Here is a 56,185-nt window from a genome sequence, read left to right as displayed (position 1 = left end):
CTCCGAGAAGGAGGAGAAGCTCGAGGCGAAGCTCTCGGAGACGCAGCACTCGGGAGAGACGCTCGCGCCGATCCCGAAGACGAGCGAGCCGCAGGAGACGACGCAGCTCTCGCTCCTCCACGCCGGCGGCGCGACGGCGGCCGCGGGCTCGCGCCCGAAGGGTCTCCGCGTCCGCCTCCCGAAGAAGCGCGTCGGCTTCACGCAGGAGGCGCGCGTCGGCGGTCACAAGATCTTCCTCCGCACCGGCCAGTACGAGGACGGCACGCTCGGTGAGATCTTCATCGACATGCACAAGGAGGGCGCCGCCTTCCGCTCGATGATGAACTGCTTCGCGATGAGCGTGTCGATCGGCCTCCAGTACGGCGTGCCGCTCGCCACCTACGTCGAGCAGTTCACGTTCACCCGCTTCGAGCCGCAGGGGATCGTCGAGGGCCATCCGTACGTGAAGATGGCGACGTCGATCGTCGACTACCTCTTCCGCACCCTCGCGGTCGAGTACCTCGGCCGCTACGACCTCGCGCACGTGAAGCCGGAGAGCGAGCAGGAGATCCCGCACGCGGGCTTCGTCGGCGGCGGCATCAAGGAAGACCGCCCGTCCGACAGCGAGCGCATCCGCGCCGAGGCCGCCCACTCGCTCGCGTACACGCCGGAGGCGATCCAGCGCATCGGCGCCGAGGCCGAGACGCTCGAGCGCACCGACGGCTACGAAGCCGCGGCGCTGGCGACCCCGGGCAAGACCCCGGAGCCGAAGGCGAAGACGGCGGCGCACGCCTACGGCAGCAGCGAGCCGGTGAACCCGCTCGACGCCCAGCTCGACGCGATGATGGGCGACGCCCCCGTCTGCGACGGCTGCGGCCACATCACCGTCCGCAACGGCGCCTGCTACAAGTGCCTCAACTGCGGCAACAGCATGGGCTGCTCCTAACGCGAACCGCGACGAACGGTGGGGCCCGCCGGGGCCCCAGAAGCGGCCGCGCAAGCGGGCGCGAAGCGCCCCGAGCGCTCCGCGCGAGGGCCGTGTCTGGGGTGGGGGTGTCGGGGGCAACGCCCCCGACGTTGAGTAAGTCACGACCTTGCATCGTGACTGAGCTTTGCCTAAGGGAGAGCGCCACATGGCACGAATGGGGGAAGCTGCGAACGTCGACGAGGACCTCACGGTTCGGTCGCTCGAGGAGTACGCGGAAGCGGAGGCCGAGTCGCGGCGGCATCGGGCGGCGACGGAGCTGCGGCTGCCGGAGGGTGACACGACGCGCGCGGCCTCCACCATCCCGCCGGGGAGCAAGGACGCGACGGGCGCCTTGACCGACGAGCTGCGGGAAGGGCTCTGGGCGGCGATCGCCTCGCACGCGCTCGTGGGGGACGAGGAGCCCGGCGCCTGGAGCGCGGGGGTGCACGGGCCGGTGGTGCATCACGTCTGGAGCTCGCCGCCGATCGCGGGGGATCCGGACAACGTCCCGGAGGACGTGGTGGAGCTGATCGAGGAGTGGTTCTCGATCGCGAAGACGGGCGACGTGTACGCGCTCCTCGAGACGGTGCTGGCGGGCTTGCCCGACGCGAGTCAGGCGCGCTTCGCGTCGGCGTGCAACGGCATGCTCGAGCACGGCCTCTCCGATCATCGCTTCGTCGGGCGGCGCATCATGCCGATCGCGTCGAAGTCCGACGTCGCGACGATCGAGCGCGCGCTCGTCGCGTGCCGCGCGAAGAAGCTCGACGAGGCGGAGCTGCGCCTCCTCGGCGCGCTCGAGCACCTCGCGAAGAAGCCGGAGCCGGATCCGCAGGAGGTCGTGCACGAGGCGATCCGCGCGGTGCAGGCGACGGCGTTCGCGCTGACGAAGGACCGCCCGCTCGATCTCGCCGACGCGCTCGACACGCTCGAGGAGCACGGCCACATCGACGCCGCGCTCAAGGCGCGCCACGGCGGCCTCTTCGCGTGGGTCGCGCAGAACGGCCGCCGCCCCCGCGCCGACGACGCGCGCCTCATCCTCGTCACCTGCGCCGGCTTCGTCGCGACGCTCGCGACACGGATCTGAACGCAGCGACTCCGCGAGCGCGCCCGACGTCTTCGACGCGAGCGGCGCCGGCGGCTACTTCGCGAGCGCGCCCGACATCTTCGACGCGAGCGTCTCGAGCAGCGGGCCGTAGCCCGAGGTCGGGTCGACGCTGCAGATCGAGGCGGCGAGCGCGCGATCGCCGAGGCCCTTCACGACGCGGAGCGGGCGAAGCGTCGGGTACGCCTTGGCGCGGATCTGCGTCGTGCTCCCGTCGGACTTGCAGAGCGGCGGGTTCGGCGAGTTTGCCGGGTTCGTCGGATCGTCGTTGCACTCGCACGCGTCGTACGGGAGGCACTGGCGCTCCTCCGGGAGCGGGAGCGTGCACGCGTACTGGAGGTCCTTGTTCCGCGTGTTCCACTCGCGGCCGTGCACCGGATCGGTGCCGTTGTCTCCGCGCGCCTCGTTGCCGCCGGACAGGCCGGGGCGCGGAGAGACCGACGGGATCATGTGCGGGTCGATCCCGGTGTCGTCGTACGCGTCGGGATCGCGGCCGAGGATCTTCGTCCAGTCCGGGCTCGTGCCGGCGAGCGCGGGCGGGAGGCCGCCGATGAGCTGGAAGAAGACGAGGCGGAAGGAGCGATCGCCCTCCGGGAGGTCGCAGAGGTCGGGCGCGTCGGGCGCCGGCAGCGCCGCGGCGAAGAGCGGGTTCGTGCACGTCCGCGCGTGGACGTAGTTGCCGGCGGCGTCGTGCTCGGTGTCGCGGTTCGGGACCTTGCGCGAGGACAGCGCCTTCACGTAGCGCTCGATCGGGTACTGCGGATCGACGCCGTAGCGCCGCTTCATCTCGTGGAACCGCACGTTCAGGTCGTCGTCGTTGGGGCCGTAGTAGCCGTCGTAGCCGGGGCCGGACTGACCCGGCGCCGCGGACTGCGTGCAGTTCACGTCCTGCTTGATCTTCTGGCAGCCCAGCGTGCTCGCGTCGCACGTCGCGGCCTCGGCGCACGACGCGCAGTCGGGGCTCGCCGGATCCGTCGCGCACGCGCTCGTGCCGCGCGCCGCGGTCGTCCCTTGTGCGCTCGTGCCGCGGGCCACCTTCGAGAGCGGGACGTTGCGCACGGTGAAGTGCCACCCCTTCCCGCCGTTCGCGCGCGGGTCGACCTGGGAGTCGTCCTCGTCGGTGAGCATCACGATCGCGACGGCGGAGTCGGGACGGAAGAACGCCTTGCGCTGCGCGAGGAGCTCCTTGTCGACGCCGACGTACTCGACGGGCTCGCGCCGGATCGTCTCGGGCGGATCCGGCTGCGCGACGAAGCGGTACATCGCCTCGAGCTGGGCCTCGAGCCCGCAACCGCTCTGGCCGACGCCGACGATGATGTCGCTCGCCGCCTTCTCGAACACCGCGACGTCGCCGCTGCCGGAGAACGAGAGGAAGCCGCTCTCGGCGCCGGCGACGACCGCGCCCTCGGCGTTCTTGTTGAGGAGGTGCGCGCGGTCGTTCGTGCGCGGAGAGTCCTCGGGGCAGACGTCGCCGCCCTGGTTCCCGAGCGAGCTCGAGATGACGCCGAGGTGAAGGTCGACCGGCTTGTGCTCGTTCGACGGCGTGACGAGGCGCCGGATGACGCGCGAGACCGCCGTCGCGAGGAGCGCTTGCTTGTCCCCCATCGACGCGGAGTTGTCGACGACGAAGAGGAGATCGACCTTCGACGCCGGGAGGAGCGGCTTGTCTTCTTCGACGATCGGCTCGGGACCGCCGTCGACGTCGCCGGCGTCCGGGTCCGCGTTCCCCCGCTCCTCTCCCCCACCGCAATGAACGACGGCCGGCACGAGGACGAGGAGCGACGAGAGGAGCAGGGCCGAGCGCTTCATACGCCGACGATATCGCAACGCGTATGCCACCCGAATTTTACGGCCGTTCTCGCACGCACCTCCGCGCGCTCTCTGGCGAACGGGTCACGGTCCGCGTGCGATCCGGCTCAGATCACGCGGCGCTTCGTGAGGAGCCAGTCGGCGATCGCGCCGCCGTTCGCCTCGAGGGCGCTCCACTCCGCGGCGTGGTCGGCGCGCGGGAGGAGCTTCCACGTCACCTCGCTTCCGCAGGCTTCGTGGTGGCTGCGGAGATCGATCGCGAGGGAGTGGAGCGGGTTCGCGTCGCCGACGAGGAAGTACACCGGCGCGCGCGCGATCCCCTCCGGTGCGCAGGGCCCACCGGGAGAGACGCCGCCGCCGTGATGCACGAGCGCCGCGAACATGCCCCCCAGCTCGCGCGCGCGGAGGCCCATGTACGAAGCGCCGCCCGACCAGCCGGCGAGCCACACGCGCGAGCGATCGAGCGGCCGCTTCTTCTCGAACGCGTCGACCTGGCTCTTCAGCCACGCCGGATCGCCGTTCCACTGCCACCAGCTCCCCTTGCATCCGAGCTCGACGGGGCACTTCAACGCGAGCACCGCGACGCCGCGCTTCGCCGCGTGCTCCTCCCACGCCGAGACGAGCGTGCTCGGCGGTTGGCCACCGTCGCCGTGGAGGACGACGAGGAGCGGCACCGGCTCCGCGCCGGCGGGGTACGACGCGCGGCAACCCGTGCATGGTGCATCGTTCGCTCGGACCCGCGCGGGCGGCGCGCCGGCGTCGGCGTCGGCGTCGGCGAGCAGCGCGACGCCGGCGAGGACGAGCGCGAGCTTCATCAGAGGCGGCGGAGCGACGTCTTGAGGAACGGCTGCCAGAACGGCGTCGTCACCGCGACGTCGTTCGGCTCGACGACGAACCACGCCGTCGACGCGTCGGGGCGGAGGACCTGGAAGCTCTGCGCCGGCATGTAGCTCTGGCCGAGGAGGAGCGCGACGCGACCGTCCTCGGCCTTCGCGACGTCGAGGACGAGGACGGCGTGGCCGAACGGCGACCCGCTCATCCCGAAGAAGTCGCCCGCCGCGACATCGGTGAAGGCGACCTTCTTCGCGTCGCGCTCGAGCGACGCGGTGCCCGCCCACGCGAAGACCTCGTCCATCCAACCGCGCGCGAGCGCATGCGTGTCCTTCGCGGGCGCGGCGACGCGCTTGAACACGATCCCCTTCCCTTCGATCACCGCGCGATCGCCGGCGACGTAGCCCTTGTACGAGAGGGCCTGGCCCGAGACCGCGCGGTACGTGAGGTCGCGCTCGCCCTTGCCGTAGCGCCACTCGGCGTGAAGGCGGATGATCGCGTCGGCGCAGTGCTGGAGGTCCTTGTTGCCGACGTCGATGTCCACGACCGCGGAGATGTTCGGATGCGCGCCGTTCGAGTAGAGCGGGTTCCCGCGGAAGTCGACGACGGGCGAGCCCTCCGGCTGGAGCGGCAGCGCGCGGAGGAAGCGACCGAAGCTCCCCTCCGTCGTCTCGACCCGCGTGAACCCGACCGGCGGCGACGCGAACCGGACGTTCAGACGATCGGAGCCCGGCGCAGTCGGCCCCCACGGATACGCGGACGAAGGCACGAGCTCCACCGGCGGCGTCGACGCGACGACGGGCTGCGCGGCGGGCACGGTCGACGCGGCGGGTGCAGGCGACGCGGCGGGCGCAGGCGACGCGGCGGGCGCGGGCGACGCGGCGGGCGCGGCGGCGAGCCGAAGCGCGGGCGCGGGGGTGGGCTTCGGCGCCGGCTCCGCACGAGGGGCCGCGGTACACGCGAGCAAGAAGAGCGGCGCAAAGCGATGGAACATGCGGGACCGTCGCGCGGGACGTGCCGAGTGTGACGGACGTACACGCGGCTCGATACAACGCAAAAAGCAAGCCGCGCTCACGTGCAGTCGAGAACGCCCGCGTTCAGGCGAACAAGCCCTCAGTCGCGCGTGGGAGAGGGCGGGACGTTCGGCGGCAGGACGGCGCGCGCCCCCGCTTTCCCTTCGGCGATGTTGTCGAAGCGACGTGTGGTCGGGTACGCGAAGGCGACGTTCGGGAGCGATCCGAACGCGTCGAGCACCGACTCCCAGATCGCGGCCGTGGAGTTGCGCCGCGCGCGCGGCTGGCACAGGTACCGCATCGTCAGGCGGACGCCGTTCTCGACCACGCTCGTCCACACGACCGGGGTCGGCTTCGGGAACTTGATGTGCCGCAGCTGCGCCGCCGCGTCGATGCGCTGTCGCACCTGCGCGTCGAGCTTCTCCGCCTTCTCCTCGAGGATCCCCTCGAGCGCCTTCTTCGCCGCGCGCCAGTCGCTCTCGAACGTGATCGTGAGCTCCATCTCGTTCCAGATGTACCCGAACGCCTCGTCGTAGTTCGCGATCGTGTGCTTGAAGACCGAGCCGTTCGGGATGTGGAGGACGCGCCCCGTGCTCTGGTCCGCGTGGACCCAGTTGCCGACCTCGAGCACGAGGAAGCGGAACGGGCGGATGTCGATGACGTCGCCGCGGTCCTTGCCGACCTCGATGCGATCGCCGACGCGGAACGGACGGCGAACGATGATGTAGAGCCAGCCCGCGATGTTCGCGAGCGGATCCTGGAGCGCGATCGCGAGGCCGGCGGAGAGGAGGCCGAGGTACGTCGCGACGCCGGCGATGCCCTGCGTCCAGATCCGCGCGATCAGGATCGTCGTCGCGAGGCCGACGACGTAGCCCGCCACGCGCGTCATCTGGAAGCGCGACGCCGAGTCGTCCACCGTGCGCGCGATCACGCGGCGCGTGAGCCGGCCGACGAGCATCCACGCGACGAGGAGCGCGGCCGTGCCCGCGAAGCGCGCGAGCGTCTCGGCCGATACGCCGAACAGCCCCGCGACCCGCTCCGAGAACGCCATCGTCGGCGGGAGGATACTCGAAATGCCCGCGCCGGAGGACCGCCGCTACACGACGCGCAGCCCGAGCTCCGTCGCCATCGTGCGGTGGCTCGCCGTCGACACGACGAACGTGCTCGCGCGCGGATCGAGCCCGCGTCGTCGCGCGAACGCGAGCCAGAGCCCGGGCAGCGGCGGACGGCACCAGCACGACGGCGGCCCGTCGGCGTGCGTGCACACGCCGAGCTCCACCTCCCGCCCCGGCACCGCGCTCCGGATGCGCTCGAGCGTCGACGCGCACCACGCCTCGTCCGCGCCGGGACGCCAGCCGAGGACGAGGAGCGGCCCCTCCGCCGGCGCGCGCGTGACGTCGTCGTCGAGGCCGATCACGACGCCGCCCGTCGCGCCGGCGTGAGTCCGCGCGAACGCGATCGTCTCGATCGAGGTGAAGCCCTCGTCTTCCGCCGGCCGCTCGAGCTGGCGCTCCATCCGCGCGAGCGGCGCGGGCAAGAGGAGCCCCGGGTCCTCCCGTGCGCGCGCGGCGAGCTCGCGCCCGCCGAGGAGCGCGCCGTGACGCTCGAGCATCCGCGTCGCGACGTTGATGCGCGCGTCGGCGAGCGAGACGTCGAGGTGCACGCACCGCACCGACGCGCCGGCGCGATGCGCGACGCGCACGACCTCGCTCCGCGCCGATCGCGTGAGGTACGTGTTGTCGAGGACGACGCGCGTCGCCCCTGCCGCGAGCCGCGCCTCGAGGCGCTTCGCGATCCCGGCGAGGCTCCCGCCGAGCGTGTCGCGGTTGAGGCGCTCCCAGCCGTCCCACCGCTCGGCGAGCGTGGACTTCCCCGCCCCCGCGATCCCCATCACGATCGCGACCTCGGCCACGGGCTCCACCGGCGGCGCGGGCGGGCGGCGACCGAGCTTCGGGAAGCGCTCGTCGAGCGCGGCGAGGTCCTCCTCCGTGAGCGTGAGCTCGCCCGCGAAGGCCGCGCCGGCCGCGGTCTCCACCCGCCGCGCGCCGGGGAGGACGACGACGCGATCGTCGAGCGCGAGGAGGTAAGCGAGCATCACCTGCGCCGCCGTCGCGCCGCGCCGCGCGGCGACCGCGGCGAGGACCTGATCGCGCGCGAGCCGCGGCGCGTGCGCGACGCCGCCGAGCGGCGAGTGCGCGAACAACGTCGCGTCGCGCGCGCGGCACCACGCGATCATCCCGGCGCGCGCGGCGGCGTCGTGCTTCGGCCCGAGCGCGACCTCGATCGCGCGGATCGGCGCGTCGCTCGGCAGCTCGTCGAGGTCGCGGCGGCTCGGATTCGAGAGCCCGATCGAGCGCGCGAGGCCCTCCTCCTTCGCGCGGACGAGCGCGCGCACGCTCGTCGCGAGGGGCACGCGCGGATCGGGCGCGTGGAGCATGAGGACCTCCGGCGGGCGCCCGAGCGCGCCGACGCTCGCGCGCGCCTGCTCGAGGATCGTCCGCGCGCGCCCGTCCGCGACCCACGCGCCGCCCGGCCGCGACATCCCGACCTTCGTGACGACGCGGACCCGCTCCCGATCGGGCGGCGCGAGCGAGCTCAGCACGCGCGCGATCCGCTCTTCGCTCCCCTCGTAGGCGCGCGCGGTGTCGAGCCACACGACGCCGCGCGCGATCGCCGCCGCGACGACGGCGTCCTCTTCGAGCCGCATGCAGCCGAGCCCGATCCGCACACGCGGCATTCTACCCCTGGCGCGCCGTTCGCTGGCCCGGGCGCTGCATGTGGGAAGCCCATGCGACGTCCGGTTCTCTGCTTCGGCTTGGTCGTGCTCGGTCTCGTCGGGGCGTGCAAGCACGACGACGGGATGCCCACCGGCACGGCCACGATTCACAGCGGCACGCCGGGCGGCCCCCGTGTGACGAACCTGCCGCCGCAGACCGAGCCGCCCGCGATCGGGGTGCGCGCTGAGCTCGGCGACCGCCTCGCGCGGGCCCACTGCCGCCACGAGCGATCGTGCGCGCTCGGGGACGGAGAGACGAAGCTCCTCCGCGAGGAGGCGTGCTTCGCCGACTCGCGGTATGCGCTCCGCGCGTCGATCGATCAATGGCCGTGCGATCCGGCGCGCGCGCGCGCGGGGCTCGAGGAGTGTCTCCTCGCGATCCGCGACGCCGACTGCAGCGCCCGCACCGGCGAGGGCGCGCAGATCCGGGCGTGCCGCGCGAGCGAGATCTGCCGGCGAAGCAACATCGCAGGGCAGTGAGGGCAGCGAGGAGCACGCGCCTTCAGGTCGAGGTACATCGCGCTATCCTGATGACGTGCGCGCGGCGGCAGCGGCGGTGTTCTTCGTCCTCGCGCTCGGCGCCGGGCCCGCGTCCGCGTCGAGCGCGCTCGACCTCGTGCAGATCGCGCGGTCGTACGAGGCGAGCCATCAGGACGACCTCGCGCTGCGCCGCTACATGGACGCGCTGTCGCTCGACCCTTCGTGCGCGGAGGCGTACCTCGGCCTCGGCTCGCTCCGCGCGCGGCGCGGCGATCTCCACGAGGCCGAGCGCGTGTACACCGTCGCGCTCGACCGGCTCCCGCAGCTGCGCGCCGCCCGCGTCGCGCGGGCGATGGTGCGCCGCGGCCTCCGCGCGACGAACGAGGCGATCGAGGACCTCGTCGCCGGCGCGGAGGACGAGGTCGCCGCGTGGAAACAAGTCGCCGCGTGGTACGGCGAGGACGGCCTCGCCCCCGCGCAGCTCGCGATCTGGCGCCGCCTCCTCGCGCGCGCCGAAGCCACGAACGACGCCGCGCTCGCACGCGAGGCCCGCCTCATGGTCCGCGCCCTCGTCATCATCGTCGGCCCCGCCGACCCCGCCTTATCTCTTCAACGCAGGGGCTTCGCCCCTGCACCCCGCTCGCAGCCGTAGGACGCGGGCGAAGACGCCCGCATCCTCCGCTGCTCGCCGATGCTCGCCCCTTCGGCGCGGGCTATGGGATGGCGGCGGGAGGCGATGCGAGCGTGTGGAGGGCGCGTTGGGTGGCGCCGGAGCGGGCGGGGTCGATCGTCGCGGAGATGCGGAGCGGAGCGGCGACGAGGGCGAGCGGCGGCGCGTCGAGGAGCGCGAGCACGCGCGCGAGGGTGCCGCCGACGCCGGTGAGGCCGTAGCCGGCGACGGTGACGACCGCGTGCGGGCCGGTGAACGTCACGTTGCCGTCGCAGAGGCGCTCGATCTCGCGCGCGCAACGGGACCAGTCGGGCACGTTGAGGAGCGGCACGTGCACGAGCGCGGCGTCGTCGACGAGCACCGTGTCGCCGGTCGCGAGCTCGAGCTTCGTGAGCGCGGCGAGCAGCGGACCGAACGTCGTCGTGCGCGCGATCATCACGTTCTCCGTGGCCGCGACCGCGCGCACGTTCCGCCCCTCGTCGGTGGACGCGAGGTCGCGCGCGACCGTCTCGCGGTAAGGGCCGTCGACCGGATCGGCCGTGCGCCGCGCGACGATCGCGACCTTGTTGCGCCGCGCCCACTCGACCGCCTGCGCGTTCAGCACCTTCGCGCCCGCCTCCGCCATCTCGGCGAGGAGCGCGAGGTCGATCTCCGGCAGGTGCCGCGCGTCCGCGACGACGCGCGGATCGGCGGAGTAGACGCCGTCGACGTCGCTGTAGATCTCGCACCGCTCCGCGCCGAGCGCCGCCGCGAGCGCGACCGCGGTCGTGTCCGAGCCGCCGCGCCCCAGCGTCGTGATCTCGCGCTTGTAGCTCATGCCCTGGTAGCCCGCGACGATGACGACCTTGCCGCGCGCGAGCTCGTCTTCGATGCGGTGAGGCCGCACCTCGATGATGCGCGCGTCGAAGTGACGGTCGTTCGTGAAGATCCCCGACTGGCTGCCGGTGAAGCTGATCGCCTCGAGCCCGCGCGCCTGGATCGCGATCGAGAGGAGCGCCATCGTGACGCGCTCGCCGGTGGAGACGAGCATGTCGAGCTCACGCCGCGGAGGCTCCGCCTCCGTCGTGACGCCGAGGGCGGCCGAGCGGCGCGCGAGCGCGACGAGCTCGTCGGTCGTCTTGCCCATCGCGCTCACCACGACGACGACGTCGTGCCCCGCGCGCCTCGCCGCGACGACGCGATCGGCGACGTGCGCGATCTTCGCGACGTCGGCGACGGAGGAGCCGCCGTACTTCTGGACCACGATCGCCATCAGGCCGGCCGATACGCGTGGACGCCGAAGCTCCCCGCGACGACGAGACATCCGCGCGTCGCGTCCCAGCGCATGCCCGTGACGACACAGGACGAGCCGTCGTCCTCGCTCCGCGGATCGACCTCCGCGATGATGCGCTGCTCCCCGTCCGGCTGGACCCGGACGAGGAACGCGCGAGCGCGATCGGGCGACGCGAGCGCGAGCACGACCGCGCCGCCCGGCACGTAGGTGGCGGCCATCACGCGCCCCGTCTCGTCGAGGAGCCGCCACGCGGCGTCGCGCGCCTTGTCGTCGGCGTCGTCGCCGGGGACCGCGATCATGCCGCTCTCGTCGTCGACCGCGACCGCGAGCGAAGACTCGCGCGCCTGCGCCCACGCGCGGTCGGCCCACCGGAGCTCGTCGTCGCCGCCGATCGCGGAGCGATCGAAGAGCGCGTCGTCGGGCACCTCTCCGTCCTCGTCGGCGTCGAGCGCGGGGAGGTCCTCCTCGCGCAGCTCCTCGTCCTCGGCGAGCGGTCCTTCTTCGCCGCCGTCGGCGACGTAGACCTCGTCGCCCTGGATGAGGTCGTCGAGGCCCGCGCGCGGATCCACGTCGTCTTCCTCGAGCACCTTGCCCTCGGGCTGGATCGCGACGTCGATCGCGCCGATGTCGAGGCCCGCGTGGCCCTCCGCGTCCTCGAGCCAGCCGCCTTCGCCGCTCCCCGCCGTCGCGAGCTCTTCCTCTCCCGCCGCCGCGCCGAACGTGGCGTCGTCGAACGGATCGCCGTCGTCCTCGCGCGTGTCCGGGAGGTCGTGGTCTTCGTCCGCCGCTTCGTGCTCTTCCTCGCCGTCGAGCGAGGGCAGATCGAGCTCGACGTCGTCGCGCTCTTCCCCGCCCTTCGGACCCTTCTGCTCCGTCGCCGGCACGCCCTCCTTCGTACCAGCCCCCGCCGCCGGTGCCCACCTCGAGCATGACGATCGCGTCCACGCGCACGCGCGGCGTGGCCGTCTGGATACGAGCGCGAACGCGCGCGTCCGCGAAACCCGCGCGCGGACGGAGGGTATGGCCGATGCATCGCTCGCCGGTCGTGATGACGCGACGCGAGCACGTGGTCCTGAGGGTGGCGGCGCTGGTGGTCCTCGCGGCGCTCGCGGCCTGGCCGCGGACCCGGCCGACCCGCACGCAGACCTCGAACGCAGTTGCAATATCGCACATATCAAATTGATATTACGTGCATTTTAGCGCATAGCATCAAGCCGCCAATTCGAACGTAGACGCCCAAGAACGGCCTCCCTACGCTCCGACCTCCCATCGCAATGCGGCTCCTCGTCCTGTCTCGAAACGCGAGTCTCTATTCGACGAGCCGGCTCGTCCTCGCGGCGCGCTCGCGCGGTCACGAGGTCTCCGTCGCGGACCCGCTCCACTTCCAGATCGTGATCTCGCGCGGCCGCCCGGCGATGTTCCTCGGCGACCGCCTCCTGCCTCCGGTCGACCTCGTGCTCCCGCGCATCGGCGCGTCGATCACGAACTACGGGCTCGCGGTCGTGCGTCAGTTCGACATGATGGGGATCCCGGTCCTCAACAACGCGATCGCGATCGCGCGGTCGCGCGACAAGCTGCGCGCGATGCAGCTGCTCACGAAGAAGGACATCGACGTCCCGAAGACGGTCTGCGCGCGCACGCCCGACTCGGTCGACGCCGCGCTCGGCTTCATCGGCGGCACGCCCGCGATCGTGAAGCTCCACCAGGGCACGCAGGGGATCGGCACGATGATCGCCGACACCGCGCAGGCCGCGACCTCCTTGCTCGAGACGCTCTGGGCGATGGGGCAGGACATCATCCTGCAGGAGTACATCTCCGAGTCGAAGGGGCGGGACTACCGCGCGATCGTCGTCGGCGGCCGCGTCATCGCCGCGATGCGGCGCCAGGCGAAGAAGGGCGAGTTCCGCTCGAACCTCCACCGCGGCGGCCTCGGCGTCCGCGTCGACCTGAAGAAGGAGTACCGCCAGGCCGCGATCGCGGCGGCGAAGGTGATGGGCCTCGAGGTCGCCGGCGTCGACATGCTCGAGGGCAAGGACGGCCCGAAGATCCTCGAGATCAACAGCTCGCCCGGCCTCGAGGGCATCGAGCGGACGAGCGGCATCGACGTCGCGGGCGCGATCGTCGCGCACGCGGAGAAGTTCCTCGCGCGCCGGAAGAAGCGGCGCGGCCGCGACCCGATCATGGACGCGGAGCAGCGGCTGAAGCGGATGCGCCCGATCGAGCTCGCGCGGACGATCCCGCCGAAGCGCGCTCGCGCGTCGAGCTGAGCATGCTGCGCGCGGACATGGTCGGCGCCGCCGTCGTCTGGACGATCGATCGTCCGGAGGCGAAGAACGCGCTCGACCTCACCACGATCGCGGACCTCACCGACGCGATCCGCGGGATGGGCACCGCGCGCGTCGCGATCATCACCGGCGCGGGTGACACCTTCGTCTCCGGCGGCGACCTCCGCGAGCTGCGCGGCAAAGACTCACGCGCCGACGCCGAGATGCTCAGCGACAAAGGCTACGCGTTGACGACCGCGATCGCGCGCGCCCCCTTCCCCGTGATCGCGGCGCTGAACGGCCCCGCGATCGGCGGCGGCGCCGAGCTCGCCGTCGCGTGCGACCTCCGCATCGCGGCGCCCACCGCGCGGATCGCGTTCAAGCAGGTGCGCATGGGCGTCACGACGTCGTGGGGCACCGCCGGCCGCCTGCGCGAGCTCGTCGGCGCGGGCGCCGCCGCGCGCCTCCTCTTCACCGCGCAGGAGGTGAGCGCGAAGAAGGCGAAGACGATGGGGCTCGTCGACCGCGTCGAGGACGACGCCGTCGCGGCGGCGCGAGAGTGGGCGGACGAGATCGCGAAGGCCCCGTCCACCGCGATCGCCGCGACGAAGAAGCTCCTCCGCGCCGAGACCACCGAGCTCCGCGCGCGAGAACGCGAGCTCTTCGTCGAGACGTGGTCGAGCGACGAGCACCGCGCCGCGGTCGAGCGCTGGTTCGACGGCCGCCGGCGAAGCTGAGCGGGCGACGCCGTCACCATCCCGCCATGAAGCGCGAGCGTGGAGTTGGCGTGGCGGCGGGAGCATGAACTAGAGTTGCGTGGCATGCGGTCCCACCTCTTGCCGGCGATGACGCTCCTCCTCCTCGCGAGCGCGTGCCGTTCGCAGCCGCCGGACCCGGCGCAGGGGACGCAGAAGCCGACGAGCACGGAGTCGAGCCCCCCGCCGCCGCCGATCGTCACCGCGACCGACGCGAGCGACACCGACGCGGCGGAGGTCGTCGCCGAGGCCGACGCGGGCGCGGCGGAGGAGCCGCTCGAGGGCACGCTCTTCACGAAGCAGGTGCAAGGCGCCTTCCGCGTCGCGGGCTGCGGCGGGAGCGACGACTTCATCCCGCCGCACGTCGACAAGCAGATCGTCGACACGCACTGCGGGATGCTGACCGGGGCGTACGCCGAGTACAAGAAGGAGTGGCTCGACGTGGCGGGCCCCTTCCTCGCGAAGCTCCGTCCCGAGAACCTGCCGACCACGCTCGTCTACCCGTTCGGCGGCGGCGACCTCGTGAGCGCGCTCGCGACGTACCCCGACGCGACCGACATCACGACCGTGTCGCTCGAGATCGCGGGCGACATCCGCGCGATCGACAAGGCCGACAACAGGCGCCTCACGCAGGAGCTCGCGCAGCTCCGCGATCACCTCGGCAAGCTGTTCCTCAAGGCGCACTCGCGCACGATCAACCTCGACATCGAGACGCGCGGCGCGGTCCCGGGCGAGGCGGCGTACACGATGGCGGCGCTCGTCATCCACGGCTACGAGCCCACGTCGTACCGCTACTTCGCGTTCAACTCCGACGGCACGCTCAAGTGGCTGACCGACGAGGACATCGCGAAGAACAAGAACCAGGGCCGCGAGGGCCCGTTCGCGAACGCGGAGATCCGCTTCCGCAAGGTCGGCGACACGAGCGGCAAGGTCCGCATCCTCCGCCACGTCGCGCACGACCTCTCCAACGCGAGCGTCGGCGGCAGACCGGGCCTCATCAAGTTCCTCGAGTCGAAGGGCAAGCCGGTCTCGACGATGACGAAGGCGGCGAGCCACCTCCTCTGGGACGACGCGGGCTTCTCCGTCATCCGCGACTACCTGATGACGCACACGGAGTGGATGATCTCCGACACGACCGGCGTGCCCCCGCGCATCGCGAAGAAGTACGGCTTCGTGCAGGACTTCTACGGCCAGTACGAGTGGCCGGAGCCGTTCGGCACCGTGAACAACGCCGACGCGACGGCGTTCCACGAGGCGTTCAAGACGGCGAAGCCGATCAGCTTCCGCTACGGCTACCCCGACAACAAGAGCCACGGCCACATCGTCGTGACCCACAAACCGGAAGTCGTGACCAAGACCCCACCGTAACGACGGCGGGAACCGCGCGCGGGCGCGCGTTGTGGCGGGATGGTGGCGCATAGCGCGAGCAGGCGCGGGGCAATGCTCGTGTTTTCGTGGAGAAGCGCGATGGATCGGCGTTCGCATCGGGTCCTCGCGGCATGGCTGCGGAACCGGCGATCGAGACGAGCGGCGACAATTCTCCGCTCCTTCGCGAGGGCGAGCTCGTCGGCGGCCGCTACCGCGTCGAGCATTGCCTCGGCGGCGGCGGAATGGCCTCCGTCTATCGCGCGATGCACGAGGGGCTCGATCGCCCCGTCGCCCTCAAGGTCGTCTCCCCCGCCGTGCGCGAGCTCCCCGGCATCGCCCTCCGCTTCATGCGCGAGGCGCGCGCGGCGACGCGCCTCAAGAGCGAGCACGTCGTGCGCGTCTTCGACGTCGGGACGACCGACCGCGGCGCGCCGTACCTCGTCATGGAGCTCCTCGAAGGCAAGGACCTCTCCGAGATGCTCGAGGACGGGAAGGCACTCGAGAACGGGAAGGCGCTCTCCGTCGCGGACGCGATCGACTACGCGCTGCAGGCATGCGAGGCGCTCGCCGAGGTCCACGGCCTCGGCATCGTCCACCGCGACCTGAAGCCCGCGAACCTCTTCGTGACGCGCGGCGCCGACGGGATGCCGTGCCTCAAGCTGATCGACTTCGGCATCTCGCGCATCGACGCGCCGCTCTCGCCGAAGGACGCGATCGCGCTCACGAGCCCCGAGGTCGTGATGGGCTCGCCCCGCTACATGCCGCCGGAGCAGATGGAGTCGGCCGCGGCGGTCGACTCGCGCTCCGACATCTGGGGCCTCGGCGCGATCCTCTACGAGATGCTCGTCGGCGACGCGCCGTTCGACGGCGAGTCGCTGATGGACATCTACGCCGCCGCCGTGCGCGCGGCGCCGAAGCTCCCGTCCGCCGCGCGGGCCGACGTGCCGGAGGCGCTCGACGCCGTGATCCTCCGCTGCCTCGCGGCCGATCCGAACGAACGGTTCGCCGACGTCGCGGAGCTCGCGGCGGCGCTCGCGCCGCTCGGCGACGAGCGCGCTCCGATGCGCGCGAGCGCGATCGCCCGCGTGCTGGGCGCGACACGCGCGCGCGGCCAAGGCAGCGCCGCGCCAGACCCGGTCGATCCGAGCGCAGGCAGCACCCCGAGCTCCTCGCACATCCGCGAGCGCGCGACGCCGTCGCAGACGACGCGCCATCGCCGGCGAACGCTCGCCCTCGGCGCCGCCGCGATCCTCCTCGTCGGCGTCGGCCTCGGCGCGAAGCCGCTCGCCGACCGCTTCGACTCGCCCGCCGCCCTCCCCCCGACGCTCACGAGCGCCCCCCTCCCGCCGGTCGAGCCCCCCGCCGAGCCGTTCGGACCCCCCGCTCCAACCCACACGACCAAACCCTCCGCGCCGGAGCCCGCGCCTCCGCCGTGGAGGCCTCCTCCGAAGCGCGCGGACGATCAGTCGTTGTTCGAGGAACGGAAATGAAGCGTTTCGTCTTGTCCGCCGCCGCCGCGACCGCCCTCGCGTACGGCTCCCCGGCGCGTGCCGCCGACGACTCCGCCGCCGCGCAGGCGCTCTTCTACGAGGCGCGCCAGCTCATGAAGGAGAACAAGTTCGGGATCGCGTGCCCGAAGCTCGAGGAGAGCCTCCGCCTCGACTACGGCATCGGCACCGAGTTCAACCTCGCCGACTGCAACGAGAAGATCGGGAAGCTCGCGACGGCGTGGTCCGGCTTCATCAGCGTCGCGTCGGCGGCGCGCTCCGCGAAGCAGGCCGATCGCGAGAAGGTCGCGCGCGATCGCGCGAAGGCGCTCGAGCCGCGGCTCCCGAAGCTCACGATCGAGGTCCCCGCCGGCGCGCCCGCGTCGATGGAGGTGAAGCGCGACGGCACCGTCATCGGCGCCGCCGCGTGGAACACCGCCGTCCCGGTCGATCCCGGGACGCACAAGGTCACCGCGACCGCGACCGGCAAGCAGCCCTGGGAGAGCACCGTCACCTTGACCGAGGGCAAGCAGGCGAAGGTCAACGTACCGAAGGAGCTCCCGGACGCGGCGGTCGCCGCGGTCGCGCCCCCGCCGATCACACCGCCGCCTAATCAGGAAAAGCAGGAGAAGCAGGAGAAGCAGGAGCCGGCGAGCACGACGACGACGACCGCGATGTCGTTCCCCGAGCCGATCATCGAGAGCCGCGGATCGACCCAGCGCAACGTCGGCTGGATCGTCGCCGGCCTCGGCGTCGCGAGCCTCGGCGTCGGCGCGGGGTTCGGCATCCACTCGTACGCGAAGGGCCAGAGCTCCAACGACAACTGCGCCGGCGACCTCTGCAACGCGGAGGGCCTGCGCGACCGCAACGCCGCGATCCGCAGCGGCGACGTCTCGACCATCACGACGATCGCCGGCGCCGGCGCGCTCCTCGGCGGCGTCGTCCTCGTCCTCACCGCTCCGAAGAACCCGCCGAAGCGCGAGGCGGCGTCGATCGCGAAGTCGATCCGCCCCGTCCCGCAGGTCGCGATCAACGGCGCGGGCCTCTCTCTCCAGGGTGTCTTGCCGTGAAGCTCTTCGTTCGTTCCCTCCTCCTCGCCGGCGCGGTCGCCGGCTGCAACGCGATCCTCGACAACGATCCGGCGCGCCTCCGGCAGGAGACCGCGACCCCGACCGTCGAGCAGAACCAGCCGTCCGGCCCCGACGCCGGCGCTCCGCCCACGACGCCGCCCGTCGTCCAGGCTCCGATCCCGCCGGGTCCGCAAGGCTGCGCGGCCGGGACCCACGAATGCGGCGGCTCCTGCGCGGCGCTGAACGATCCGGCCTACGGCTGCGGCGCGGCGGGCTGCGCGCCCTGCCAGATCGCCCACGGCGCCGCGGCCTGCGCCGGCGCCGCGTGCGCGGTCGACACGTGCGACAAGGGCTTCGCCGATTGCAACGGCGACCCCGCGGACGGCTGCGAGACGGACCTCTCGAAGGCGGCCAGCTGCGGGAGCTGCAACGCGGTGTGCCCCGCCGCGACGCCGGTCTGCGCGCCGCAAGCCGACTCGTTCCAGTGCGGGACGGGCTGCACCCCCGCCGCGCCGCTCCTCTGCGGGACGGAGTGCGTCTCGCCGCTCGGGAGCGTGAACCACTGCGGCGGGTGCAACCAGAGGTGCCCCGACGTCCCGAACGGGACCGCGACGTGCACGGGCGGTCTCTGCGGCTTCACGTGTCAGCCCGACTTCAACACCTGCAACGGCGCCTGCGTCCCGAAGACGGATCCCGCCGCCTGCGGCCCGGCCTGCACGGTGTGCCCGGTCCCGGCCAACGGCGTCGCGACGTGCGCGAACGACACGTGCGGGTTCACGTGCGGCGAGGGCTTCGCGAGCTGCAACAACGACGTCACCGACGGCTGCGAGGCGTCGCTCAAGACCGATCCGCTCAACTGCGGCGCCTGCGGCGTCTCGTGCGGCGCGGGCCAGTGCGTCGACGGCCTCTGCGTGGCCGGCCCGTAGCTCAGCGCCGTCGCTCGAGCGGGCGCGCGCCGTGCTTCGCGTCGAACCACGAGGTGCGGAGCCGGCGGCGCAGCGCGGAGGCGTAGAGGCAATCGCGGAGGCTGTTCAGCTCGTTCGTCACCGTCCCGTGCGTCGTCGACGTGCGGATGCTGACGGCCTCCGCGTGGGTGAGGTCCGCGCGCGAGAGGCTCCCCTCGACGTTCTCGCGCACGACCGCGACGCCCGCCTTCTCGAGGTCCGCGAAGAGCCGCTGCGTGTTCGTCTCGGTGCTCCCCGCGGTGAAGTACGAGACGAGCTTGTGGCGCGAGCCCATCGGCTTGCCGCGGCCGCGGACGACCCAGTCACGGAAGACGTCGGTGTCGGCGTAGAGGGCGTCGAAGAGGTAGACCTCCTGGATCGCGACGCCGCCGTGTTTGATCGCGCACGCGGCCGCGTGGTAGCCGCCCGAGTGCGCGGAGACGACGACGCGTCCGACGGTGGCGGCCGCCGGCGTCGCGGAGGCGCCGAGCTCGCGTCGCACCTCGGCGCGATCGAGCCCCGCGAGCACGTCGGTGAGCATCTTCGAGAAGGTGCCGGGCGTCTCGTGGCGCCCCGCCGACGAGTCCGCCGCCATCACCGCGAGCTGCGGCACGACGAGGATCGCGTTCTGCTTGCTGTCGTCGAGCTGCTCGCGGAGCCGGTGCGCCGCGATCGCGCGCTCCGCGGTCGTGTTGTGACCGTGGAAGTGCACGATGAACCCGACCTGCCCGTTGGCGGCGGGACGGTGATGGCGCGGCACGAAGACGAGGACGGTGGGCGCGGCCGCGTTCGGCGCGCCGGCGAGCTCCATCGTGAAGGTGACGCCGCGCGGATCCGAGCTCGTCGCGACGACGCGCGCCGGCGCTTCCGCGTGCGCGATGCCGGGGCTGACGACGAGGGCGGAGGCCGCGAGGACGGTGCCGAGGACGAGTCCGAACAGGGGGTGGGTAGCCATGCTGAAACCTCCCACCCACCCTCTTGGAAACGCCGTCGATCGGCCAAATTTCCCGCGCGCATCAGGAACCGCTTACCGAACCGCGCCCCATCGGACCTGCGCCGGATCGCCCGCCGAGACCGGCGAAAACGCCTGCCCGAGGTGGAGGATGACGGGCCCTTCGAGCGCGAGCCCGCCGTCGCCGCGCCGGTCGAGCCGCTCCACCGCGCGGAGCTGGATCGCGAGCCGGACCGACGCCCGACCTCCGGGCGGCAGCCGAATGCGTGCAGTATACACATACACGCCGGCGTCGCTCGCGCGGAGCTCCGGCGCGGGCGGCGGCAACGCGAAGAGCCCCGCCGCGTCGCCCTCGACCTGCGCGACGGCGGTGAACACGCGCTCGGGCGCGCGATCGTCGAAGCGGATCGGGACGAGGACGGGCGCGGTCCCGCGGTTCACGATCGAGAAGACGACGTGCGCCCCGTCGCGCCGCGCCTCCTGCGCGAGGCCGGGGGCTTCACGGAGCGCGTTCCACTCCGCGTCGCCGACCGCGCAGCGTCGATCGCGCGCCGCCTCGAGCAGCGAGAGGCTCGGCCCGTCGCACGCGGGATCGAGCGGCAGCGCGTCCGCGATCGCCCCCGCCTCCCGGCGCGCCGACGGCGCCGGCACGCCGGCGTCGGGCGTCGGCGCGGGCGCCGTCTCGCGGCACGCCGCGACGACGAGGAGCACGAGGAGCCGGCGCATCGACCCTTTCTAACAGAGGACCCCTCGGGCCCGCGCGCGAGCCCGTAGAAGCTACCGCACGTCGAAGCTCACGCGGGCGTACGAGGAGCCGCCGGGCTCCTCGAGCTCCGCGGCGAGCGCGGCGTCGAGCGAGCGATCCGGCGTGATGCGGACGACGAGCTCGTGCGCTCCCTCCGCGAGCGGCGGCAGGCCGAGGTGCTCGAGGCGGGCGAGCGCGAGGTCGGTCTCGTTCGTGACGAGGCGGCAGCAGAAGCGCCGGCGCCCGACGTCGAGGACGTCGATCGACGCGAGCGCGCCGCCGCCGGCGGACCAGCGCAGGCGCCCGTCCTCCACCGCGACGTCCCGCGGGAGCGCGGGCAACACGAGGCGGACGTCCGCATCGGCGGGACCGCGCGCGCCCGACCACGCGATCGCCGAGCGACCGGCGCTCGTCGCTTCGATCATCGCGCGCCACCGCGCGCCTTCGAGGAGCGGGACGCGCGTCGTGACCGCAGGCGACGGCGCCGCCGCGAGGAGGAACCGTGCGCCGTCGATCGCGATCGACGCCGTCGCGCCCCACCGCGCCTCGGGCGCGACGCCCTCCGCCCCCGCGCTCGCCCGCAGCCGCTCGCTCGCGGCGACCGCGCGCGCCCGCAGCATCCCGGCGTCGCGGCGCTCACCCGGCGCGGCGAGCGCGGCGCCCTCGCGACGCACGTACGAGAAGCTCCGCGCCTCGCCGTCGCGCACGAGCACGTGCACGGCGATCGGCTCGTCGGCGCCGGGCCGCGCATCCCAGAAGTGGGGCACCTCGAGGATCGCGACCGCGTCACCGTCCGCGTTCGGCTCCGAGAGCGCGCTCATGGCTCCGCCGCCGTGCGCCGACGTGGTGACGACGTCGACGACGCACCGCTCCTCGTCGCACGGCGGCGCGAGCACTCCGACGACGACCGTCTGCGCGGGCACGGGCTCCGCCGCCGCCTCGAAGAGCGCGACGACGGGGTCCGCGCGCGTGACGCCGAGGTACAACGTCGGCCCCGTCTCCGCGCCGCCGCGGACGAGCAGATCGTACGGCGGGACGACGCCCTCGAGCGCGATGCGTCCGTCGCTCCGCGTGACGTCGTCGCGGCGGTCGCCGTCCGCGCCGCGCGTGCGGAAGCGTCTCCCGGCGATGGGCGCCCCGCGCTGATCGACGAGGCGGCCCGCGATCGTCACCGGCTGCCCGTCGTCGCTGGCTCCGTCCTCCGCGTCGTCGAGGCGCGGCGGCGCAGGCTCCGTGGCGCGCCGCTCGAAGGCGGGCGTGCTGACGGGCGCGGAGGCGGGAGCATCACCGCACGCGAGCGCGGCGACGACGAGCATGACGACGAGGACGAGGAGGCGCATGAGGTCCCGACAACCACGCGCCGTGCCGTCGACGCGCGCGAGCGATCTCCATCGGTTGCGACGCGCTCTCCCTGGCCCGGGCCAGACCGGGCCAGGCCAGGGGCCAGTTGGAGCGGCGACCGGAGGCCGCGATTGAGTCATTGCCCGCGAGGCGAGGTCGCGATGTATTCGCGCCATGGCCGATCTGAAGCTCGCGGTGAAGAACCTCACCGGCGCCGCGACCAAGGACGTCGATCCGAAGGAGCTTCGCCCCAAAGTCGAGGCGGTGCTCGAGGCGTTCGACGGCGCGCGCGAAGGCGCGCAGCTCGCCGCGGTCAAGGCAGTCGCCGCGGCGCTCATGAAGGCGAAGGGCCGCGGCGAGCAGGTCCTCGCCCTCGCGCTCGGCGCGATGGTCGAGGGCGGCGCGCCTCCCGAGGCGGCGTGGCCCGCGACCGAGAAGGGCCTCGCCGCCACGCTCGAACAAGCGACGGCGTTCGCGCACGCGGTCACGAACGCGGCCGGGAGCGAGGACCTCGCGTCCGCGCTCGGCTCCCACGGCGCGGTCGTCGCCGTCCTCATGCCCGGCGAAGCCGCGGCCTGGAAGTCGATGAGCGCGCGCTGCCTCACCGCCGTCGCGTGCCTCGCGCGATCGAAGGAGGTCCGCGCGAAGGCGCGCAAGGACGCGAGCCTCGCCGAGGCGGCGTGGGAGCTCTCCGACGCCGTCGGCGAGGTCGGCGCGCTCCTCCAAGCGCTCTCCATCCTCGACGACGCGGTGTTCGAGGTCCGCGATCCCGCGACGAAGAAGACCTGGCGCCTCGTCGTCGACGGCGTCTCCGCGAACGCGGAGCTCTACCTCCTCGTCGCCCACGCGACCGGCGCGAAGGTCGACGCGAAGGTGCTCGCGTCGCTCCGCGCCGGCGAGGCGCCGAAGAAGAAGCGCGTCACCCTCCCCTTCACGCTCGGTATCGATCCGGAGGAGCTCGCGAGCGACACCGCGCGCGCGCTCGTGCTCCGGCCCGGCGCGGTCACGATCGAGACCGCCCACCTCCCCGTCCTCGAGGGGCTGCGGCCCGACGTGCGCGTCGACGACGAGAGCGGCGTCGAAGAGGTAGAGGAGGTGCGGGTCAAGCCGCGTCCTCGCTCGAGCCGGCCGCTCGTCGCGCGGCCGCGCGCAGCGCCCAAGGGTCGATCGCGCCGCTGAACGGCACGACGCGCGGAGACCGGAGCCCGAACGTCCAGCGCTCGTCGACGCAGAGCACCATCGGGATGCAGACGACGTCGAAGGGCGCGAGGTGCGTGCCGGCGAGCTCCTCGACCGGGACCTCGATCACGACCGGCCCCACCAGCTCGGACAGCCGCAGCGCCGCCTCGCTCCGCGGCGGCGGCGCCGTCGCCGAGAGCCCGAGCCGCGCCGGCGCAGCGCACGCTTCGAGCGCCTCGACGCGAGCGCCGCTCCCGAAGTGGTGCACCTCGTCGACGACGAGCAACCCGAAGCTCGCGCCGGCGAGATCGAGCCGCCGAAACCCGCTCTCGAAGGTCATCACGGTGACGCGCTGGATCGTGTTCTCGCCGTCCCCGACGATCCCGATCGGCTCCTTCAGCGCCGCCGCGAGCGCGTGCGCCCACTCCGCGAGGAGCGCGCGCGTCGGCACGAGGACGAGCGCAGGGACCCCGAGCTCGAAGATCGCCGCGAGCGCGACGCGCGTCTTCCCCGCGCCGGTCGGGAGCGCGACGATCCCGCGCCGCTCGTGCGCGTACCATCGCGCGAGCGCATCTGCCTGGTAGTCACGCAGCCGCAGCGCCTCGATCGACCGTGGCTTCGCCGTCCACGCCGCGCGGAGGTCGCCCGCGAGCGCATCACCGTCCGCGTCCGCGCGCGCAGCCACCTCACCGAACAGATACGCGGGCGCCCGATGCCGCCCGACGTCCGGATCCCACACCGCGCCACGCACGCCCGCGGCCGACCCCTCGAGGAGGATCGTACCGCGCTCGAAGCCCACCGAGCTCGCCATACGCCGCCCGCATGAACGTTCCATGCCTGCATCCCCCTCTCATGATTCCCGCCACTTGCAACACGCAACCCCTGGCCCGGGCCAGACCGGGCCATGCCAGGGGCCAGCCCAAACCCCGCCTCCAAGGAGATTTTTTAGGCGCGCACGACTCTCCAGTCCGCTGCAACGCCTCGGGTATGCGGCGTCGCGAGGATCAGCCTTTCCGCTCCACATCACGCCCACGTCCCAGCCCAGGCACCCTCCCCGAGTCCACCACCCCACTCCCAGCCACGATGACGCGACAACGCGACGACGCCGTGCGAGAGCCCCCTCTCGGCCACAACCCCCGAACCAAACGAACGCGACGCAAACAACCTCGGCAGCGCCCCTGCACCAACGCACGGCTCAACAGGCCAACCACGCCCGCCCACGCATTTGGCACCCCAGCCCTCGCTGCGCGCTCGGGCCGCTTCTGCCCGCGGCGCGCTCGGACGCTTCGCGACCGACTGCGTGGGCTGCTTCTGCGGCTCCGCGGTGCGGGTGTACGATCGCGGGGATGAAGCTCGCGACCATCCTCGCTGCCGCTGTCCTCTTCTGCGCGTCGCCTGCGCTCGCGGACGGACCGTGCACACCGGCGGTGGCGGCGACGTGGGGCACGGGCGCGACCACGGCCACGACCAACGCGGCCGCGAGCCCGGCGCTCGACTCGCCCGTCGCTCGTGCGCGTGACCTCCTCGCGCGTGCTCGGCTCCTCGATGAAGCGGCGTCGAACGACGACAAGGCTGCGATCGAGCTCACCGCGCGGCTCCCCACCCTGCGCGCCTCCGCGAAGGCCGCGCGCGAGCGCGCCGACCGGGCGACGGGCGACGATCGCGAGACGCTCGTCGCGCACGCCGAGGAGCTCGAGGCCGACGTGATCGTGAGCGAGGCCGAGGTGATCTCGCGCAAGCGCACCGCGGTCGACAACCGCCAGACCGCCGCCGCCCTCCGCGCGCGCGCGGTCCACATCGTCCGCGAGCCCCCACCCGACGCAACCTCCCAGAACGGCGCGTCATGCGATCCACCGTTCCGCTTCACCGCCGACGGCCGGAAAATCTACCGCATCGAGTGCTTCCGCTAAGCGAACCGGCGCGGCGCTTCAGTAGCGCCACGGCTCGCGGCGATGCGGATCGACGCGGGGCAGCGGCCAGGTTCGGCGTTCGAAGTCGCGGCGCTCGAGCAAGATCGCGACGCGCGCGCGGTGCGGGCGGAATGGCTCGAGCAGCTCCAGCATGCGCGCGTCCGCCTCCGCCGGCGCCGTCCGCGGGAGCTCCTCGCCGCTCAGCGCCGCCGTGATCGTGAACGGCGCCCAGAAATCGCCGACCGGCACCGCGTCCGCCCAGCCGAGGCCGCTCCGCGCGATCTGGTTCGCGGTCCATGGCCCGATCCCAGGCACGCTCTGCACCTTCTCGACCGCGACCTCCGGCGCGACGTCCCGCAGCCGCTCGAGCGCCGCGCCGCGACCCGCGCCGCGATGGAGCGTGACCGCGCGACGAGCCCCGATCCCGATCTCGTGCAGCTGCCACATCGGCACGCGGTGCACCGCCTTCGCCGACGGCGCCGCGACGAGCTTCGTCCCCGCGACCGCCTCGCCCGCGACGCGCCACAAGCGCCGGATCGCGTCGCGCGCCTCCACCCCGGTGACGAGCTGCTCGATGACGCCGATCGCAAAGCTCTCGAACACGGTGGGCGTCTGCGCGATGCGCGCGTCGCCGTGCGCGAGCGGGCCGAGCACGGGGTGCTTCCGGATCCGCTGCACGAGCTCCGTCGGATCGTCGTCGACCGCGGCGATGCGGCGGCCCGCGTCGATCGCGCGCTCCACGTCCTCGCTCGTGGGCGCGCCGGTCGCGAGCACGCGGATGCGCACCGCGCCCGCGCCCGCGCTCCACGCGAACGCGAGCACGATCGCGTGCTCCCCGCCGCGCAGCGCGACGAGCCGCCGTCGCAGCCGCAGCGCCGGCGCGTACCCAGGTCCACGCGGGACGAACGAGCCCGTCGCGATCGCGCGCAGGTCCGAGCCCGCGATCCGCGCGCGCGTCGCGGCGTGGGATCCGAGCCCGCCTCGACCGGCGCGCGCCGGGCGCACCATCAGAAGGTCCCCGCGCAGCCGAGCGGACCGCACGCGACGGTCACCTGCGCCTTGGGCGCGGTCCCGATGATGACGCCGCCGCCGACGACCGCGGCGCCGCCGGCGATGAGCGTCACGATCGCGACGGTGAGCCACGTCCGCGCCGAGTCGATCTGGTCCTGACACGCCGGCGACTGCTCCACGCCGACGCCGGGGCACGAGACGTTGTAGTCGTCGACGTGGGCCTTCCGCACGAGGAGCGCGGCGCCCCCCGTCGCGAGGACGGCCGCGCCGGCGCCGACGAACACCCAGCCGAGGAGCCGCTGCCCGCGCCCCGGATCTTCGTGGCGCGGACCGGGAGCGACGCCCGGCGCGGCGGCGTCGGCGCGCACGACCGGCGCGGCGACGAGCGTGACCGTCTCGCGCGCGGTCCCGCCCGGCGGCAGCTCCACCGCGCGCGACGTGGGCTGCTTGCCCGGCGCGCGGACCTCGAGCACGCGCCGCCCCGCCTCGACGCGGTAGGGCCCCGCGCCGGACCCGATCTTCGTCCCGTCGATGTACACGTCGGCGCGCTCCGCGCCGCGCACCTCGAGCGATCCGACGTGCTTCCGGATCACCACGAGCGCCCCCTCGAGCGCGCCCTTGTTCTTCACGATCCACGGATCGCTCTCCGCCGCGAGGGCGGCGACGAGATCGGTCTCCGCGAGGACCCAGAGCCCGAGCGCCTGCTCCGCGAGCGCGACCTGCGCCCGCGCGCGCGGCGACGGGCTCTTCAGCTGCGCCTGCCGGAACAGGCCGAGCGCCTCCTCGTCGCGCCCCTTCTCCCGCAGCTCGAGCCCGCGCGCGATGAGCGCTTCGGCGTCGTCGGCGCGCGCGACGCCGGAGAAGAGCAGGAGGGCCGCCACGAGCGGCAAGAGCGACCAGCGCAAGACGGACGCGAGCTTAACGCAAGATCGGCGCGCCGTTCGGGGCCTCTGACGCCGGAGGGTCGGGCGAAGGTGAAGGTGACGGCGACGGCGCGGAGGCGGGCGACGGCGCGGAGGCCGGCGCTACCGGCGGACGCTTGCGCTTCGTCGACGGCGTCGTCGCCGAAGGCGCCGCGCTCGACGCCGGCGCGGCGCTGAGCGAGGACGAAGGCGCCGGCGGCGGCACGAACGCAGGCGAAGACGCGAGCGAAGGCGCCGCCGACGGCGCGGGCGGCGGCGACGCCGCGGGAGCCTGACCGTGCGGCAGGAGCCGCGGGACGACGACCGCGACCGCGGCGCCGATCGCGCCGAGCGAGAGGAGCGCGCCGACGACGAGCCCGGTCGCGAACGACTTGCTCCGCGGCGCCGTCGCGCGCGGCAGGTCCGAGTGCTCTCCCCACGTGACGTCGGTCGACGCGAGCACCGGCGGCGGCGTCGAGTGCAACATGCGCTGCGTCGTCGGTTTCGACGCGCTCCCGACGTCGACCGAGTCCATCGTCGCGTCGAAGGACTGCCACGGCCGGTTCGCCGCGCTCTGCTGCGAGCTCCGCGCGTACGGCTCGAGCGCCGCGCCGAGCTGGCCCACCGTCTGCCAGCGCGCGTCGGGCCGCTTCTCGAGGCAGCGCATCACGATGTCGGAGAGCTTCGGATCGAGCCCCGGCCGGAGCGAGAGGAGCGGCTTCGGGACGTCGTTCACCACCCGGACGCAGATCTCCGTCACCGTCTCGCCGTCGAACGGCAGCTGCCCGCCGAGGAGCTCGTAGAGGATGACGCCCATCGACCAGATGTCGCTCCGGACGTCCACCGCGCGCGCCGAGCGCATCTGCTCCGGCGGCATGTAGAGCGGCGAGCCGATCACCGCCTTCGAGTCCGTGAGCGTGACCTGCCCCACCGCCGCCGCGCCGACCGCCTTCGCGATGCCGAAGTCGAGCAGCTTCACGAGCGGCGTCCCGTTCATGCGCCGCGTGACGAAGAGGTTCTGAGGCTTGAGATCGCGATGGACGATGCCGGCGGCGTGCGCCTCGACGAGCCCGGCGCACGCCTGGAGGACGTACTCGATCGCGTCCGCTACCGGCAGCGGTCCCTTCTGCTTGTTGAGCCGCGCGAGGTCCTCGCCCTCGAGGAGCTCGAGCACCATGTACGGCCGATCGGCGGCGTCGCGGCCGACGTCGTAGACGCGCGCGACGTGCTCGCTCCGCAGCTTCGCGATCGAGCGCGCCTCGCGCAGGAAGCGCTCCACCGCGTCGTTGCCGGCGACGGCCTGCGGGAGGATGAACTTCAGCGCGACGGGCTGCGCGAGGTCCGTGTGCGTCGCCGCGACGACGAACCCCATCCCGCCGACGCCGAGCATGCGATCGACGCGGTACTTCCCGCCGACGACGTCGCCGGCACGAACGGGGAACCGGTCGGGCGCATCATCGGACACGGCAGGGCCCAAAGGTAGCATGGGAAAACGCGCTTCCCACCCCCCGGTTCGATCGCGATATGCTGGCCGCGATGCCGACGACGATCGTCGTAGCCGCTGTTGTCGTAGTCCTCCTCCTCGTCGTCGTCCTCCTCGTCGTCCGGGCGAAGAGCAAGACGGCCGAGGCCGAGCCGCCGCGTTTCGAGCCGCCCCGCGAGCTCGCACCGCAGCGACCGAAGGAGCCTGCGGCGTCGACCGCCCCCGTGCCCCCCGCGACCTCGCAGGCGCCCGCACCGCCCGCGACCTCGCAGGCACCCGTGCCCCCCGCGACCTCGCAGGCGCCCGCGAGCGGTCAGTTCCCCGCGCCGCAGCCGGCGCAGGAGCAGACCGCGGCGCTCGACGCGCCGCCCGTGGCGCCCCCGGTGGTGGAGCCGCCGAAGCCCGCGCCGACGCCGATCCCCGTCTCGCCGCCGCCGGAGCCGCCGAAGCCCGTCGCCGAAGAGCCGCGGCAGGAGCAGACCGCGGCGCTCGCGGCGCCCCCCGTCGAGCCGCCCAAGCCCGAGCCGTCGAAGCCCGCCGCCCCCGCGAAGCCGCGCACGCCGCTCCGCTCCTACTCGAGCATCAACGACCTCGATTCCGACGAGTCGAAGCCCGCACCGCCGCCCAAGCCCGAGCCGCCGAAGCCGCCCGCGCTGAAGGTCTCCGAGCCGAAGATCCCGACCGCGCCGAAGCCCGTCGTCGCCCCTCCCGCGCGGGTCTCCGAGCCGAAGGTCACGACGGCGAAGGTCGCGCCCGCGAAGCCGACGAGCGGCGAGCACGACTTCTCCGCGCTCAACGACGCGAAGCCGAAGCCCGAGCCCAAGCCGGCGGCCCCCGCCCCCGCGCCGACGCCCGCGCCCGTCGAGGCGAAGCCCGCCCCCGTCGAGGCGAAGCCCGCGGCGACGGGCGCCGCCGCGGCGATCGCGGCGAAGTACATGCAGCCGTCGAACCCGGCGACCGCGGAGCTCGAGAAGAACGACCCGCGTCACGCCGCGGCGCGCCGCCTCGCCCGCCTCTCCGTCAGCGAGATCAAGCTCTATCACGAGGACGAGGTGAAGGCCGGCCGCGAGGCGAAGGACCTCTGGACGCGCCTCCAGACGGACATCGGCCTCGCGCGCCAGACGTTCGAGTCGCGCGTCGTCGCCGAGGTCCGCGACCGCTTCGACTACCTCCTCGACGAGATCGTCCGCCAGCTCGCGGAAGGCGACGCCGCGAAGCTCGGCCCCGACGCGCCGAAGCTCAAGACGGACGCCGAGCCCTCCAAGCCCGCCGCCGCCGAGCCCTCCAAGCCCGCCGCCGCCGAGCCCTCCAAGCCCGCCGAGCCCGCGAAGCCGATCCCGGCCCCCGCGCCGACGCCGAAGCCGGAGGAGCCAAAGGCCGCGCCGCCCCCCGCCGCCGAAGCGCCGAAGCCCACGGCCACCGCCGCGGCGCGCCTCGCCCCGTCGAACCCCGAGACCGCGGAGCTCGAGAAGAACGACCCGCGTCACGCCGCGGCGCGCCGCCTCGCCCGCCTCTCCGTCAGCGAGATCAAGCTCTATCACGAGGCCGAGGTCAACGCGGGTCGCGAGAACAAGGACCTCTGGACGCGCCTCACCGCCGACATCGCGCTCGCGACGCAGACGTTCGAGAAGCGCGTGGACAAAGAAGTCCGCGACCGCTTCGACTACCTCTACGACGAGATCCTCCGCCAACTCGCCGAAGGCGACGTCGCGAAGCTCGGACCCGGCGCGCCCACGCCGAAGAAGGCGGAGCCCGCCGCGGCGCCCGCTCCCGCGCCAACCCCGGCCCCCGCAGCAGCAGCCGCCGCTCCCGCGCCTGCCGCCGCTCCCGCGCCGACCCCCACCGCCGCGGGCATCGCGGCGAAGTACATGCAGCCGTCGAACCCGGCGACCGCGGAGCTCGAGAAGAGCGACCCGCGTCACGCCGCGGCGCGCCGCCTCGCCCGCCTCTCCGTCAGCGAGATCAAGCTCTATCACGAGGACGAGGTGAAGGCCGGCCGCGAGGCGAAGGACCTCTGGACGCGCATGAGCACGGACATCGGCCTCGCGACGCAGACGTTCGAGAAGCGCGTGGACAAAGAGGTCCGCGACCGCTTCGACTACCTCTACGACGAGATCCTCCGCCAGCTCGCCGAGGGCGACGTCGCGAAGCTCGGACCGGGCGCGCCGAAGCCGAAGTCGGAGTAGCCGACCCGCCGCTCCACCACCGCGATCGCGCGCGCCGACGCCTCTTCCTCGAGGCAACGCCCGGCGATCCCCCATCGCTCCCACCCACCTTCGAGCGCGTCGGCGGGGAGGTCGCGGCGCGCCCGAGCGCCGAGGCGAAGCGCGAGCCGCGCCGCCTGCCGCGCCGCCGCGCCGCCCTCCTCGACGAGCCGGTCGAGCACGCACGCGAGGTGCGCGGCCCGCCGTCCTGCCTCGCTCGCCGCCGCCTCGATCGCACCGCGGAGCGACGGATCGATCACGCGCCGCGCGACCTTCGCGTGCATCGTCTTCGCGAGGACGGCCTCGTAGAGATCGAGCGCCACCGCCGCCGCCGTCTCGTCCGCGCGCCCCGGCGCGCTCGCGAACGCGCGCCACGCCGCGACGACCGCGCGCCGCGTCTCCTCGTCGGCGCCGTCGTCGACGAGGACCGCGTCGTCGGCCGCGAGCGCGACCGCGCCCCGCGGGCGCCTGCGCGCGAGCGTCACGAGCGCCGCGAGCGATCCACGAACCCAGGCCATCCACATGCCCGGAGAACGCCCCACCCGCGAGGGCTATTTCAACGGGCCTTCGGCGGCGCGCCGTACGCGGGCGCCTGGTTGCGCAGGCCGGCGTCGGCCTGTTGCGGTTGCGGTTGCGGCCCTCCAGCGTCCTCGAGCAACACCGGCTCGCCATAGATGGCGGCCGAGACGATGTCCTCCGGCGGCCCGCCGTAGGCCGGAGCGAGCGCGGTGTTGTCGGGCGAGGGCTTCGGCGGCGGCGCCGGTTCCTTCCCGCACGCCGCGAGCGCGGCCGCGCTGGCGAGCAGGAGCGCGGCGCGGGAGAGCCCGGACGGCAACGACGGCGCCGCGACGAGCTGCTGCGCGACCCGCGCCGCCCCGCAGAACGGGCACGCCGGCTCGCCGGCGCGGACGTGGCGTGCGCACGCCGAACAAGGGACGAGGACGTTCACCAAGGCTGGCTCCGGGAGATCATGGCGTAAGGATACGCCCAGTCGGGCGCCAGCGTCGCGATCCTACGCCCGTTCGATCGCGGCGCGAACGCCGAGGAGGATCGCGAAGACCTCGTCCGGCAGGAGCGCGCGCGGCTCGTACGACGATCGCCACGAGACCTCCGCGACGCCGCGATCGACCACGAGGTGGAGCCGCGTCGGCAGCGCCGCGACGAACGCCGCGCGCACGTCGGCCCCGATCGCGAGGACGGCGCCGGGGTGTCCCTCCATCACGTAGGCGCGGTCGAACGGCGCGTCCCCCGTCGCGACGTCGCGCACGAGGCGCAGCTTCCGCGCGATCGTGTGGAGCACGCCCTCCGCGTGCACCACGATCGGCGGCAGGCTCCGCGGCACGCTCGTGCGCGCCCAGTTCCGCGCGGAGTCGCGCACGTGCTCGACGGTGCGGTGGTAGCTGACGTGCCGCGATCGCACGACGAGCGGCGCGCCCGCGAGCTGGAACCGCGAGAGGTACGTCCAGTCGTCCCAGCGCACGATGAACGCGTCCGGCTCGATCTCGGCGAGCCGCCGCGTCAGCGCGGCGCGATGATCGAGCTGCGGCTCTTCTTCGATCACCCACGGCGGCGCGGTCGCCGGCCGCGGCGGATCCGGCACCTCGTCGGGGCACTCGCGGAGCTTGGGCGCGAGCGCGGCCGCCTCGTCGTGCGCGGCGAGCAGCGAGTCGAGCGCGGTCTCGACCCCGGCGAGCCCTTCGAGCGAGCTCGGGTCCACCTCCGCCGCGGGCACCTTGGCCGAGAGCTCCTTCACGAGCGCCGCGGGCAACATCGATCGAAGGAGCATCGGCAGCGCGCGCTCGCGGAGCTCGAGGAGCCCGCGCTTCGTCGCGATCTGGCTGCGGAGCCCCGCCAGCGGATCGCGATACATGTCCATACCCGCGATTGTAACGCCCTTTCCCCTGGCCCCTGGCCTGGCCCCGGCCGGCCCGGGCCATATGGTCACGCGCGCCAACCCTCGAAGATCGTTGGTGCGCGCTCGTGGCATGGCGCTGGCTTCAGGCGCGCGCATGCACGCGTCACCTTCCCTCTCGCTCTCCGTCTCTCCCCTCGCCGTCTCCGTCGCCGGCCGCGTCGGCCACGCGTTCGCGCCGCCGGCCATGCTCAAGGGCTTCGAGTGCCACACGCGCGGCGTGGAGCTGCTCGACACGAGCCGCGATCACGTCCGCGCCCGCGTGCGCGGCCCGCGCCCGCAGGAGGTCGACCTCACCGTCGACCGCGGCCGCCTCCTCATCAAGTGCACGTGCCCGTCGGAGTCGATGACCCCCGACCCGTGCCGCCACGCGTGGGCCGCGCTCCTCGAGATCGACCGCCAGGGCCTGCTCGACGATCTCCGCGAAAAACGCGGCCCCGCGCGCGTCGACACCACGCGCGACGAGCCCGCGCCGGCGAGGCCCGCGAAGAAGAAGGCCGCGGCGAAGAAGAAGCGGAGCAAGGCGCGATGAGCTCAGCGCCCCATCTCCGCGATCTCCTCGAGCGATCGCCGCTCGGCCGGCACGGCGAGGAACGCGGCGACGACGGCGGCGCCGACCATGAGCGCGGCGCCGAAGAGGTACCCGTTCAGCACGCCCTCGCGCGATCCGCTCCCCACGAGCCTCCCGAACAGCGCGGGCGCCGCCACGCCGCCGGCCCCGGTGCCGACGGAGTAGAACACCGCGATCGCCATCCCGCGGAGCTCCACCGGGAAGAGCTCGCTCACGGTGAGGTAGGCCGAGCTCGCGGCCGCGGAGGCGACGAAGAACACGAGGCACCACAGCGCGGTGAGCCCGACGGCGCCGACGACGTTCCACGCGAACGCCAGGCCGCTCACGGCGAGGAGCACGCCGGTGATCCCGTAGGTGAGCGCGATCATCGGGCGACGCCCGACGCGGTCGAAGAGCGGTCCGAGCATGAGCGGCCCCATGAAGTTGCCGAGGGCGAACGGGAGGAGGAAGAGCCCGATGTCGTCCGGCTTCACGTCGTAGAACTTCGAGAGCACGAGCGGGTACGTGAAGAACACGCCGTTGTAGGCGAAGGCCTGCGCGACCATCAGCACGAGCCCCAGGATCGAGCGCCGCCGGTGCACGACGAGGAGCACGCGGAAGATGCGCGCCCAGCTCGTGTCGGCGTGCGTGTCGACGACGTGCTTCGGCGCGTCGCCGACGGGGAGGGGCTTTCCCTCGTCTCGCACGTGCTGTTCGATCTCGGCGACGACGCGCTCCGCCTCGTCGAGGTGCCCGTGCATGATGAGCCAGCGCGGGCTCTCGGGCAGGTGCCGCCGCGTGAACAGGATGACGAGCCCGAGGCTCGCGCCGAGCCCGAAGCAGACGCGCCACCCGAGCCAGCGCGGGATCACCTGCGGATCGAGGAGCACGAGCGTCCCGAGCGCCCCGAGCGCGGCGCCGAGCCAGTAGGTCCCGTTGATCGCGAGGTCCGCGCGCCCCCGCACGCGCGCCGGCAACAGCTCGTCGATCGCGGCGTTGATCGCGGAGTACTCGCCGCCGATCCCCATCCCGGTGAAGAACCGAAACACGACGAAGAGCGCGAGCCCGTTCGCGAACGCGGTCAGGAACGACGCGAGCAGGTACACGGCGAGCGTGACGAAGAAGAGCTTCTTCCGCCCGAGCCGATCGGTCAGCCGCCCGAAGAACAGCGCGCCGATCACGGCGCCGACGAGGTACGCGCTCACGGTCACGCCGATCTCGTCGGCGGTGAAGTGGAGCGTGTCCGGCTCGCCGAGCACGCTCCCGACCGCGCCGACGAGCGTGACCTCGAGCCCGTCGAGGAGCCACGTGATCCCGAGCGCGATGACGACCCGCCAGTGCCACCGGCTCCAGGGCAACCGATCGAGCCGAGCAGGGAGGTCCGTGTCGATCAGCCGAGCGTCCGCGTGCATCGCCTCGACCCTGGAGCAATTCCGCCGCGCGCGCCTGCGGCGAAGACCCGCACCCCTCCGGCACGCCCGCTGCTTGTCCACTCCACATGCACGCGACGCAGCCGTATTCGATGGGAAATGTGGGGATGGGCGTCGTGAACCGCTTGAGCACAGGCACGTCGATGCTGCGCCGCGCCTCGCCGCACTCCCTCCCCTTCCTGGACCCGATTCCGGCCGACTGCCTCAGCGTGGGAGCGCGCCGTCCTGGTACAGCGAGAGCATGTGGCCGTCGGGATCCTTGAGCTCGGCGGACCAGCCGCCCGGAGCTTCGGTCACGGGCGTGACGATCTCGACGCCCGCGGCGGCGAGCGAGGCGACGAGCGCGTCGATGCCGCCTTTGGCGAGACCAAAGACCACCTGCGGGCTCGACCCGCGTGACGCCTCGCCCGGCAAGAACACGAACTCGACGTCGCCCGGAAGACGAGCCTGGAGGTAGCCATTTTCGAAGTCTTCGACCTCGAACGTGAGCCCGAGGGTCTTCGAATAGAAGCGGTGAGCGCGGGCGAGGTCCCCGACTATGAAGACGATGGCGAGGTTCTTGATCTGGGCGTTGAGCATGGGTCTCCTTTCACAGCGGACGTACCAGGAGTTGCCGTGCGACGGCCCGGTGTGAGCGCCTCGATGAAAATCAACCCGTGGCCGTCGGGATCGCCGGCAGCGAGGGTCCGCCGAGCGTGACCGCCGAGCGCCACCGTGAGCCGAGGAAGCAGCTTGACCTGACTGCGGCGTAGCTCCGAGAGCGCAGGAGTCCTCGTCGGAATCGGAATGTCGGGACGAGCAACGGGGCTGTGCTCCCGCAGGGCCTGAAACCGCTTCCGCAGCGCCGCATCGGTGACGCCGAGCGCCACGCGGAGCTCGGCCTTCTCGAGCCCCAAGACGAGCAGGAACAGCGTCGTCTGCAGCGTGGGCGACAGCGTCGACGGCGGAGCACCGTCAGCTCCGAGGTCATCTCCGGTGTCGTCGCCGCCCGCGACGTCCGCGCTGCGCATTTCGCGAGCCCGGCGGCGCCCGGCGGTGCGGGCGAGGAAGGCACCGTGTCTTCGCACCGCGCTCTGGACGTTGCAGAGAAAGGTCTCGCCGTCGAGCGGAGTCCCGCGTCGCAACGCAGACACGACGATGTCGTGCGCGAGGTCCTCCACTTCGTGCGCCACGCGGCTATGCCGGCGCGAGGCCTCGACGAGGGACTCGCGCACCGCTCTCAGCGTCGACATCGCGCGACGCATCGGCAAAGCCCCGCGCTTAGAGGCTGCCGTTGAGCGGGTCGAACTTGTCGCCGCCCTGGACGAGCTTCTCGTCCTTCGCGCTGGTCGCGCCTTCGCCGCTGTTGCCGCGGCTCCGGATGCGGCGCTTCAGGCCCTTGCCTGCCTTCTCGGCCTTCGCCTTCAGCTTCGCCTCGCGCTCCTTGTCCGCGTCGAGGAGCTTCTTCTTGAGGTCGTCGGCGAGGCCCGCGGGCTTCGCCTCTTCCTTCGTCTCCTCGGCCTTCTCCTCCGGCTTCGGCGCGGGCGTCGCCGCGGCGGGGAGGGTCTGCTCCACCGCCGGCGCGAGCGCGGCGGTCGCCGCCTCGTGGTGCTCGGCCGCGATGCCGCCGCCGAGCTTGCCGGTGGTGACGGCGAACGTGCACGCCGCGGCCGCGGCGGCGACGAAGAAGCCGAAGACGAGGCCGCGCTTGCGGCGCGGGGCGAAGTCCGGATCGTCGTCGCCGACGCCGAACGAGTGCATCGAGAGGCCCGACTGCTGCGGGATCTGCGGGAACGAGTACGCCGAGGGCGAGCTCGACGCGATCGCCATCGGCGAGAGGCTCGGCGTCTGCTCGACCTGAGGCTCGTCGAGGCCCGCCGCTTCGCCGAGCGTCGTCCAGTGGAACGAGCCCGGAGCGAGGACGTTCGTCCGCGCGTGGATGTAGCCCGCGTCGAAGGCTCGATCGAGCTCGTCGAGGGTCATGATGCGGACCTCGCCGGTACCCAACTGCACGCGCCAGAGCTCGGGGTTCATCATCGTGGGCGCGGACGTTAATGGTCGAGGCATGTAGGTTGATTGCGGTAAACCACGTTGAGACGCTCGGGTGACGGAGGCATTTCGACCGACGGCGCCGTATTCCGCCCGAAGCGGCCGTGTCCCCAGCCGCCGGCGCAGAGGCCTGATACGTTGGTCGCGTGCCGTCTTCTCATCATCCGCAGAATCCCGGCTGGTACGGGCCCTACGGCGGACGCTTCGTCTCCGAGACGCTGATCCCCGCCCTCGACGAGCTCACCGAGGCGATCGCCGGGATCGGGACGTCGGAGGCCTACAAAACCGAGCTCAACGCGCTCCTCACGAACTACGTCGGCCGGCCCACGCCGCTCACGGAGGCGCATCGCCTCGCGCGCGAGATCGATCCGTCGAAGAAGACGATCGGCCGCCTCTTCTTCAAGCGCGAGGACCTCTGTCACACGGGCGCGCACAAGATCAACAACGCGATCGGGCAGGTCCTCCTCGCTTCGAAGATGGGCAAGACGCGCATCATCGCGGAGACGGGCGCGGGGCAGCACGGCGTCGCGACGGCGACGGCGTGCGCGCTGATCGGGCTCCCGTGCGAGGTCTACATGGGCGCGGAGGACGTGAAGCGCCAGGCGCCCAACGTCGGCCGGATGAAGCTCCTCGGCGCGAAGGTCATCGCGGTCGAGTCAGGCTCGAAGACGCTCAAGGACGCGATGAACGAGGCGCTCCGCGACTGGGTCACCAACGTCGCGACGACGCACTACTGCATCGGCAGCGCGGCGGGCCCGCACCCGTACCCCGAGCTCGTCGCGAAGCTCCAGTCGATCATCGGCACCGAGGCGCGCGCGCAGCTGATGGAGCGGACCGGGCGCTTGCCGGACGCCGCGGTCGCGTGCGTCGGCGGCGGCTCGAACGCGATCGGCATGTTCCGCGGCTTCCTCGCCGCCGCGAGCGTGAAGCTCTACGGCGTCGAGGCGGCCGGGCACGGCGTCGCGACCGACAAGCACGCCGCGACCCTCACCGCCGGTCGCGTCGGCATCCTCCACGGCTCGAAGAGCTTCGTCCTCTGCGACGAGGGCGGGCAGATCAAGGAGGCGCACTCGATCAGCGCGGGCCTCGACTACCCCGGCGTCGGCCCCGAGCACTCGTGGCTCAAGACGTCGGGGCGCGCGCGTTACCTCTCGGCGACGGACGAGGAGGCCCTCGCCGCCGCGTCGCTCGTCGCGCGGACGGAGGGGATCATCCCCGCGCTCGAGACGTCGCACCCGATCGCGAAGCTCGGCGAGATCGCGTCCGAGGTGGCGAAGGGGATCGGGCGCCCCGCCACGATCGTGCTCTGCCTCTCCGGTCGCGGCGACAAGGATCTGGAGACGCTCCTCGCGCGTTGCCTCGGGAACGAGGCCAACTGATGGGACGGATCGACGACGTCTTCGCGAAGCGCGCGGCGGAAGGAAAGAAGGTCCTCGTCACGTACCTCTGCGTGGGCGACCCCGACGCCGAGCGCTCGATCGCGCTCGCGCTCGCGTGCGCGGAGGAGGGCGCGGACGTCCTCGAGCTCGGCTGCCCCTTCAGCGATCCGTCCGCCGACGGCGTCGCGATCGCCCGCGCGAGCCAGCGCGCGCTCGCGCGCGGCGGCGGCCTCGCCGAGACGCTCGAGGTCGCGCGCGCGATCCGAGAAAAGTCGGACGTGCCGCTCGTCCTGTTCGGCTACTACAACCCGCTCTTCGTGCGCGGCGAGCAGGACGCCGCGCGCGCGGTCGCGAACGCGGGCGTCGACGCGCTCCTCGTCGTCGATCTCCCGATCGACGAGTCGACCCCGCTCCGCGAGGCCTGCGCGGTGCGGAACGTCGGCGTCGTGCCGCTCGTCGCGCCGACGACGAAGCTCGATCGCATCGAGAAGATCGGGCTCTTCGCGAACCGCTACCCGGTCCCCTTCGTCTACTACGTCTCGATGACGGGCGTGACCGGCGGCGCGGGCGCGAGCGAGGTGCTCGGCAAGGCGGGCGAGGAGGCGAAGCGCGTGCGCGAGGTGACGAAGCGCCCGACCGTCGTCGGCTTCGGCATCGACTCCGCCGACCGCGCCCGCATCGCGGCGGAGCACGCCGATGGCGTCGTCGTCGGCTCCGAGATCGTCCGCCGGATCGAGAAGGACCCGAAGAGCGACGCCGCCGTCCGCGAGCTCGTCCGCGACCTCCGCGCCTCTTTGTGATGGGGCTCCGCCCCATACCCCGGTCGTTCGCCTGGGGCTCACGACGAACGGGGGCTTCGCCCCCCTCGCCCCCCATTTCCCACCACGGCGAAGGGGGTTTGGAGGGCTTTGCCCAGCGCGCTAAGCTGCGGCCGCTCCGATGCTGATGCTCTGCGTCTCCGACATTCACGGGAACCTCGACGCGCTGCGCGCCGTGCTCGCCACCGCGGAGCGCCGGTCGTTCCACAAGCTGCTCGTCGCGGGCGACATCGTGTTCCCGGGGCCGGAGCCGCTCGAGACGTGGCGCCGCCTCACCGCCGCGGGCGCGGTGATGGTGCAGGGCGTCTCGGACAAGGCGCTCGCCACGCTCGACCCGAGCTCGCTCCACCCCCGCAGCGAGCACGAGCGCGTGATGCTCGAGCGCATGAAGCAGGTCCGCGCCGAGCTCGGCGACCTCGTGCTCGAGCGCATCCGCCGGCTCCCGACCCATCAGCGCGTCCCGCTCGAGGACGGCGGCGAGCTCGTCCTCGTGCACGGCTCTCCGCTGCACCCCGACGAGGCGCTCACGTTCGACATGACGGACGAGGAGATCGACGCAGAGCTCGGCGACGATTGCGGCGACGTCGTCGTCTGCGGCATGAGCCACACCCCGTTCCAGCGCGACATCGGCGGCGTCCGCGTCGTGAACGTCGGCAGCATCGGCGAAGCCCCCGACGGCCTCAAGCAGCCCCTCTCGTACGGAGGCGACGATCACCCCCAGGTCGCCCACGCCACCTGGATCGAGTCGACCCCGCAAGGCGTCCTCATCGAGCCCATCACCGTCCCCCTCGACCCGCCCGCCCGCCACCTCCGCGCCGCTTACTGAGGTCCTTAGAGGCTGACGCTACCGCGCGCTCAACGCCGACGGCGACGGCGACGGCGACCCAACCCTCCCAGTCGAAAGCGAGCGCGCGGCGTGCAGGGGCGCAGCCCCTGCGTTGACAGAAAGTGGCGAAGCCACGATCCGACTTGCGACGATCGTCATGTGACGAACGCACGTCGTGGGCCCGGGCTTGCTCGTACGCGTCAGCCGCCGCTCGTCGAGCGCAACGGCTCGATGATCCGCACCACCGAAGGGCGTTGGCGCGAGCTCTTCGCGAACGCCGACGCGATGAGCGAGGGCGCGCCGCGGGACGAGGACGACGAGCGCGTCTGGTACGGGTCGACGAGCCTGATCCTCGAGCTTCCTGTGGAAACCTCGTTGGAAGATCGTGCAGAGCTGCTCGCGATCGCGCGAAAAGACGTGCATGCGCACGTGCATGCGGTTCGGTATGCGCATCGTGAAGCGGCGAGCCGCGCGCCCGGGATGCTCGGTCGCGTGGCGTGCGAGCTTCACTTTGCGGACGATCCGCGCGGGTTGAGGATTGACGTCGACGTCCAGGCGCCTTTGATAGAGCGCCGGAGGGTCACGAGGACTCTGCCATGAACCTCGTCATCGACGGCATGCCGACCTCGAAGAAGCAAAAGGGCAACACCAAGGGCGGGCAGAAGAAGCCGGACGCGAAGAAGGGTGGCCAGGTCATCCACGTCGCGTTCGGTCCCGGCGGCGGGCGCATCCAGCACGCCGAGCCGGTGGCGCCGCCGGCGCCCGAGCCCACTCCTCCCCCGCCGAGCACGGGCGAGCCCGTCACCGACGTGTTCTCCCCGCGTGAGGTCGCGAAGCTCCTCGGCGTCACGGTCGCGCGCCTCCGGAACCTCGACAAGTCGAACGTCGTCTCGCCGAGCGCCACGCGCAACGGCCGCAAGGCGTACACGTTCCAGGACCTCATCGCGCTCCGCGCCACGCGCGGGCTCCTCGATCAGAACATCCGCCTCAAGGACGTCGTCCAGGCGATCGGCGCGCTCCGCCGCGCGCTCCCCCGCGTCACGCGCCCGCTCCAGGAGCTCCGCATCGTCTCCGACGGACGCAAGGTCGTCGTGAAGGCGGAGGACGGCGCGTTCGAGCCGGTGAGCGGACAGATGGTGCTCGACTTCCGCGTCGACGGCCTCCGCGACGACGTCGTGCGCGTGCTGCGGCAAGAGCCCGACGGCCTCCGCGCCCGCTCCGCCTACGACTTCTACATGCGCGCGAGCGCGCTCGACGAAGACCCCACCTCCTTCGATCAAGCCGAGGAGCTCTACAAGAAGGCGACCGAGCTCGATCCGAACCTCGCCATCGCGTACACGAACCTCGGCAACATCCGCTTCCGCCGCGGCGACGAGGCCGGCGCGGAGCAGCTCTACCGCAAGGCCCTCGCGATCGACGAGCGCCAGCCCGAGGCGCACTACAACCTCGGCTACGTGATGCTCGAGCGCGGCTATGCGTCGCGGGCCGTCACCTACTTCGAAGCTGCGATCAAGACGGACCCGCGCTTCGCCGACGCCCACTTCAACCTCGCGATGGCCTACGAGGCCCTCGCCGACAAGGCCCGCGCGCGCGTCCACTGGAAGCGCTACCTCGAGCTCGAGCCCACCGGCACCTGGGCCGACATCGCACGCGACCACTTGTAACGGTGATACGCTCACCGCGTGAGTGAGCGGGCACTCCTCGTGATCGCCGACATCGGCGGGTACACGAAGTTCATGAAGCTTCATCGCGTGAACCTCGCGCACGCGCAGGTCATCATCGCGACGTTGCTCGAGGCCGTCATCGACGGCGCGGAGCCGAAGCTGAAGCTCGCGAAGCTCGAGGGCGACGCCGCCTTCTTCTACGCGAAGCTCCCCCAGCAGCAGAGCGACAAGGACGCGCTCGCGCAGTTCGCGAGCATCGCGGGCCGCATCCGCCGCGCCTTCCTCGAGAAGCAGGCCGAGTTCGAGTCCGACCGCCTCTGCAACTGCGACAGCTGCGTGCAAGCCGCGCAGCTCACGCTGAAGTTCGTCGCCCACGTCGGCGAGGTCGCCTTCCAGCGCATCAAGCGCCTCACCGAGCTCGCGGGCGTCGACGTCATCTTCGTCCACCGCCTCCTCAAGAACAACGTGCCGATCCCCGAGTACATGCTCATGAGCGAGCCGGTGTTCGAGCGGCTCGATCCGGACCTCAAGCCGCTCGGCAAGGAGAGCAAGGAGGACCTCGAGGGCCTCGGCGAGGTGAAGACGATCTACATCGACTTCACCGAGATCGCGAAGGAGCGCCCCGAGATCGTGCAGCGCTCGTTCTTCCAGAAGCTCTCGGCGTGGTTCAAGCTCACGCTCCGCGCGATCCCGTTCTTCGCGAACAAGCGGAAGTCGTGCGAAGGCTTCCGCAACTTCCCCGGCATCGAGCCGCCGCCCGACTCGCTCGTCCTGCCGGCCGGCGTCCCGTCGATGACGCCGCCGTCGATGATCGTCGAGTCCGACGACAAGCTCTCCGTCGCCCCGCCGACGAAGCCGTCCGAAGACCTGCCCGCGGCGACTAAAGCCGACGGTGCGTGAGGCACGGCAGCGACGCGCGCACGCGGTCCTGCGCCGCGAAGTCGAGCGTCGCGGCGGCCCAGCCCTCGCCCTCCGCCGCTTGCGCGAGGACGTCGCCCCACGGATCGACGATGAGGCTCTTGCCGTAGGTCTGCCGGTTCCGCGGATGCCGCCCGTGCTGCGCCGGCGCGAGGACGAAGACTTGGTTTTCGATCGCGCGCGCGCGGAGCAGGACGTGCCAGTGGTCCTTCCCCGTCGTGAGCGTGAACGCCGCCGGCACCGTGACGATGCGGACGCCTTCGCTCGCGAGGCGGCGATAGAGCTCGGGGAACCGGAGGTCGTAGCAGATCGTCATCCCGAGCTTCCGCTCCGGTTCGAGCGTCGCCACGTTGGGCTCGCTCCCGGCCGAGGTCGCGCCGCTCTCGAGGAGCTTCGTGCCGTCGGGGAGGTCGACGTCGAAGAGATGGATCTTCCGGTAGCGCGCGACGACGGCGCCCTCGGGCGAGACGAGGAGCGACGTGTTGAACGGGCGCGCGGGGTCCGCCGTCTTCTCCGGCATCCCGCCCGCGACGAGCCAGACGCCGCTCGCGCGCGCCGCCTCCACGATCGCCTTCGTGATCGGCCCCTGACTCCCCTCCTCCGTGCTCTCCGCGATCTCCCGTTTGTGCGACTCCTCCCCCATGAACGCGAAGTTCTCCGGCAGCGCGATGAGCGTCGCGCCCGCGCGCGCCGCCTCCGCGACGAGCGCCGTCGCGCGCTCGAGGTTCTTCCGCACATCGTCCTGGCTCGAGAGCTGGATCACCGCCGCACGCATCCTCCGATCATAGCCGCGGATCGCGTAGGCTTGGGGTGTGCGTCGCGTCGCCGTGCTCGTCGTCGTCTCCGCGTGCGGCCTCGACCTCCAGGGTCCGACGCCCGTCGCGTCCGACGCCGGCCGCCCGTCGTCGACCTCGTCGTCTTCGTCGTCCTCGACCTCGAGCACCGGCGGCGCGTCGACCACCAACGCGAGCGCGCCCTTCTGCAGCACCGTGCGCGCCACGAAGTGCCTCGACTTCGACGCGCCGGCGGCCTCGCCCTTCGGCTTCGACCTCCTCTCGCAGAGCGGAGACTGGTGGAAGGCCTCCGTCGCCGGCGGCGCGTTCGCGATCGACGTCTCCGACACGAGGCAGGGGCAGAACGACCATGGCGGGCACGGCACCGTCCACCTCGTCGATTACCCCGCGAAGACGACGATGACGCTGGAGCTCGACTTCGTCGTCGACACGATCGCGATGGAGTACGCCGTCATCGCGGGCTTCGTCATCCGCGGCGAGGACTGCGCCGCGACGCTCGGGCTCGCCGTCGACGCGACGAACAACCTCAAGCTCGTCGGCGGCGCGCGGCCCACCGACGTCGGGACGTTCGAGCCGAAGCGCCGCCACCACCTGCTCCTCGAGAGCTCGGCGCCGCCGAACGCACGGGGAGTCACCACCCTCACCGTCGACGGCCGGGCGCTCGGCGACGTCCCCGTCACGTTCGCGCCGAGCTGCGACGTCGCCGATGCCTACGTCGGCGCCTTCTACACGAGCCAGCGCACGAGCGAGACGATCGGCCTCCGCTACGACAACGTCGTCGTCCGAATACGATGATCGATCGCGCGTTCTTCGACGCCGCCCGCGCCCGCGTGCGCGACCGCATCCTCACGACGCGCGTCGTCGACGTCGTCCCCGGCGTCGTGCCGGCGGGCGCCGGCGCGGAGGTCACGCCCGCGGTCGACGATCGGCTCGACGCGCCGCTGCGGCTGAAGCTCGAGTGCCTCCAGGTGACGGGCTCGTTCAAGGCGCGCGGCGCGCTGAACCGCGTCCTCGCGCTCCCGCCCGAGGTCGCTGCGCGCGGGATCGTCACCGCGTCGGGCGGCAACCACGGGCTCGCGGTCGCGTTCGCGGGGCACGCGGTCGGGACGCCGACGACGGTCTACCTCCCGAACCACACCTCGGCGGAGAAGGCGCGGCGGATCGAGCGCTGGGGCGCGACGGTCGTGCGCGCCGGCGACGTCTGGGACGACGCCCACGCCGCCGCGATCGCGCGCGCCGAGCGCGACGGCCTCACCTACGTGCACCCGTTCGCCGATCCCGACGTCGTCGCGGGCCAAGGCACGATCGCGCTCGAGCTCTTCGAGCAGGCGCCCGACACCGACGCGCTCGTCGTCGCGATCGGCGGCGGGGGCCTCGTCGCCGGCGCCGGCAAGGCCGCGCGCCTCCTCCGCCCGGGCCTCCGTATCGTCGGCGTCGAGCCCGCCGGCGCGCCGACGCTCTACGAGTCGCTGCGGGCGAACGACGTGATCGAGCTCCCCGCGATCGCGACGAAGGCGGGCACGCTCGCGCCGCGACGATCGGAGCGGTACACGTTCGAGATCGTGCGCGAGGTGGTGGACGAGATCGTGCTCGTCACCGACGACGAGATGCGCGACGCCGCGCGCTGGCTGCTCGCGAACGTCGGGGTCGGCGTCGAGCTCTCGGGCGCGGCCGCCGTCGCGGCGGTGCTCGCGCGCCGCGCCCCGCTCGCCGGCGCGCGCCGTCCCTGCGCGCTCGTGTGCGGCGCCGGGACCGACGCGGTGCCGACCTGAGCGGCTTACGCCGCCTTCTCCTTCTTCTTCTCGTAGAGCGACTCGATCACGTCTTTGTACTTGTCGGTGACCTGCCGCCGCTTGACCTTGAGGCTCGGGGTGAGGAGCCCGTTCTCGGTCGTGAAGTCGTCGCCGATGAGCGCGAAGTCCTTCACGCCCTCGAAGCCCTTGAACTTCTCGCCGTAGGTGTCGATCTCCTTCTTCATGAGGCCACGCACCTTCGTGTGGGCGAGGAGCTTGTCGGGGTCCGACTCGCCGAGGCCGTTGTCGGAGGCCCACTTCTTCAGCGCGTCGACGTTCGCGACGACGAGCGCGACGTTGTACGGCTTGTTGTCGCCGTAGACCATGCAGTTGAGGACGAGCGGCGAGAGCTTGAGCTGCTCCTCGAGCGGCGTCGGCACGACGTACTTGCCGTTCTCGAGCTTGTACTGCTCCTTGAGGCGGCCGGTGATGAAGAGGAAGCCGTCCTTGTCGATGCGCCCCATGTCGCCGGTCTTGAAGCCGCCGTCGGCGGTGCGCACGGCCGCGTTCTCGTCGGGGCGGTTGTGGTAGCCCTTCATCACGTTCGGGCCGTGGACGACGATCTCGCCGTCGTCCGAGATCGACACGGAGACGCCCGGGATCGCCTTGCCGACGCTGCCGATCTTGCGGTTGTTCGGCCAGTTCGCGGTCGCGATCGGCGACGTCTCCGAGAGGCCGTAGCCCTCGTAGACCGTGACGCCGAGGGAGTCGATGAACTCGGCGACCTCGGTCGAGATCGCCGCGCCGCCGCTGAACGCGTACTTCAGCTGACCGCCGAACCGCGCGCGCACCTTCGAGAAGACGACCTTGTCGGTGATCGCGAGGACGAGCCCTTCGACGACGCCGACCTCCTCGCCTTTGCGCTGCTTCGCCCGCGACGCGAGCGCGGACTTCACCATGTTCTGGATGATCGGCGGTTTGCTCGAGATCTGCTTCTGCACCGCGGCGTACAGCTTGTTGAAGATGCGCGGGACGCTGAAGAGCAGCGTCGGCTTCGTCTCGGCGAGGTTGTCGAGGATCTTCTCGACGCTCTCGGCGATCGCCATGCTCGCGCCCATCGAGAGGAGCCCGTGCAGCTCCACCGTCTGCCCGAACACGTGCGCCCACGGCAGGAACGAGAGCGACCGGTCCATCGGGCTCATCGGGAAGACGGCGTGCATCGCGCTCACGTTCGACGCGATGTTCGTGTGCGAGAGGATGACGCCCTTCGGGTTGCCGGTCGTGCCGCTCGTGTAGATGAAGCCGGCGGTGTCCTCCGGATCGGGCTTGATCGAGGGGACCTTCTTCGCCGTCGCGCGGAGCTCCTTGAACGACTTCACCTTGTCCGTCGTCTTCGTCGCCGGGTCCATCGACACGACGTGCTGCACCGACGGGATCGCGCCCTCGAGCGCGAGGAGCTTGTCCGTGATCCCGTCCGTCGCGGCGAGGACGATCTTGGCGTCGCAGTCCTTGATGATGAACTCCCAGTCCTTCGCGGTCTGGGCCTCGTACATCGGGACGAACGCGGCCCCGAGCCCGTAGCAGGCGTAGGCGGCGATCGCCCACTCCGGCCGGTTGTTCGCGATGCAGACGACGCGATCGCCGCGACCGACCCCGAGCGAGGAGAGGCCGGCGCGGAACCCGTCCACCGCCTTCCCGAACTCCAGGTACGTCATCCAGCTCCAGGTCCCGTCCTTCTTCGTGCCGAAGAGCGGGTTGTCCGGATACGTCTTGACGGCGTCCGTGAAGATGTCGACCAGCGTCTCGAATTTGGCCATGGCGCCCCGAGGATACCGCCGATGCGCCGGACGTACGACCTCGTTCGACGGCTCAGCCGCGCGTCAGCCGCGCGCGACCTCCATCGCCATGATCTCCTTCACGAGCTCGACGAAGACGCGAGATTTGCGCGGAGGGGTCGCGGTGCCCGCCTGCGCGTAGAGCACGTAGATCGGGACGCCTCCGTGGCGCGGGTGATCGCACGACCAGGGCGCCATCACCTCCACGAGGGCGCCGCGCGCGAGCTCGTCCTTGATCAGCCACTTCGTCGTGCGCACGAGGCCCATGCCCGCGACCGCGAGCTGCCCCGCGAACGTCGCGCTCGACGTCTCCACCACGCCTTCGATGCCGACCCGCTCCTTGCGCGCGCCGCGATGGAAGGTCCAGTCGGTGGGGCCGAGGTGAGGGCCCACCGTGATGCAGTCGTGCTTCGCGAGATCGCGCGGGCGGCGCGGGACGCCGCGGCGCTCGAGGTAGGCCGGGCTCGCGACGAGGACGATGGGGATGCGGCCGAGGAGCAGGGCGCGGAGCGAGCTCTCCGGCGGGCGTCCGACGCGGATGGCGAGGTCGAAGCCTCCTTGCACGAGCGCCACGTTGCGGTCCGAGAGATCGATCGCGAGGCGGAGCTCCGGGTGCCGCGCGCGGAACGCGGGGAGGTGCGGCGCGAGGAGCCGCTCCCCGACCGAGACCGGCATCGCGACGCGGAGGTGTCCGCGCGGGACCGCGCCGCGCAGCTCCGCGAGCGCGTCGTGCGCCGCCCGGCTCGCCGCGACGAGCGCCTCCGCGTGCGTGCGGTACAGCGCGCCCGCCTCGGTGAGGTGGAGGCTCCGCGTCGTCCGCGTGAACAGCTGCGAGCCGAGGTGCGCCTCGAGCCCGGCGATGACGCGCGAGAGCGAGGACGCGCTCCGGCCGAGCGCGCGCGCGGCGCCGGTGAAGCCGTTCGAGCGGACGACCTGGAGGAACACGTTCGCCGATTCGAGCTCGTTCATCGGATTGATGCAGATCCTGCAAAGGTGTTTTTCGATTATGCCACTCGATCGCTTGACAGTGTCTGCTACCTCGATCGTATGGACGTCGAGATCACCGCGAACGACGGATACGCCCTCGCCGCGCGCCTCTTCCCCGCGGAGCGACCGATCGGCGCGGTGCTCGTCGTCGGGGCGATGGGGGTGTCGCAGCGGTTCTACGAGCCGCTCGCCGAGCGCCTCGCCGAGCGCGGCTTCACCACGATGACCTTCGACTTCCGCGGGATCGGGGCGTCGCGGCGGGGGTCGCTCGCCGATCTCGACGCCGACATCGTGCGCGACTGGGCGGAGCGCGACACCGCCGCCGCGCTCGACGCGCTCGCCGAGCGCGCGGGCGGCCTGCCGATCACGTGGCTCGGGCACAGCCTCGGCGGCCAGATCGTGCCCTTCGTCCCGAACCGCGCGATCGCGGACAAGATCGTCACGGTGGCGACCGGGAGCGGCTACTGGCGCGAGAACGCGGCCCCGACGCGGCGCAAGGTGTGGCTCTTCTGGTTCGGCGCGGTGCCGCTCGCGACGCCGCTCTTCGGCTACTTCCCGGGGCGGAAGCTCGGGATGGTGGGCGACCTCCCGCGCGGCGTCATCGAGCAGTGGCGGCGCTGGTGCCTCGATCGCGACTACGCGGTGGGGGCGGAGCCGCGCGCCTCGACGCTCTTCGCCGACGTGAAGACGCCGATCACGTCGCTCTCGTTCACCGACGACGAGATGATGTCGGAGAAGAACGTGGCGTCGATCCACGGCTTCTACACGAGCGCCCCGAAGGACATGCGCCGCTTCGAGCCGCACGACCTCGGCGTGAAACGCGTCGGGCACTTCGGCTTCTTCCGGCGGGAGATGGCCCCGCTCTGGGACGACCATCTCGTCGATGAGCTCGCGCGCGCTTCGTGATACGCCGCCTGGATGGCACCGTACGCCGAGGAGCTCGCCGCGGTCCGCCGCGAAGAGACGGAGGCGCACGGCCGCCTGACGCACGACCTGCGCGTCGCGTTCGCGACGTGCGCCGCCTGCGCGCGGACGCTGCCGCTCGCGATCGATCCGATCGAGCAGCCGCCGTACGCGTCGCTCGACGCGCTCGTCGCCTCCGCGACGCGGCTCGCGGCGGAGATCGCGATCGAGCTCGCGCGCGAGACGTGCCCCGACTGCGACGCGACGCTCGCGCTCGATCACGTCGCCTACCACGCGTACCACGCGACGCTCCGGCGCGACCTCGTCGTCCGCTGGCGGCAAGGACGCGCGCCGGAGCTGTTCGCCTGGGACTTCGCGCGCGCCCCCACGCCGTGGACGCCGAGCGCCGAAGAGGCGGAGCGCCTCGTGCGCGACGCGGCCTTCCGCGCGGACCGGATGGCGATCGAGGTGTACCTGTTCGTGAACGACGAGGAGGTCGCGAGCTTCCACCTCGGCCCCGAGCCCAAGCTCGCGCACGTCGTCTTCGACGGCGCGCTCCACCTCCTCTTGAACGAGATGATCGAGCCCGGCGGCGCGGCGCTCGAGCTCCGGATCGGCGACGTGCTCGGGATCGAGGTCGCGCACCCCGAGGCGTCCGGCCGCCGCCCCGCTCCGCCCCCGCCCCGCGGCGGGGCCGCCGCCTCGGCGGGACCGCGCTTCGAGGTCACGATCAACGGCGGCGTCGTCGCGACGGTCGGCAACCCCGGCGGCGGCGACCTCGCGGTCGAGCTCTCGCTCCACGATCGCGACGAGGCGGTCGCGATCGCGCTGAACGCGACCGGCGAAGGCGCGCGCGCGTGGGCGCTGCCGCGCCTGCGTCCCGGCGATACGGCGGCCGTGACCGTGCTCGGCGCCGGACCGATCGACGAGCCTCGATGACGGTGCTAGAGACGCCGCGGTGTCGGGCAAATACCTGGTCCACACGTTCGGCTGCCAGATGAACGCGCACGACTCCGACCGGATGGCGGAGGTGCTCGAGGCGCACGGCTGGACGACGGCGGCGTCGGTCGACGAGGCCGACCTCGTCGTGCTCAACACGTGCAGCGTCCGCGAGAAGGCGGAGCAGAAGCTGCGGAGCGAGGTCGGCAAGCTCGCGCGCTACAAGGAGGCGAAGCGCGGAGGGATGGTCCTCGCCGTCGCCGGCTGCGTCGCGCAGCAAGAGGGCGAGAAGCTCCTCGCGCGCGTGAAGCACCTCGATCTCGTGGTCGGCCCCGACAACCTCGCGGAGCTGCCGCGCCTCGTCGCCGATCAGATCGCAGGCGCGCCGCCGCGCGCGCACACGGTCTTCGACGTCGACACGCCGCGCTTCCTCGCCGCCGCGCCCGCGCCCGGCGCCGCGCCCGTCAGCGCGTTCATCACGACGATGAAGGGCTGCGACGAGCGCTGCTCCTTCTGCATCGTGCCGTACACGCGCGGCCCCGAGCGCTACCGGCCCGCGGGCGAGATCCTCGCCGAGGCCGAGCGCTGGGTCGCCGCCGGCGCGCGCGAGATCACGCTCCTCGGTCAGACGGTGGACAGCTACCGCGACGCGAGCCTGCCGCCGCCGGCGTCGGACGATCCGGACGAGAGCCAGTTCCCTTCCCTCCTCCGCCTCCTCGCGCGCGTGCCGGGGCTCCGGCGCGTCCGCTACACGAGCCCGCACCCGCGCCACCTCACGCCGGCGCTCGTCGACGCGCATCGCGAGCTCGACGTGCTCGCGCGCCACGTCCACATGCCGGTCCAGTCCGGGAGCGACCGGATGCTCAAGCGGATGATCCGCCGCTATACGCGTGCAGAATACACCGAACGCGTGCGCCGCCTCCAGGGCGCGCGCCCCGATCTCACCGTGTCGACCGACGTCATCGTCGGCTTCCCCGGCGAGACGGAGGCGGACTTCCGCCAGACGCTGGAGCTCGTCGAGGAGATCGGCTTCACCGGCCTCTTCGGCTTCAAGTATTCGCCGCGCCCGTTCACGCCGGCGCTCAAGCTCACGGACGACGTCACGGAGGAGGAGAAGAGCGAGCGCCTCGCGCGCCTGTTCGAGCTCTCGGAGGCGCTCGGGAAGGCGCACCTCGCTCGCCTCGTCGGCACCACCGCGTCCGTCCTCGTCGAGGGCCGCGGCAAGACGGGGGCCTGGGAGGGGCGGACCGATCGCAACGAGATCGTCCACGTCGACGCCGGCGACGAGCGCGATCTCTCCGGCGAGGTCGTCGCCGTCACGATCACGGACGCGTTCAAGCACTCGCTCGCCGGCGAGCCCACCGCCGAGGCGCTCCGCGCGCTCCCTGCACCAGGGCCGCACGTCATCCGGCCGCTGCGACGCCGCCTTCCTCTTGTCTAGTCGAGAGGGGCTCTGCCCCTCTCGAGCTCTCCCCGCCGGGGCCGGTCGCGCGAAGACGCGCTCCACGCCCCGGACCCCCCGAGAGGGTTGGCCTGAGGGGGTGGGCGCGAAGACGCGCTCTACGCGCCGGACCCCGAGAGGGTGTCCTGAGGGGGTGGGCGCTGGGCTATATAGCGGCCATGCCGATCTACTCCCTTAACGGCGTCATGCCTCAGCTCCACCCAAGCGTGTGGATCGCACCGAACGCGACCGTCATCGGCGACGTCGTCATCGGCGAAGGCTCGAGCGTGTGGTTCGGCGCCGTCCTCCGCGGCGACGTGTTCCCGATCCGGATCGGCGCGCGGACGAACGTGCAGGACAACGCCGTCGTCCACGTGACGAACGGCCGCGCCGCGACGACGATCGGCGACGACGTGACGATCGGGCACTCGGCCATCATCCACGGCTGCACGGTGGGGAACCGCTGCCTCGTCGGAATGGGCAGCACGGTCCTTGACAACGCCGTCATCGAGGAGGACGTCTTCGTCGCAGCTGGCTCCCTCGTCCCCCCCGGCGCGCGGATCGAGTCGGGTGGCATGGCGATTGGTCGTCCGGCGAAGCGCGTTCGTCCGCTGAACGACATGGATCGTATGGAGGTCGCCGGTGCGGCCGCGCTCTATGTGCAATATGCACAAGACCATCGGCTGGGGCTGTGCGACGTGACCGAGCAGCTGAAGCAGAAAAAATAGTGACCGAAGTTAGCTCCCGTTAACGCGAATGGACCTAGGTTGTACCTGCGTGGGACAGGACGATCAGCGCGTCCGCCGCATCAAACAATACGTGTTGGCGCGGCTGCGAGAGGAGCTAGCTCTTGCCCCGAGGGGGGCTCAGGCGAGGCTGGCGAAGCGTCTCGGCGTGTCCGGCGCTCATCTCAGCAACATGCTGTCGACCACGCCGACGCGGCAGCCGGGCGAGGACTTCCGCCGTAAAGTGGCCGCGCATTGGGGGGTCTCGTACGCGCAGCTCGAGGCGCTCGCGCTCGGCGAGGACATGCCGTCGTCGTTCCCCTCGTCCCCGCCGGCCTCGGGACCGATCGAGAGCCTCCCCCCGAACCTCGCGCGCGCCGCGGCGGAGTACAGCTGGATGCACGAGCTCCCGCACGAGATGCGCGTGATCGTCCGCGAGCAGGCCCGCCAGCACTTCGTCTACTCGCGCGAGGACCTCACGCGCGCCGAGTGGCAGCGCGTCCTCACCGGCCTCGAGCGTGAAGCGCTCGCGTTCCTGGCGAGCCGATCGCAGACGACGCCGCCCCCGTCGCGTCAGGCCGCGACGCCGAAGAAGCGCCGCGCGACCGAGCCCAGCCTCAAGGTCCGCTGACGACGCGCACCTCGACGCGAACGACCCCGCGTCGCACCATGTCGAGCTCCTCCGCCGCGCGCCGCGACAGATCGATGATGCGTCCCGCGACGTGAGGCCCACGATCGTTGATCCGAACGCGCACCGTCGCCCCCGTGTCGACGCGCCGGACCTCGACCCACGTCCCGAGCTTCAGCGTCCGATGCGCCGCCGTGAACCCCTGCGGATCGAACCGCTCCCCGCTCGCCGTCTTCCGCCCCGCGAGCGCCTGCCCATACCAGCTCGCCTCCCCAACCTGGCCCCCCGCCCGCACCGACGCATCACTAGCCCCCCGCCCACACCCCCCAAGCACAACCAACACCACAAATAAGAACCGACAAATCACGGGCCATCCGGGGCCCCAGAAGCGGCCGCGCAAGCGGGCGCGAAGCGCCCCGAGCGCGCAGCGCGAGGGCCGTGTCTGGGGTGGGGGTGTCGGGGGCGAAGCCCCCGACGTTGACAAGCCTGACCGTAACACTCGGGCCGAACGTTACGCCTGTTACGCCGACTGTTACGCACTGTTACGGCGCGTGACGGCGACGCCTTCCCTGGGATTTCCGCAATTTGCGCCGGGAGGCGGCGGGCTCGACCGCTGGCACGTCGGGTGCTCCTGAGGTCATCGCCGGACGAGAGACCCGGCGCTTAGTTACGGACGAGACGCGGAGCCACTCATCATGAATACGGTCACCGAGAGCGGAATCTTTCCCAAGCTTTCTTCCGAGGTCGTCGCTTCCCTTGCCTCTGCTTCCGATCGCTTCGCTTCCGACGAAGACCTCGTCGCTGGAATGCTCGCCAACGAGCGCGCCGCCTGGAGCGCCTTCCAGGCTCGCTTCGATCGCTTGATCCTTCGCTGCATCACCAAGGTGACGCGGCGCTTCGCTTCGATCGTCTCCGCCGACGACGTCCGCGAGATCTACGCCACGCTTTACGTCTCCTTGCTTGCTTCGGACATGCACAAGCTTCGCTCCTTCGACCCCGCCCGCGGGAACCGCTTCTCTTCCTGGATTGGCTTGCTCGCGATCAACGCCGCTTACGACTACCTTCGCTCGCTCAAGCGCGAGCCGCAGAAAGAGTGCATCTCGGAGGCGCTGGACCTCGTCTGCGAGCTGCCCGATCCCTTCGAGCTCACCTGCGAGCACGAGCGCGCGAAGATCGCGCAGAACACGCTCGCGGAGTTCAGCGACAAGGACCGCACCTTCGCCGCGCTCTACTTCGGCGAGGGCCTCGACCCGCAGCTCATCGCCGACCGGATGAACATCAGCGTGAAGACGGTCTACTCGAAGAAGCACAAGATCCAGTCGCGCCTCGAGTCGGTGCTGTCCCGTCGCATCGCGGCGTGACCTGACTTTCCGCGCTGGAGCTGGTAAGCAGGAGTCGTGCGTTTCGCGCGGCTCCTGTTTGCGTTGGGCGTCCTCGGCGCGTGCGACTCCCAGTTCGGAGACACGCCGGCCACGATCGTGGTCCCGCAGCCCGAGGGGAAGGACGCGCGCATCCGCGAGATCGCGGACCCCGACAGCGAGATGAAGGTGGCCCACGGCACGCCGGTCGCGGTGAGCGGCGCGGTCGTCGTCGCGGTCGACGCCTACGACGAGACGAAGGACGGACGGAGCACCGGCACGATCTACATCGCCGACCTCGGCTCGCAGGAGCCGTACTCCGGGATCAGCCTCTTCAATCCGTCGTTCGTCCCCGGCAACCTGCGCGTCGGCGCCGGCGACACGCTCGACCTCCGCGGCACGTACCAGGAGAACACCGAGGTCCCGCTCAAGTTCGCGGACGGCACCGCGCTCGTGCAGATCGCGAGCCCCATCGCCTACTTCCGGTACGAGGCCAACACCCCTCCGCCGGTCGAGATCGACATCGAGGACCTCGAGACCTACGAGACCGGCCGCAAGTGGCTCAACATGATCGTGACGGTGAAGAACGTCACCGTCCGCCGCGACATGACGAGCGACCCGGCGTCGGGTCGCAACTCGGCGGGGCTCCTCGACGACAAGCCCCCGCCGGAGGGCCTGGAGCGAAACGCCTGCACGCCCTTTCCGACCGCGCCCCAGCTCGTGAACGAGCTCATGGACCTCAAGCCGCTCGAGATCACGAAGGACACGAAGCTCAAGTCGCTCACCGGCATCGTCACGTTCTTCTGCAACCTCCACATCGCTCCGCGGACGCCGGCCGACATCGTCAAGGACTGATGCTCGGAGCGCGCGCGGGCCTCGGACGCATCACCTTCACGGCGTGCGTCGCGCTCGCGGCCGCGTGCGGTCCGCCCTCCCCCGCCGAGAACGCGCGCCACCCCGCGCACCCCGACGTGCGCTTCGCGAGCGGGAGGCCGCCCGTCGTCGTCGTCGGACGCGAGGGCGATCCCGCCGCCGCGATCGCGGTCGCGGTCACGACCACCGGCGTCGGCTGGGACGGCGCGGGCGACGATCCGGAGCCGCCGACCGCGCTCGCCGCGCTCGTCGAGACGCGGCTCCGCGCGCGCGCGATCGACGTCGCCGTCGTCCCGGCGTGGGACGGGTTCCGCGCGTCGGCGCTCGTCTCCGGCGAAGCGGAGGGCGTTCGCGTCGCGGACGCGATCCGCGACGCGCTCTCCGCGCCGATCACCGACGTCGACCTCGGGCCCGCGCGGAGGAAGCTCGCCGCGCTCGGGCAGCGGCCGCTCCACGACAAGTCGCTCGAACGTTACGCGCGCTGCGTCGGCGAGCCGTGGGGGATCCCGGAGCGGACGAAGGACTACGAGGCCGTCGACGCCGCGCGGCTCGAGCGGTGGCGCGCGGGCGCGTTCGGGCTCAGCCGCGTCGCCCTCGCCGCGACCGGGCGCGCCGCGATCGGCGAGGCGGTCGCGCGCGCGATCCTGAGCGGACCGGCGTGGAAGATCGGCGCGCCGATCGGGACGCGGAGCGAGCCCGCCGAGACGATCGTCGACGCCTACGAAGGCCTCGACGCCGCGTCCCCGCCCGGGGTCTTCGTCACGCTCGACGTCGGCCCGAGCAGCGCGGCGATCGCGGCGGCGGAGGCGCTCGGCGATCCGAAGGGCCCGCTCGCGGCGCGCCTCGCCGAGCTCGATCCGCCGTTCCGCGTGCGCGAGGTCACCGGCGCGGCGCACGCGCGCGGCGGCTGCGCGGGGATCCTCCTCGAGGCGACGACGAGCTCGACTACCTCCTCGAGCGTCGCGGACGCGGCCGCGCTCGTGAAGCTCGAGGCGTCGGCGCGGCTCGCCGAGCTCGGGCCTACCCCCGCCGACGGGCGCGTCGTCGCGCGGCGATCGGGCGACGCGCGCGAGGCGGCGGAGCGCGCGGCGTGGTGGGCGCTCGTCGATCAAGGCGCGCCGCCGAAGCCGGCCGGCGGCTCCGTCACGCTCGTGCTCCCGTCGAAGCGCGGGACGAAAGAAGACGCGTCGGCGGTCCTGCGCGACTCGCTCTCGGCCGCGGTGACGAAGGCGACCGCGGCGTGGACGCAGCCGGTGGTGGAGGCGAAGACGCGCGTCGAGGCGGGTCAGGGCGAGGCGTGGGTCCTCGTCGGATCGCCGTGCGGCGCCGACGGCGAGACCGACGCGGAGGCTGGCCTCAGCGCGATCTTCGCGAGCGCGGCGGCGGACATGGCGACGTCGGCGCGCGGCGCGGCCGACGTCGCGATCGAGCCGTGGGTCGCGATCGACGGCGTCGGTCTCCTCGCGCACGGAGCCCCGCGCGCGAACGAGCCGCCCGCCTCCCTCGCGCGGCGCCTCGCCGACGTCGCGACGCGCGCGCTCGCCGCGGAGCCGATCGACGGACGCAACATCAGCCGCGCGCGCGCGGACCTCCTGCGCCGCGACGCGAAGGACGACGGACCCGTCATCGCGCTCCTCGCGTCGCAGCTCGCGCCGACCCACTCGTCGTGGATCGATCCGTGGGGATCGAGCGAGCCGATCGCGCGCTCGTCCGACGCGTCGGTCCTCGCCCGCGCGCAGTCGCTCCGCGCGGGGCCGCTCCGCGTCGCGGTCCTCGCGAACGCGGACGCTTCGCAGGCCGAGGCCGCGGTGCGCGCCGCCGATCGCTGGGTCGCGCGCCGCGCCGGAGAGCCGCGCGTGTGCCGCGCGCCGGCCGCCGCGCAGCCGCCGCGTCCGGGCACGTACCTCGCGCCGCTGCGTCCGGGCGCGA

The 56,185-nt window shown here is 72.4% G+C and carries 55 protein-coding genes (1 of these 55 cut by a window edge); 30 read left to right on the top strand and 25 right to left on the bottom strand.

All coding sequences use genetic code 11. From position 1 onward, the window contains the following. Positions 1-925, top strand: partial view of a vitamin B12-dependent ribonucleotide reductase gene (locus KF837_21755; GenBank protein ID MBX3229961.1) — the 3' end only. 2,666 nt of this gene lie to the left of the window's left edge; only the last 925 of its 3,591 coding nucleotides appear in the window; its start codon lies beyond the left edge, outside the window; the stop codon is at positions 923-925. A gap of 196 nt (positions 926-1,121) precedes the next feature. After that, positions 1,122-2,030, top strand: coding sequence for a hypothetical protein (locus KF837_21750; GenBank protein MBX3229960.1), 909 nt, complete (start codon positions 1,122-1,124; stop codon positions 2,028-2,030). A gap of 54 nt (positions 2,031-2,084) precedes the next feature. Here KF837_21750 and KF837_21745 read toward each other — a convergent pair whose 3' ends face one another. The 5 genes from KF837_21745 to KF837_21725 all read right to left on the bottom strand — a co-directional run bounded on the left by KF837_21745 (position 2,085) and on the right by KF837_21725 (position 8,429). Next, entirely contained in the window at positions 2,085-3,857 is a 1,773-nt protein-coding gene (locus KF837_21745) for a hypothetical protein (GenBank protein MBX3229959.1), read from the bottom strand. 107 nt (positions 3,858-3,964) lie between these two features. Next, on the bottom strand, positions 3,965-4,672 hold the full coding sequence (locus KF837_21740) for a hypothetical protein (protein MBX3229958.1): 708 nt from the start codon (positions 4,670-4,672) through the stop codon (positions 3,965-3,967). Beyond that, positions 4,672-5,682: a hypothetical protein gene (locus KF837_21735; GenBank protein ID MBX3229957.1), complete on the bottom strand. Its 1,011-nt coding sequence runs from the start codon at positions 5,680-5,682 to the stop codon at positions 4,672-4,674. Before KF837_21735 ends, KF837_21740 begins: the two co-directional genes overlap by 1 nt. A gap of 119 nt (positions 5,683-5,801) precedes the next feature. Continuing rightward, positions 5,802-6,752, bottom strand: a complete 951-nt coding sequence (locus KF837_21730) for a mechanosensitive ion channel family protein (GenBank protein MBX3229956.1) — start codon at positions 6,750-6,752, stop codon at positions 5,802-5,804. 45 nt (positions 6,753-6,797) lie between these two features. Further along, positions 6,798-8,429: an aldo/keto reductase gene (locus KF837_21725; GenBank protein ID MBX3229955.1), complete on the bottom strand. Its 1,632-nt coding sequence runs from the start codon at positions 8,427-8,429 to the stop codon at positions 6,798-6,800. Positions 8,430-8,489: 60 nt separating this feature from the next. Between KF837_21725 and KF837_21720 the strand changes: the two genes are divergently transcribed. Beyond that, positions 8,490-8,957 (top strand): hypothetical protein, encoded by a 468-nt coding sequence (locus KF837_21720; protein MBX3229954.1) that lies wholly within the window; start codon positions 8,490-8,492, stop codon positions 8,955-8,957. 55 nt (positions 8,958-9,012) lie between these two features. Then, positions 9,013-9,609: a hypothetical protein gene (locus tag KF837_21715; protein MBX3229953.1), complete on the top strand. Its 597-nt coding sequence runs from the start codon at positions 9,013-9,015 to the stop codon at positions 9,607-9,609. Between the two features lie 61 nt (positions 9,610-9,670). Here the strand turns inward: KF837_21715 and KF837_21710 are convergent, their stop codons facing one another. Together KF837_21710 and KF837_21705 are read right to left on the bottom strand one after the other, a co-directional pair. Continuing rightward, positions 9,671-10,879, bottom strand: a complete 1,209-nt coding sequence (locus KF837_21710) for an aspartate kinase (protein MBX3229952.1) — start codon at positions 10,877-10,879, stop codon at positions 9,671-9,673. Further along, entirely contained in the window at positions 10,879-11,784 is a 906-nt protein-coding gene (locus KF837_21705) for a hypothetical protein (protein MBX3229951.1), read from the bottom strand. Before KF837_21705 ends, KF837_21710 begins: the two co-directional genes overlap by 1 nt. A 390-nt stretch (positions 11,785-12,174) precedes the next feature. Here KF837_21705 and KF837_21700 point away from each other — a divergent pair, with 390 nt between their 5' ends. The 6 genes from KF837_21700 (at position 12,175) to KF837_21675 (ending at position 18,770) form a co-directional block, all read left to right on the top strand. Then, positions 12,175-13,167 carry a RimK family alpha-L-glutamate ligase gene (locus tag KF837_21700; protein ID MBX3229950.1) on the top strand — a complete coding sequence of 331 codons (993 nt, stop codon included), beginning with the start codon at positions 12,175-12,177 and terminating at the stop codon, positions 13,165-13,167. A gap of 2 nt (positions 13,168-13,169) precedes the next feature. Continuing rightward, the gene (locus KF837_21695; protein ID MBX3229949.1) at positions 13,170-13,901 is read left to right on the top strand and encodes an enoyl-CoA hydratase/isomerase family protein; all 732 of its coding nucleotides are present in this window, start codon (positions 13,170-13,172) and stop codon (positions 13,899-13,901) included. An 84-nt stretch (positions 13,902-13,985) separates the two neighbouring features. Then, a complete protein-coding gene (locus tag KF837_21690; GenBank protein MBX3229948.1) occupies positions 13,986-15,287 on the top strand; it encodes a hypothetical protein in 1,302 nt (433 codons plus the stop codon). A gap of 131 nt (positions 15,288-15,418) precedes the next feature. Beyond that, the gene (locus tag KF837_21685) at positions 15,419-16,777 is read left to right on the top strand and encodes a serine/threonine protein kinase (GenBank protein MBX3229947.1); all 1,359 of its coding nucleotides are present in this window, start codon (positions 15,419-15,421) and stop codon (positions 16,775-16,777) included. Further along, positions 16,774-17,844 (top strand): hypothetical protein, encoded by a 1,071-nt coding sequence (locus KF837_21680; protein MBX3229946.1) that lies wholly within the window; start codon positions 16,774-16,776, stop codon positions 17,842-17,844. Before KF837_21685 ends, KF837_21680 begins: the two co-directional genes overlap by 4 nt. Continuing rightward, the gene (locus KF837_21675; GenBank protein ID MBX3229945.1) at positions 17,841-18,770 is read left to right on the top strand and encodes a hypothetical protein; all 930 of its coding nucleotides are present in this window, start codon (positions 17,841-17,843) and stop codon (positions 18,768-18,770) included. Before KF837_21680 ends, KF837_21675 begins: the two co-directional genes overlap by 4 nt. 1 nt (position 18,771) lies before the next feature. Here the strand turns inward: KF837_21675 and KF837_21670 are convergent, their stop codons facing one another. From KF837_21670 to KF837_21660, 3 genes are all read right to left on the bottom strand, one after another. Beyond that, positions 18,772-19,743: a hypothetical protein gene (locus KF837_21670; protein ID MBX3229944.1), complete on the bottom strand. Its 972-nt coding sequence runs from the start codon at positions 19,741-19,743 to the stop codon at positions 18,772-18,774. Positions 19,744-19,815: 72 nt separating this feature from the next. Then, the gene (locus tag KF837_21665) at positions 19,816-20,466 is read right to left on the bottom strand and encodes a hypothetical protein (GenBank protein MBX3229943.1); all 651 of its coding nucleotides are present in this window, start codon (positions 20,464-20,466) and stop codon (positions 19,816-19,818) included. A gap of 51 nt (positions 20,467-20,517) precedes the next feature. Continuing rightward, positions 20,518-21,825: a hypothetical protein gene (locus tag KF837_21660; protein ID MBX3229942.1), complete on the bottom strand. Its 1,308-nt coding sequence runs from the start codon at positions 21,823-21,825 to the stop codon at positions 20,518-20,520. A gap of 175 nt (positions 21,826-22,000) precedes the next feature. Between KF837_21660 and KF837_21655 the strand changes: the two genes are divergently transcribed. Next, positions 22,001-23,005, top strand: a complete 1,005-nt coding sequence (locus KF837_21655; GenBank protein MBX3229941.1) for a hypothetical protein — start codon at positions 22,001-22,003, stop codon at positions 23,003-23,005. Here the strand turns inward: KF837_21655 and KF837_21650 are convergent. Then, positions 22,929-23,816: a DEAD/DEAH box helicase family protein gene (locus tag KF837_21650; GenBank protein MBX3229940.1), complete on the bottom strand. Its 888-nt coding sequence runs from the start codon at positions 23,814-23,816 to the stop codon at positions 22,929-22,931. The two genes, KF837_21655 and KF837_21650, sit on opposite strands and share 77 nt — an antisense overlap. Positions 23,817-24,351: 535 nt before the next feature. Here KF837_21650 and KF837_21645 point away from each other — a divergent pair. Further along, complete coding sequence (locus tag KF837_21645; protein MBX3229939.1) at positions 24,352-24,915, top strand: hypothetical protein; 564 nt, start codon at positions 24,352-24,354, stop codon at positions 24,913-24,915. 18 nt (positions 24,916-24,933) lie between these two features. Here KF837_21645 and KF837_21640 read toward each other — a convergent pair whose 3' ends face one another. From KF837_21640 to KF837_21630, 3 genes are read right to left on the bottom strand one after another with little or no spacing between them, the layout of a single operon-like run. Continuing rightward, positions 24,934-25,923, bottom strand: coding sequence for a hypothetical protein (locus KF837_21640; protein ID MBX3229938.1), 990 nt, complete (start codon positions 25,921-25,923; stop codon positions 24,934-24,936). Beyond that, the gene (locus KF837_21635) at positions 25,923-26,831 is read right to left on the bottom strand and encodes a hypothetical protein (GenBank protein MBX3229937.1); all 909 of its coding nucleotides are present in this window, start codon (positions 26,829-26,831) and stop codon (positions 25,923-25,925) included. Before KF837_21635 ends, KF837_21640 begins: the two co-directional genes overlap by 1 nt. 13 nt (positions 26,832-26,844) lie before the next feature. Further along, positions 26,845-28,293 (bottom strand): serine/threonine protein kinase, encoded by a 1,449-nt coding sequence (locus KF837_21630; GenBank protein MBX3229936.1) that lies wholly within the window; start codon positions 28,291-28,293, stop codon positions 26,845-26,847. A gap of 71 nt (positions 28,294-28,364) precedes the next feature. Here KF837_21630 and KF837_21625 point away from each other — a divergent pair, with 71 nt between their 5' ends. Then, positions 28,365-30,497, top strand: a complete 2,133-nt coding sequence (locus KF837_21625; GenBank protein ID MBX3229935.1) for a hypothetical protein — start codon at positions 28,365-28,367, stop codon at positions 30,495-30,497. Here the strand turns inward: KF837_21625 and KF837_21620 are convergent. The 3 genes from KF837_21620 to KF837_21610 all read right to left on the bottom strand — a co-directional run bounded on the left by KF837_21620 (position 30,416) and on the right by KF837_21610 (position 32,391). Then, positions 30,416-31,033 (bottom strand): hypothetical protein, encoded by a 618-nt coding sequence (locus KF837_21620; GenBank protein MBX3229934.1) that lies wholly within the window; start codon positions 31,031-31,033, stop codon positions 30,416-30,418. The two genes, KF837_21625 and KF837_21620, sit on opposite strands and share 82 nt — an antisense overlap. Positions 31,034-31,071: 38 nt before the next feature. Continuing rightward, positions 31,072-31,464, bottom strand: a complete 393-nt coding sequence (locus KF837_21615) for a hypothetical protein (GenBank protein ID MBX3229933.1) — start codon at positions 31,462-31,464, stop codon at positions 31,072-31,074. Positions 31,465-31,527: 63 nt separating this feature from the next. Then, positions 31,528-32,391: a hypothetical protein gene (locus tag KF837_21610; protein ID MBX3229932.1), complete on the bottom strand. Its 864-nt coding sequence runs from the start codon at positions 32,389-32,391 to the stop codon at positions 31,528-31,530. 109 nt (positions 32,392-32,500) lie between these two features. Between KF837_21610 and KF837_21605 the strand changes: the two genes are divergently transcribed. Next, entirely contained in the window at positions 32,501-32,959 is a 459-nt protein-coding gene (locus KF837_21605) for an SWIM zinc finger family protein (GenBank protein ID MBX3229931.1), read from the top strand. Positions 32,960-32,961: 2 nt separating this feature from the next. Here KF837_21605 and KF837_21600 read toward each other — a convergent pair whose 3' ends face one another. The 4 genes from KF837_21600 to KF837_21585 form a co-directional block, all read right to left on the bottom strand. Next, positions 32,962-34,335, bottom strand: a complete 1,374-nt coding sequence (locus tag KF837_21600) for an MFS transporter (protein MBX3229930.1) — start codon at positions 34,333-34,335, stop codon at positions 32,962-32,964. Between the two features lie 276 nt (positions 34,336-34,611). After that, positions 34,612-34,986, bottom strand: a complete 375-nt coding sequence (locus KF837_21595) for a VOC family protein (protein ID MBX3229929.1) — start codon at positions 34,984-34,986, stop codon at positions 34,612-34,614. Continuing rightward, positions 34,944-35,639, bottom strand: a complete 696-nt coding sequence (locus tag KF837_21590; GenBank protein ID MBX3229928.1) for a hypothetical protein — start codon at positions 35,637-35,639, stop codon at positions 34,944-34,946. The genes KF837_21595 and KF837_21590 overlap by 43 nt, the downstream gene beginning before the upstream one ends. Before the next feature lie 28 nt (positions 35,640-35,667). Further along, entirely contained in the window at positions 35,668-36,423 is a 756-nt protein-coding gene (locus tag KF837_21585) for a hypothetical protein (GenBank protein MBX3229927.1), read from the bottom strand. Positions 36,424-36,581: 158 nt separating this feature from the next. Here KF837_21585 and trpB point away from each other — a divergent pair, with 158 nt between their 5' ends. From trpB to KF837_21555, 6 genes are all read left to right on the top strand, one after another. Next, the gene (gene trpB / locus KF837_21580; GenBank protein MBX3229926.1) at positions 36,582-37,814 is read left to right on the top strand and encodes a tryptophan synthase subunit beta; all 1,233 of its coding nucleotides are present in this window, start codon (positions 36,582-36,584) and stop codon (positions 37,812-37,814) included. Then, the gene (trpA, locus tag KF837_21575) at positions 37,814-38,614 is read left to right on the top strand and encodes a tryptophan synthase subunit alpha (GenBank protein MBX3229925.1); all 801 of its coding nucleotides are present in this window, start codon (positions 37,814-37,816) and stop codon (positions 38,612-38,614) included. Before trpB ends, trpA begins: the two co-directional genes overlap by 1 nt. Before the next feature lie 145 nt (positions 38,615-38,759). Further along, a complete protein-coding gene (locus KF837_21570; GenBank protein ID MBX3229924.1) occupies positions 38,760-39,458 on the top strand; it encodes a metallophosphoesterase family protein in 699 nt (232 codons plus the stop codon). A gap of 159 nt (positions 39,459-39,617) precedes the next feature. Further along, a complete protein-coding gene (locus KF837_21565) occupies positions 39,618-40,058 on the top strand; it encodes a hypothetical protein (GenBank protein ID MBX3229923.1) in 441 nt (146 codons plus the stop codon). 17 nt (positions 40,059-40,075) lie between these two features. Beyond that, positions 40,076-41,122 carry a tetratricopeptide repeat protein gene (locus KF837_21560; GenBank protein ID MBX3229922.1) on the top strand — a complete coding sequence of 349 codons (1,047 nt, stop codon included), beginning with the start codon at positions 40,076-40,078 and terminating at the stop codon, positions 41,120-41,122. A 72-nt stretch (positions 41,123-41,194) separates the two neighbouring features. Continuing rightward, complete coding sequence (locus tag KF837_21555) at positions 41,195-42,022, top strand: DUF2652 domain-containing protein (GenBank protein MBX3229921.1); 828 nt, start codon at positions 41,195-41,197, stop codon at positions 42,020-42,022. Here KF837_21555 and KF837_21550 read toward each other — a convergent pair. After that, positions 42,003-42,815 carry a carbon-nitrogen hydrolase family protein gene (locus KF837_21550; protein ID MBX3229920.1) on the bottom strand — a complete coding sequence of 271 codons (813 nt, stop codon included), beginning with the start codon at positions 42,813-42,815 and terminating at the stop codon, positions 42,003-42,005. The genes KF837_21555 and KF837_21550 overlap by 20 nt on opposite strands. Before the next feature lie 37 nt (positions 42,816-42,852). Between KF837_21550 and KF837_21545 the strand changes: the two genes are divergently transcribed. Continuing rightward, positions 42,853-43,629 carry a hypothetical protein gene (locus KF837_21545; protein ID MBX3229919.1) on the top strand — a complete coding sequence of 259 codons (777 nt, stop codon included), beginning with the start codon at positions 42,853-42,855 and terminating at the stop codon, positions 43,627-43,629. After that, positions 43,626-44,606 carry a pyridoxal-phosphate dependent enzyme gene (locus KF837_21540; GenBank protein ID MBX3229918.1) on the top strand — a complete coding sequence of 327 codons (981 nt, stop codon included), beginning with the start codon at positions 43,626-43,628 and terminating at the stop codon, positions 44,604-44,606. The genes KF837_21545 and KF837_21540 overlap by 4 nt, the downstream gene beginning before the upstream one ends. 5 nt (positions 44,607-44,611) lie before the next feature. On the opposite strand, the gene KF837_21535 is transcribed toward KF837_21540, so the two are convergent. Together KF837_21535 and KF837_21530 are read right to left on the bottom strand one after the other, a co-directional pair. Next, on the bottom strand, positions 44,612-46,384 hold the full coding sequence (locus tag KF837_21535) for a long-chain fatty acid--CoA ligase (GenBank protein MBX3229917.1): 1,773 nt from the start codon (positions 46,382-46,384) through the stop codon (positions 44,612-44,614). A 63-nt stretch (positions 46,385-46,447) separates the two neighbouring features. Continuing rightward, positions 46,448-47,371 carry a LysR family transcriptional regulator gene (locus KF837_21530; GenBank protein ID MBX3229916.1) on the bottom strand — a complete coding sequence of 308 codons (924 nt, stop codon included), beginning with the start codon at positions 47,369-47,371 and terminating at the stop codon, positions 46,448-46,450. Between the two features lie 78 nt (positions 47,372-47,449). Here KF837_21530 and KF837_21525 point away from each other — a divergent pair, with 78 nt between their 5' ends. From KF837_21525 to KF837_21505, 5 genes are all read left to right on the top strand, one after another. Next, positions 47,450-48,295 (top strand): alpha/beta fold hydrolase, encoded by an 846-nt coding sequence (locus KF837_21525; GenBank protein MBX3229915.1) that lies wholly within the window; start codon positions 47,450-47,452, stop codon positions 48,293-48,295. 12 nt (positions 48,296-48,307) lie between these two features. Continuing rightward, entirely contained in the window at positions 48,308-49,231 is a 924-nt protein-coding gene (locus KF837_21520) for a hypothetical protein (GenBank protein ID MBX3229914.1), read from the top strand. Between the two features lie 58 nt (positions 49,232-49,289). Continuing rightward, positions 49,290-50,672, top strand: coding sequence for a tRNA (N6-isopentenyl adenosine(37)-C2)-methylthiotransferase MiaB (miaB, locus tag KF837_21515; GenBank protein ID MBX3229913.1), 1,383 nt, complete (start codon positions 49,290-49,292; stop codon positions 50,670-50,672). A 179-nt stretch (positions 50,673-50,851) separates the two neighbouring features. Beyond that, a complete protein-coding gene (locus KF837_21510; protein ID MBX3229912.1) occupies positions 50,852-51,400 on the top strand; it encodes a gamma carbonic anhydrase family protein in 549 nt (182 codons plus the stop codon). A gap of 166 nt (positions 51,401-51,566) precedes the next feature. Continuing rightward, positions 51,567-52,028, top strand: coding sequence for a hypothetical protein (locus KF837_21505; protein ID MBX3229911.1), 462 nt, complete (start codon positions 51,567-51,569; stop codon positions 52,026-52,028). Here the strand turns inward: KF837_21505 and KF837_21500 are convergent. Beyond that, a complete protein-coding gene (locus KF837_21500) occupies positions 52,015-52,320 on the bottom strand; it encodes a septal ring lytic transglycosylase RlpA family protein (protein MBX3229910.1) in 306 nt (101 codons plus the stop codon). The two genes, KF837_21505 and KF837_21500, sit on opposite strands and share 14 nt — an antisense overlap. A gap of 400 nt (positions 52,321-52,720) precedes the next feature. Between KF837_21500 and KF837_21495 the strand changes: the two genes are divergently transcribed. The 3 genes from KF837_21495 to KF837_21485 form a co-directional block, all read left to right on the top strand. Further along, on the top strand, positions 52,721-53,386 hold the full coding sequence (locus KF837_21495; GenBank protein ID MBX3229909.1) for a sigma-70 family RNA polymerase sigma factor: 666 nt from the start codon (positions 52,721-52,723) through the stop codon (positions 53,384-53,386). 36 nt (positions 53,387-53,422) lie between these two features. After that, complete coding sequence (locus KF837_21490) at positions 53,423-54,238, top strand: hypothetical protein (GenBank protein ID MBX3229908.1); 816 nt, start codon at positions 53,423-53,425, stop codon at positions 54,236-54,238. After that, the coding region (locus tag KF837_21485; GenBank protein ID MBX3229907.1) for a hypothetical protein at positions 54,238-56,185 on the top strand (1,948 nt) is incomplete at its 3' end. The genes KF837_21490 and KF837_21485, both read left to right, overlap by 1 nt.

The sequence above is a fragment of the Labilithrix sp. genome (genome assembly GCA_019637155.1).
In the GTDB taxonomy this organism is placed as follows: domain Bacteria; phylum Myxococcota_A; class Polyangia; order Polyangiales; family Polyangiaceae; genus Labilithrix.
This window is presented reverse-complemented; position numbering and strand designations above follow the sequence as displayed.

Excerpts from the sequence above, each read along its gene's own strand:
- KF837_21750 (MBX3229960.1), top strand. The coding sequence starts at position 1,122 with ATGGGGGAAGCTGCGAACGTCGACGAGGACCTCACGGTTCGGTCGCTC.
- KF837_21745 (MBX3229959.1), bottom strand. The coding sequence starts at position 3,857 with ATGAAGCGCTCGGCCCTGCTCCTCTCGTCGCTCCTCGTCCTCGTGCCG.
- KF837_21740 (MBX3229958.1), bottom strand. The coding sequence starts at position 4,672 with ATGAAGCTCGCGCTCGTCCTCGCCGGCGTCGCGCTGCTCGCCGACGCC.
- KF837_21735 (MBX3229957.1), bottom strand. The coding sequence starts at position 5,682 with ATGTTCCATCGCTTTGCGCCGCTCTTCTTGCTCGCGTGTACCGCGGCC.
- KF837_21730 (MBX3229956.1), bottom strand. The coding sequence starts at position 6,752 with ATGGCGTTCTCGGAGCGGGTCGCGGGGCTGTTCGGCGTATCGGCCGAG.
- KF837_21720 (MBX3229954.1), top strand. The coding sequence starts at position 8,490 with ATGCGACGTCCGGTTCTCTGCTTCGGCTTGGTCGTGCTCGGTCTCGTC.
- KF837_21710 (MBX3229952.1), bottom strand. The coding sequence starts at position 10,879 with ATGGCGATCGTGGTCCAGAAGTACGGCGGCTCCTCCGTCGCCGACGTC.
- KF837_21700 (MBX3229950.1), top strand. The coding sequence starts at position 12,175 with ATGCGGCTCCTCGTCCTGTCTCGAAACGCGAGTCTCTATTCGACGAGC.
- KF837_21695 (MBX3229949.1), top strand. The coding sequence starts at position 13,170 with ATGCTGCGCGCGGACATGGTCGGCGCCGCCGTCGTCTGGACGATCGAT.
- KF837_21690 (MBX3229948.1), top strand. The coding sequence starts at position 13,986 with ATGCGGTCCCACCTCTTGCCGGCGATGACGCTCCTCCTCCTCGCGAGC.
- KF837_21685 (MBX3229947.1), top strand. The coding sequence starts at position 15,419 with ATGGCTGCGGAACCGGCGATCGAGACGAGCGGCGACAATTCTCCGCTC.
- KF837_21680 (MBX3229946.1), top strand. The coding sequence starts at position 16,774 with ATGAAGCGTTTCGTCTTGTCCGCCGCCGCCGCGACCGCCCTCGCGTAC.
- KF837_21670 (MBX3229944.1), bottom strand. The coding sequence starts at position 19,743 with ATGGCTACCCACCCCCTGTTCGGACTCGTCCTCGGCACCGTCCTCGCG.
- KF837_21665 (MBX3229943.1), bottom strand. The coding sequence starts at position 20,466 with ATGCGCCGGCTCCTCGTGCTCCTCGTCGTCGCGGCGTGCCGCGAGACG.
- KF837_21660 (MBX3229942.1), bottom strand. The coding sequence starts at position 21,825 with ATGCGCCTCCTCGTCCTCGTCGTCATGCTCGTCGTCGCCGCGCTCGCG.
- KF837_21655 (MBX3229941.1), top strand. The coding sequence starts at position 22,001 with ATGGCCGATCTGAAGCTCGCGGTGAAGAACCTCACCGGCGCCGCGACC.
- KF837_21650 (MBX3229940.1), bottom strand. The coding sequence starts at position 23,816 with ATGGCGAGCTCGGTGGGCTTCGAGCGCGGTACGATCCTCCTCGAGGGG.
- KF837_21645 (MBX3229939.1), top strand. The coding sequence starts at position 24,352 with ATGAAGCTCGCGACCATCCTCGCTGCCGCTGTCCTCTTCTGCGCGTCG.
- KF837_21640 (MBX3229938.1), bottom strand. The coding sequence starts at position 25,923 with ATGGTGCGCCCGGCGCGCGCCGGTCGAGGCGGGCTCGGATCCCACGCC.
- KF837_21625 (MBX3229935.1), top strand. The coding sequence starts at position 28,365 with ATGCCGACGACGATCGTCGTAGCCGCTGTTGTCGTAGTCCTCCTCCTC.
- KF837_21620 (MBX3229934.1), bottom strand. The coding sequence starts at position 31,033 with ATGGCCTGGGTTCGTGGATCGCTCGCGGCGCTCGTGACGCTCGCGCGC.
- KF837_21610 (MBX3229932.1), bottom strand. The coding sequence starts at position 32,391 with ATGGACATGTATCGCGATCCGCTGGCGGGGCTCCGCAGCCAGATCGCG.
- KF837_21605 (MBX3229931.1), top strand. The coding sequence starts at position 32,501 with ATGGCGCTGGCTTCAGGCGCGCGCATGCACGCGTCACCTTCCCTCTCG.
- KF837_21595 (MBX3229929.1), bottom strand. The coding sequence starts at position 34,986 with ATGCTCAACGCCCAGATCAAGAACCTCGCCATCGTCTTCATAGTCGGG.
- KF837_21590 (MBX3229928.1), bottom strand. The coding sequence starts at position 35,639 with ATGTCGACGCTGAGAGCGGTGCGCGAGTCCCTCGTCGAGGCCTCGCGC.
- KF837_21585 (MBX3229927.1), bottom strand. The coding sequence starts at position 36,423 with ATGATGAACCCCGAGCTCTGGCGCGTGCAGTTGGGTACCGGCGAGGTC.
- trpA (MBX3229925.1), top strand. The coding sequence starts at position 37,814 with ATGGGACGGATCGACGACGTCTTCGCGAAGCGCGCGGCGGAAGGAAAG.
- KF837_21570 (MBX3229924.1), top strand. The coding sequence starts at position 38,760 with ATGCTCTGCGTCTCCGACATTCACGGGAACCTCGACGCGCTGCGCGCC.
- KF837_21560 (MBX3229922.1), top strand. The coding sequence starts at position 40,076 with ATGCCGACCTCGAAGAAGCAAAAGGGCAACACCAAGGGCGGGCAGAAG.
- KF837_21555 (MBX3229921.1), top strand. The coding sequence starts at position 41,195 with ATGAAGCTTCATCGCGTGAACCTCGCGCACGCGCAGGTCATCATCGCG.
- KF837_21550 (MBX3229920.1), bottom strand. The coding sequence starts at position 42,815 with ATGCGTGCGGCGGTGATCCAGCTCTCGAGCCAGGACGATGTGCGGAAG.
- KF837_21540 (MBX3229918.1), top strand. The coding sequence starts at position 43,626 with ATGATCGATCGCGCGTTCTTCGACGCCGCCCGCGCCCGCGTGCGCGAC.
- KF837_21535 (MBX3229917.1), bottom strand. The coding sequence starts at position 46,384 with ATGGCCAAATTCGAGACGCTGGTCGACATCTTCACGGACGCCGTCAAG.
- KF837_21530 (MBX3229916.1), bottom strand. The coding sequence starts at position 47,371 with ATGAACGAGCTCGAATCGGCGAACGTGTTCCTCCAGGTCGTCCGCTCG.
- KF837_21525 (MBX3229915.1), top strand. The coding sequence starts at position 47,450 with ATGGACGTCGAGATCACCGCGAACGACGGATACGCCCTCGCCGCGCGC.
- KF837_21520 (MBX3229914.1), top strand. The coding sequence starts at position 48,308 with ATGGCACCGTACGCCGAGGAGCTCGCCGCGGTCCGCCGCGAAGAGACG.
- miaB (MBX3229913.1), top strand. The coding sequence starts at position 49,290 with ATGAACGCGCACGACTCCGACCGGATGGCGGAGGTGCTCGAGGCGCAC.
- KF837_21510 (MBX3229912.1), top strand. The coding sequence starts at position 50,852 with ATGCCGATCTACTCCCTTAACGGCGTCATGCCTCAGCTCCACCCAAGC.
- KF837_21495 (MBX3229909.1), top strand. The coding sequence starts at position 52,721 with ATGAATACGGTCACCGAGAGCGGAATCTTTCCCAAGCTTTCTTCCGAG.